Source organism: Niallia sp. MER 6, assembly GCF_023714395.1.
Taxonomy (GTDB): Bacteria; Bacillota; Bacilli; order Bacillales; family Cytobacillaceae; genus Niallia.
Genome location: NZ_JAMAUK010000007.1, coordinates 57672 through 115342, shown reverse-complemented (window position 1 = coordinate 115342; position 57671 = coordinate 57672). Strand labels below are relative to the sequence as shown.

At 39.8% G+C, this 57671-nt stretch carries 58 protein-coding genes (2 of these 58 cut by a window edge); 27 read left to right on the top strand and 31 right to left on the bottom strand.

Going from position 1 to position 57671, the window contains the following annotated elements; genetic code table 11:
* Positions 1 to 277, bottom strand: the beginning of a protein-coding gene (locus M3600_RS11670; RefSeq protein ID WP_251646077.1) for a glycoside hydrolase domain-containing protein. Its footprint begins 983 nt before the window's first position; 277 of the gene's 1260 nt are visible here — the first part of the coding sequence; its start codon is at positions 275 to 277; its stop codon lies off the left edge, out of view.
* A gap of 161 nt (positions 278 to 438) precedes the next feature.
* Between M3600_RS11670 and M3600_RS11665 the strand changes: the two genes are divergently transcribed.
* From M3600_RS11665 to M3600_RS11645, 5 genes are all read left to right on the top strand, one after another.
* On the top strand, positions 439 to 912 hold the full coding sequence (locus tag M3600_RS11665) for a hypothetical protein (protein ID WP_233313845.1): 474 nt from the start codon (positions 439 to 441) through the stop codon (positions 910 to 912).
* On the top strand, positions 909 to 1418 hold the full coding sequence (locus tag M3600_RS11660) for a hypothetical protein (protein WP_233313844.1): 510 nt from the start codon (positions 909 to 911) through the stop codon (positions 1416 to 1418). The genes M3600_RS11665 and M3600_RS11660 overlap by 4 nt, the downstream gene beginning before the upstream one ends.
* A 285-nt stretch (positions 1419 to 1703) precedes the next feature.
* Entirely contained in the window at positions 1704 to 2405 is a 702-nt protein-coding gene (locus M3600_RS11655) for an N-acetylmuramoyl-L-alanine amidase (RefSeq protein WP_233313843.1), read from the top strand.
* Between the two features lie 116 nt (positions 2406 to 2521).
* Positions 2522 to 2992, top strand: a complete 471-nt coding sequence (locus tag M3600_RS11650) for a CBO0543 family protein (protein WP_282581433.1) — start codon at positions 2522 to 2524, stop codon at positions 2990 to 2992.
* A gap of 6 nt (positions 2993 to 2998) precedes the next feature.
* Positions 2999 to 3478 carry a CBO0543 family protein gene (locus tag M3600_RS11645; RefSeq protein ID WP_251646075.1) on the top strand — a complete coding sequence of 160 codons (480 nt, stop codon included), beginning with the start codon at positions 2999 to 3001 and terminating at the stop codon, positions 3476 to 3478.
* Between the two features lie 57 nt (positions 3479 to 3535).
* Here the strand turns inward: M3600_RS11645 and M3600_RS11640 are convergent, their stop codons facing one another.
* Positions 3536 to 4225, bottom strand: coding sequence for a DUF1796 family putative cysteine peptidase (locus tag M3600_RS11640; RefSeq protein WP_237941431.1), 690 nt, complete (start codon positions 4223 to 4225; stop codon positions 3536 to 3538).
* A 160-nt stretch (positions 4226 to 4385) separates the two neighbouring features.
* Here M3600_RS11640 and M3600_RS11635 point away from each other — a divergent pair, with 160 nt between their 5' ends.
* The 14 genes from M3600_RS11635 to M3600_RS11565 all read left to right on the top strand — a co-directional run bounded on the left by M3600_RS11635 (position 4386) and on the right by M3600_RS11565 (position 22612).
* Positions 4386 to 5042 carry a M50 family metallopeptidase gene (locus M3600_RS11635; RefSeq protein ID WP_251646073.1) on the top strand — a complete coding sequence of 219 codons (657 nt, stop codon included), beginning with the start codon at positions 4386 to 4388 and terminating at the stop codon, positions 5040 to 5042.
* Between the two features lie 113 nt (positions 5043 to 5155).
* Positions 5156 to 6112 carry a magnesium/cobalt transporter CorA gene (gene corA / locus M3600_RS11630; protein WP_233313838.1) on the top strand — a complete coding sequence of 319 codons (957 nt, stop codon included), beginning with the start codon at positions 5156 to 5158 and terminating at the stop codon, positions 6110 to 6112.
* Positions 6113 to 6431: 319 nt separating this feature from the next.
* Positions 6432 to 7064: a YesL family protein gene (locus M3600_RS11625; RefSeq protein WP_233313837.1), complete on the top strand. Its 633-nt coding sequence runs from the start codon at positions 6432 to 6434 to the stop codon at positions 7062 to 7064.
* A 34-nt stretch (positions 7065 to 7098) separates the two neighbouring features.
* Positions 7099 to 8865, top strand: a complete 1767-nt coding sequence (locus tag M3600_RS11620; RefSeq protein WP_251646071.1) for a sensor histidine kinase — start codon at positions 7099 to 7101, stop codon at positions 8863 to 8865.
* A complete protein-coding gene (locus tag M3600_RS28940) occupies positions 8862 to 10412 on the top strand; it encodes a response regulator (RefSeq protein ID WP_282581387.1) in 1551 nt (516 codons plus the stop codon). Before M3600_RS11620 ends, M3600_RS28940 begins: the two co-directional genes overlap by 4 nt.
* Positions 10413 to 10527: 115 nt before the next feature.
* Entirely contained in the window at positions 10528 to 11817 is a 1290-nt protein-coding gene (locus M3600_RS11605; protein WP_233313835.1) for an ABC transporter substrate-binding protein, read from the top strand.
* A 66-nt stretch (positions 11818 to 11883) separates the two neighbouring features.
* Entirely contained in the window at positions 11884 to 12783 is a 900-nt protein-coding gene (locus tag M3600_RS11600; protein WP_233313834.1) for a carbohydrate ABC transporter permease, read from the top strand.
* Positions 12784 to 12911: 128 nt separating this feature from the next.
* Positions 12912 to 13685 (top strand): carbohydrate ABC transporter permease, encoded by a 774-nt coding sequence (locus M3600_RS11595; RefSeq protein WP_396953809.1) that lies wholly within the window; start codon positions 12912 to 12914, stop codon positions 13683 to 13685.
* Positions 13686 to 13701: 16 nt separating this feature from the next.
* Entirely contained in the window at positions 13702 to 14739 is a 1038-nt protein-coding gene (locus tag M3600_RS11590; RefSeq protein WP_251646070.1) for a glycoside hydrolase family 88/105 protein, read from the top strand.
* Positions 14740 to 14783: 44 nt separating this feature from the next.
* Positions 14784 to 15482 carry a rhamnogalacturonan acetylesterase gene (locus M3600_RS11585; RefSeq protein WP_251646069.1) on the top strand — a complete coding sequence of 233 codons (699 nt, stop codon included), beginning with the start codon at positions 14784 to 14786 and terminating at the stop codon, positions 15480 to 15482.
* Positions 15483 to 15487: 5 nt separating this feature from the next.
* Positions 15488 to 17473 carry a beta-galactosidase gene (locus M3600_RS11580; RefSeq protein WP_251646068.1) on the top strand — a complete coding sequence of 662 codons (1986 nt, stop codon included), beginning with the start codon at positions 15488 to 15490 and terminating at the stop codon, positions 17471 to 17473.
* Positions 17474 to 17487: 14 nt separating this feature from the next.
* The gene (locus M3600_RS11575) at positions 17488 to 18852 is read left to right on the top strand and encodes a family 4 glycosyl hydrolase (protein WP_285854778.1); all 1365 of its coding nucleotides are present in this window, start codon (positions 17488 to 17490) and stop codon (positions 18850 to 18852) included.
* Positions 18853 to 18865: 13 nt separating this feature from the next.
* The gene (gene bglB / locus M3600_RS11570) at positions 18866 to 19966 is read left to right on the top strand and encodes a beta-galactosidase BglB (protein WP_251646067.1); all 1101 of its coding nucleotides are present in this window, start codon (positions 18866 to 18868) and stop codon (positions 19964 to 19966) included.
* A 93-nt stretch (positions 19967 to 20059) separates the two neighbouring features.
* The gene (locus M3600_RS11565) at positions 20060 to 22612 is read left to right on the top strand and encodes a rhamnogalacturonan lyase (RefSeq protein ID WP_251646061.1); all 2553 of its coding nucleotides are present in this window, start codon (positions 20060 to 20062) and stop codon (positions 22610 to 22612) included.
* A gap of 26 nt (positions 22613 to 22638) precedes the next feature.
* Here the strand turns inward: M3600_RS11565 and M3600_RS11560 are convergent, their stop codons facing one another.
* The 8 genes from M3600_RS11560 to M3600_RS11525 all read right to left on the bottom strand — a co-directional run bounded on the left by M3600_RS11560 (position 22639) and on the right by M3600_RS11525 (position 32119).
* Positions 22639 to 23388 (bottom strand): hypothetical protein, encoded by a 750-nt coding sequence (locus M3600_RS11560; RefSeq protein WP_251646059.1) that lies wholly within the window; start codon positions 23386 to 23388, stop codon positions 22639 to 22641.
* Positions 23389 to 23863: 475 nt separating this feature from the next.
* Positions 23864 to 24925, bottom strand: coding sequence for an AbrB family transcriptional regulator (locus tag M3600_RS11555; RefSeq protein ID WP_237941438.1), 1062 nt, complete (start codon positions 24923 to 24925; stop codon positions 23864 to 23866).
* 137 nt (positions 24926 to 25062) lie between these two features.
* On the bottom strand, positions 25063 to 25815 hold the full coding sequence (locus M3600_RS11550) for a NopRA1 domain-containing protein (protein WP_251646057.1): 753 nt from the start codon (positions 25813 to 25815) through the stop codon (positions 25063 to 25065).
* A 111-nt stretch (positions 25816 to 25926) separates the two neighbouring features.
* Positions 25927 to 28362 carry a DNA topoisomerase IV subunit A gene (parC, locus tag M3600_RS11545; RefSeq protein WP_233313825.1) on the bottom strand — a complete coding sequence of 812 codons (2436 nt, stop codon included), beginning with the start codon at positions 28360 to 28362 and terminating at the stop codon, positions 25927 to 25929.
* Complete coding sequence (gene parE, locus M3600_RS11540) at positions 28359 to 30338, bottom strand: DNA topoisomerase IV subunit B (protein ID WP_237942292.1); 1980 nt, start codon at positions 30336 to 30338, stop codon at positions 28359 to 28361. The genes parC and parE overlap by 4 nt, the downstream gene beginning before the upstream one ends.
* Before the next feature lie 511 nt (positions 30339 to 30849).
* Positions 30850 to 31263, bottom strand: a complete 414-nt coding sequence (locus tag M3600_RS11535; RefSeq protein ID WP_251646055.1) for a CoA-binding protein — start codon at positions 31261 to 31263, stop codon at positions 30850 to 30852.
* 91 nt (positions 31264 to 31354) lie between these two features.
* Positions 31355 to 31702: a hypothetical protein gene (locus M3600_RS11530; protein ID WP_233313822.1), complete on the bottom strand. Its 348-nt coding sequence runs from the start codon at positions 31700 to 31702 to the stop codon at positions 31355 to 31357.
* A gap of 108 nt (positions 31703 to 31810) precedes the next feature.
* Positions 31811 to 32119: a hypothetical protein gene (locus M3600_RS11525; RefSeq protein WP_233313821.1), complete on the bottom strand. Its 309-nt coding sequence runs from the start codon at positions 32117 to 32119 to the stop codon at positions 31811 to 31813.
* Between the two features lie 175 nt (positions 32120 to 32294).
* Here M3600_RS11525 and M3600_RS11520 point away from each other — a divergent pair, with 175 nt between their 5' ends.
* Positions 32295 to 32789: a L,D-transpeptidase family protein gene (locus tag M3600_RS11520; protein ID WP_233313820.1), complete on the top strand. Its 495-nt coding sequence runs from the start codon at positions 32295 to 32297 to the stop codon at positions 32787 to 32789.
* A 6-nt stretch (positions 32790 to 32795) separates the two neighbouring features.
* Here M3600_RS11520 and M3600_RS11515 read toward each other — a convergent pair whose 3' ends face one another.
* Positions 32796 to 33416: a nitroreductase family protein gene (locus M3600_RS11515; RefSeq protein WP_237941441.1), complete on the bottom strand. Its 621-nt coding sequence runs from the start codon at positions 33414 to 33416 to the stop codon at positions 32796 to 32798.
* Positions 33417 to 33547: 131 nt separating this feature from the next.
* Positions 33548 to 34681: an N-methyl-L-tryptophan oxidase gene (gene solA / locus M3600_RS11510; protein WP_251646053.1), complete on the bottom strand. Its 1134-nt coding sequence runs from the start codon at positions 34679 to 34681 to the stop codon at positions 33548 to 33550.
* A gap of 198 nt (positions 34682 to 34879) precedes the next feature.
* Between solA and M3600_RS11505 the strand changes: the two genes are divergently transcribed.
* Both M3600_RS11505 and M3600_RS11500 read left to right on the top strand, forming a co-directional pair.
* The gene (locus M3600_RS11505) at positions 34880 to 35191 is read left to right on the top strand and encodes a hypothetical protein (protein WP_233313817.1); all 312 of its coding nucleotides are present in this window, start codon (positions 34880 to 34882) and stop codon (positions 35189 to 35191) included.
* A gap of 79 nt (positions 35192 to 35270) precedes the next feature.
* A complete protein-coding gene (locus tag M3600_RS11500) occupies positions 35271 to 35774 on the top strand; it encodes a spore coat protein (RefSeq protein ID WP_285854777.1) in 504 nt (167 codons plus the stop codon).
* Between the two features lie 62 nt (positions 35775 to 35836).
* On the opposite strand, the gene M3600_RS11495 is transcribed toward M3600_RS11500, so the two are convergent.
* The 7 genes from M3600_RS11495 to M3600_RS11465 form a co-directional block, all read right to left on the bottom strand.
* Complete coding sequence (locus M3600_RS11495; protein ID WP_251646049.1) at positions 35837 to 37309, bottom strand: sodium:solute symporter family protein; 1473 nt, start codon at positions 37307 to 37309, stop codon at positions 35837 to 35839.
* Positions 37306 to 37500: a DUF3311 domain-containing protein gene (locus M3600_RS11490; protein WP_233313814.1), complete on the bottom strand. Its 195-nt coding sequence runs from the start codon at positions 37498 to 37500 to the stop codon at positions 37306 to 37308. Before M3600_RS11490 ends, M3600_RS11495 begins: the two co-directional genes overlap by 4 nt.
* Positions 37493 to 38701 (bottom strand): M20 family metallopeptidase, encoded by a 1209-nt coding sequence (locus M3600_RS11485; protein ID WP_251646041.1) that lies wholly within the window; start codon positions 38699 to 38701, stop codon positions 37493 to 37495. The genes M3600_RS11490 and M3600_RS11485 overlap by 8 nt, the downstream gene beginning before the upstream one ends.
* Before the next feature lie 15 nt (positions 38702 to 38716).
* Positions 38717 to 40021: a Zn-dependent hydrolase gene (locus M3600_RS11480; RefSeq protein ID WP_251646039.1), complete on the bottom strand. Its 1305-nt coding sequence runs from the start codon at positions 40019 to 40021 to the stop codon at positions 38717 to 38719.
* A gap of 152 nt (positions 40022 to 40173) precedes the next feature.
* Complete coding sequence (locus M3600_RS11475; protein WP_251646037.1) at positions 40174 to 41943, bottom strand: helix-turn-helix domain-containing protein; 1770 nt, start codon at positions 41941 to 41943, stop codon at positions 40174 to 40176.
* A gap of 143 nt (positions 41944 to 42086) precedes the next feature.
* Positions 42087 to 43730 carry an alkyl sulfatase dimerization domain-containing protein gene (locus tag M3600_RS11470; protein WP_251646035.1) on the bottom strand — a complete coding sequence of 548 codons (1644 nt, stop codon included), beginning with the start codon at positions 43728 to 43730 and terminating at the stop codon, positions 42087 to 42089.
* Positions 43731 to 43741: 11 nt separating this feature from the next.
* Complete coding sequence (locus M3600_RS11465) at positions 43742 to 44992, bottom strand: MFS transporter (protein WP_251646027.1); 1251 nt, start codon at positions 44990 to 44992, stop codon at positions 43742 to 43744.
* A 172-nt stretch (positions 44993 to 45164) separates the two neighbouring features.
* On the opposite strand from M3600_RS11465, the gene M3600_RS11460 reads away from it, so the two are divergent.
* Positions 45165 to 46088 (top strand): LysR family transcriptional regulator, encoded by a 924-nt coding sequence (locus M3600_RS11460; protein WP_251646025.1) that lies wholly within the window; start codon positions 45165 to 45167, stop codon positions 46086 to 46088.
* A 20-nt stretch (positions 46089 to 46108) separates the two neighbouring features.
* Here the strand turns inward: M3600_RS11460 and M3600_RS11455 are convergent, their stop codons facing one another.
* The 3 genes from M3600_RS11455 to M3600_RS11445 all read right to left on the bottom strand — a co-directional run bounded on the left by M3600_RS11455 (position 46109) and on the right by M3600_RS11445 (position 48554).
* The gene (locus M3600_RS11455) at positions 46109 to 46702 is read right to left on the bottom strand and encodes a cell wall hydrolase (RefSeq protein WP_233313807.1); all 594 of its coding nucleotides are present in this window, start codon (positions 46700 to 46702) and stop codon (positions 46109 to 46111) included.
* A 230-nt stretch (positions 46703 to 46932) separates the two neighbouring features.
* Positions 46933 to 47232 carry an antibiotic biosynthesis monooxygenase family protein gene (locus M3600_RS11450; RefSeq protein WP_233313806.1) on the bottom strand — a complete coding sequence of 100 codons (300 nt, stop codon included), beginning with the start codon at positions 47230 to 47232 and terminating at the stop codon, positions 46933 to 46935.
* 170 nt (positions 47233 to 47402) lie between these two features.
* Positions 47403 to 48554 (bottom strand): tetratricopeptide repeat-containing glycosyltransferase, encoded by a 1152-nt coding sequence (locus M3600_RS11445; RefSeq protein WP_233314751.1) that lies wholly within the window; start codon positions 48552 to 48554, stop codon positions 47403 to 47405.
* 186 nt (positions 48555 to 48740) lie between these two features.
* On the opposite strand from M3600_RS11445, the gene M3600_RS11440 reads away from it, so the two are divergent.
* Entirely contained in the window at positions 48741 to 49658 is a 918-nt protein-coding gene (locus M3600_RS11440; RefSeq protein ID WP_233313805.1) for an aldo/keto reductase, read from the top strand.
* 36 nt (positions 49659 to 49694) lie between these two features.
* Here M3600_RS11440 and M3600_RS11435 read toward each other — a convergent pair whose 3' ends face one another.
* The 5 genes from M3600_RS11435 to M3600_RS11420 form a co-directional block, all read right to left on the bottom strand.
* Positions 49695 to 50021, bottom strand: a complete 327-nt coding sequence (locus tag M3600_RS11435) for a YnfA family protein (RefSeq protein WP_251646024.1) — start codon at positions 50019 to 50021, stop codon at positions 49695 to 49697.
* Positions 50022 to 50223: 202 nt separating this feature from the next.
* Positions 50224 to 50358 (bottom strand): hypothetical protein, encoded by a 135-nt coding sequence (locus tag M3600_RS28935; protein ID WP_267913278.1) that lies wholly within the window; start codon positions 50356 to 50358, stop codon positions 50224 to 50226.
* Between the two features lie 233 nt (positions 50359 to 50591).
* A complete protein-coding gene (locus M3600_RS11430; RefSeq protein ID WP_251646023.1) occupies positions 50592 to 51188 on the bottom strand; it encodes a dienelactone hydrolase family protein in 597 nt (198 codons plus the stop codon).
* Between the two features lie 15 nt (positions 51189 to 51203).
* Positions 51204 to 52079 carry a DMT family transporter gene (locus M3600_RS11425; RefSeq protein WP_233313802.1) on the bottom strand — a complete coding sequence of 292 codons (876 nt, stop codon included), beginning with the start codon at positions 52077 to 52079 and terminating at the stop codon, positions 51204 to 51206.
* 177 nt (positions 52080 to 52256) lie between these two features.
* On the bottom strand, positions 52257 to 52919 hold the full coding sequence (locus tag M3600_RS11420) for a DUF4272 domain-containing protein (RefSeq protein ID WP_233313801.1): 663 nt from the start codon (positions 52917 to 52919) through the stop codon (positions 52257 to 52259).
* Between the two features lie 186 nt (positions 52920 to 53105).
* Here M3600_RS11420 and M3600_RS11415 point away from each other — a divergent pair, with 186 nt between their 5' ends.
* Positions 53106 to 53615: a CBO0543 family protein gene (locus M3600_RS11415; protein WP_251646022.1), complete on the top strand. Its 510-nt coding sequence runs from the start codon at positions 53106 to 53108 to the stop codon at positions 53613 to 53615.
* Positions 53616 to 53706: 91 nt separating this feature from the next.
* The gene (locus M3600_RS11410; protein WP_233313799.1) at positions 53707 to 53931 is read left to right on the top strand and encodes an alpha/beta-type small acid-soluble spore protein; all 225 of its coding nucleotides are present in this window, start codon (positions 53707 to 53709) and stop codon (positions 53929 to 53931) included.
* A gap of 67 nt (positions 53932 to 53998) precedes the next feature.
* Here the strand turns inward: M3600_RS11410 and M3600_RS11405 are convergent, their stop codons facing one another.
* From M3600_RS11405 to M3600_RS11390, 4 genes are all read right to left on the bottom strand, one after another.
* Positions 53999 to 54979 carry a DUF3231 family protein gene (locus tag M3600_RS11405; protein WP_251646021.1) on the bottom strand — a complete coding sequence of 327 codons (981 nt, stop codon included), beginning with the start codon at positions 54977 to 54979 and terminating at the stop codon, positions 53999 to 54001.
* A 111-nt stretch (positions 54980 to 55090) separates the two neighbouring features.
* Positions 55091 to 55549, bottom strand: a complete 459-nt coding sequence (locus tag M3600_RS11400; protein ID WP_251646020.1) for an NUDIX domain-containing protein — start codon at positions 55547 to 55549, stop codon at positions 55091 to 55093.
* Between the two features lie 22 nt (positions 55550 to 55571).
* Positions 55572 to 56126: a GNAT family N-acetyltransferase gene (locus M3600_RS11395; RefSeq protein ID WP_237941449.1), complete on the bottom strand. Its 555-nt coding sequence runs from the start codon at positions 56124 to 56126 to the stop codon at positions 55572 to 55574.
* Between the two features lie 219 nt (positions 56127 to 56345).
* Positions 56346 to 56675 (bottom strand): hypothetical protein, encoded by a 330-nt coding sequence (locus tag M3600_RS11390; protein ID WP_233313795.1) that lies wholly within the window; start codon positions 56673 to 56675, stop codon positions 56346 to 56348.
* Between the two features lie 160 nt (positions 56676 to 56835).
* Here M3600_RS11390 and M3600_RS11385 point away from each other — a divergent pair, with 160 nt between their 5' ends.
* On the top strand, positions 56836 to 57671 hold the 5' portion of the coding sequence (locus M3600_RS11385; RefSeq protein WP_248574437.1) for a Gfo/Idh/MocA family protein. Its footprint extends 181 nt past the window's final position; 836 of the gene's 1017 nt are visible here — the first part of the coding sequence; it begins with the start codon at positions 56836 to 56838; its stop codon lies off the right edge, out of view.

The following is a 57671-nucleotide window of genomic DNA, read 5'->3' as shown; positions in this document are numbered from 1 at the left end:
CGTCTTTATTTTCCACTTCATTCTGAATCGAACTCTCAATTTCCGCTTTAGCTTGGCCGCTTACATTGTTTTCAATATTATTAGAAACTGAAAGACTAGAGCTGCTTTCTGCTTCGTTTTGTTGCTCTGACTCAGTTGCAGAGCTATTATTAGCCTTTGTTTCAGAGCTATCAGCCACTGCAGCACTATTAGAATTTTCATATATAAATGCACCGATGCCCATTAACAAAATCAATAAAGCTGAAGCTGTAATGATTAAATATCTTTTCCAATTCATCGTATCACACCTTCCTTTATCCCTCTTAACTACAATATGTTGAATTACAACCATTTGTTCGGGCTTGTCCAGGAAGAAAGTTATCGATTATTCACAAAGCCTCTCGTATAGGATAAAGCGAAAGGGGGAAGCTAAAAAAAATATCTAGTAGGGTGAAAAAAATGCTGTTTTCTATTTTTTTCTTTTTTGCATGGCTAATCACGGCCATCTTTTATCTGCAAAAAAAGGTGATATCAAAAGGGGAAAATATGATTATTTTTCTAATCATGCTTGTTGTCAGCATCCATTGGAATTGGATTATTTACGAGGAGCTTGTTTTAGTGAAAATTGCGGATACAACACAAGCATATACGGCTTTTTTGTTGTTTCGGACGATAATTACACCAGTAGCGGCAATTATTTATATAAACATCATCCTGACAAAAACGACTAGATTAAAAACCATTTTCGTTACATTAGGAGGAGCGATGTGTTTATTCGCTTTTATTTTGTTGGCACTCGCAGGTAATTTGATTGAAACAAAGCAGTGGAATCTAAGTCTTGATTATATTTATTTTGTCCTTTATTTTTGCGGTGCTTTAGTAATTCATTATTTCTACCAGTCCATTATTCAAAAAGAAGGTAAAACGGTATGAAATTAATCGGAACATTTGATATGAATGAAATTGCTTTGCTGATTTTCGTCGGAGTCACATACGCGATTATGGTTATCTTGCCAAAGGTGCTGTCAACAGAACTGACTATATTAAGTATTGTTTGGGGGTTCACAATCGGGGTGGTGTTCGATTTCACCATCGGTGGCGGCCGGCTTGATTATTATAGAGTGAATGATATTAATCATTATGAGCTGTTTGACTTTGTGTACTATATGCTGTTTGTACCGTTCGGTTATTGCTTTAATTACTTCTATGAAGTGCTGCGGATACGGGGTCTATTTAGCATTTTGTATATTGTCGTTTGGGCAGGTATTGGTATTGGAGCACAATTTGTATTTAGCCTGCTGCATATTATCACCTTGCAAAATGGCTATAAACTTGTCCATTCTCTTCCCGTTTTTCTGATTATCCAAACTGTCACCGCATTTATTTATGCTTATATAAAAAAGGAAGAGCAGAAAAGCAAAAGCAAGGAAAATGAATAGGGGGTAGTTTGTTAAACTTTTCGAAGATATCCAATTGGATATCTTTTTTTATAAAAACAATAATTTAAACAGTAAATATGCCGTTAGCAACTGTTCTTTTCTTGTCTAGAAGCCCTTCATCACTAATTTTCACAAAAATTTCAAATAATCATATATTAATATTAGTCGATCGGTAAAAGAAAAGAGTCGTTATAACTATATTACTTATTTTATTATTTGGAAACATGAATGCCTTTTCTTCTGTGCTGATCCATACTCGCTAATTCTAAAAAGGAGATGGTTAGTATGACAAAAATATTTATTGATCCAGGGCATGGCGGATCTGATCCTGGTGCCGTCGGTAATGGGCTGCAGGAAAAGGACTTAACGTTAAAGATTGCTAAAAAGATACAAGCTTTGTTGAAGGACTACGAAGATGTTGAGGTGAAAATGAGCCGCACAACAGACAAATTTTTGAGTCTTGATCAGCGGACAGATGCTGCTAACAGCTGGAATGCTGACTTTTTTCTGTCTGTGCATATCAATGCGGGCGGCGGAACAGGCTATGAAGATTACCGCTACAACACACTTGCAATCTCAAGCAGAACCGGTAAGGTTCATGCAGCCATTCATAATGCAATCATGGATGAACTTGAATCTTATAATGTAGTCGACAGGGGGACAAAAGCATCCGATCTGCATGTATTGAGAGAATCTGATATGGCTGCAATTTTGACAGAAAGCTTATTCATCGACACTCGCAAGGATGCTAACCTTTTAAAGAATGATGACTTCCTTGATGCAGTTGCATTAGGACATGTTAAAGGGCTTGAGCGAGCCTTTAACTTAAAGAAAAAAGCCGCTTCCACAACGTATAAAATTAAAGCAGGAGACACGTTTTGGGATATAGAAGAACGTTTAAATATCAAGCATGGAACATTAAAAAATCTTAATCCTAATGTTAATGCGACTGAACTGAAGGTTGGTCAAAGTATCCGTATTAAATAAAAAAGGAAAACCCTGCTGTTAAGCAGGGTTTCTTAATAAAAAGCAATCACATAGTATGTTATCAACTGGGTATAATATGGGAATACCTAACCCTTTTGAGGTGATTGTTTTTGGTGATGGAACGCTTGATTTTAGCAGGCATACTTATTATCAGCTTTGTGATTGCATGGCGATTCATCCCAGCTGAGAAAGCAAGGGATGCTTTTATTCTTTTTTTGTCTATTCAATTCTTTTCATGGCCGATTGGATTATTTGTCGTAGAAATGAAGTGGATTGAATATCCGGTGCAATTGTTTCCTAATGATAATAATGATTACAGATCAAGTTTATATTTTGAATTCTTCTTGTTTCCAATAACAGCTATTTTGTTTAATTTGTATTATCCATCATCAAGAAGAGTTATTCCTAAGTTGTTCTATTATTTGTTGATTGCCGGCTTTTTTACCTGCATAGAGTTCATACTCGAAAGATTTACAAAGTTGGTGGATTATCATAAATGGCAATGGTATTGGAGTTATTTTAGTGTCATGCTCATATTATATTTGAGCCATAAGTATTACAAATGGTTTAAAAGAGGATTAAGGTGAGACACCATGCATAAAGAATTTTGGATATTAATGGTTATATGGGCTGCTGTACCGATTATTATATTTCTGAACATACGTAATAGCAATAAACGGGTGGCACAAATCACATTCTTGTTTTCCCAGTCCATTGCATGGCTTTATGAATTTGTACAAATAAAAATGCAATTAGTCGCATTTCCGTATCGTGAATTTCCGTACGCGACGAAATTAAGCTTTACCCTTCATTACTTGCTTTTTCCAACGATCGGTATGCTGTTTATCTTGTATTATCCAAAAAAGGGCCGGTATGTAAAAACTCTGTTTTATTTTCTTCTGTTTGGAACGATTGCCCCAACTTACAGTGTTATTGTAGAAAGAACTACTTCTCTTGTCGAGTACCATCATTGGAATTGGGCACTTGGATTTGTATCAAGCATCATCATGCTCTCAATCTTAAAAGTATTTGTATTTTGGTTCGAAAAGGGAATGCTGATGCGAGAAGAATAAGCAGCTATATGAGATAAAAAAGCCATTCAGCACGGAGTGCTGTATGGCTTTTAGTGCTTATGGCCAAAAATTTGTCAATGACAGTCCGTTATAGACCTCGTCCCAAATAGAATCATTATTCGGCTCTTCAATTGGCACCTGAACAGCGCATATTCCCGGATATGGCCAGTACATTTCCTGCATTCCTTTTATTCCGTTTACTGGCAGCATGAGCAGTAAATTGAAATCCCCTTTTACTAATGTTGAGAGGGCAGCATGAAGGGCGAGCGCTTCTTCTTGGGTAGCAAAACCCCATCTCACAAATAAAATTTTCGGGCTGTATTCTAGCTTTTCAAACAGATTAGCAATCCGTTTTTGCAGCTTTTCCTTGTAAGCTGGATACGTTACAGTCCAATCTTGTCCAGGGACGATTGGGAAATCATGCACAGATGTTATATTATATACTGTATCGTAAATGAAATGGGCATTAACTGGTTCTGTTCCGCCTTGTGCTGGCATGACAGCTACTCCATCATCAAGGGAACTGGAGGTTCCTTCTGTAAGTACGAGATTTGGAAAATCCATAAATCCTTGAAAGCGGTTGTTGATTAATCTTGTCACATCAGCAACGGAGTTGGAAACCATCCAATCAAGGGGAAAGGCAAATCTGCGCAAATTATGTCTTCTTAAATTCAAGGAAGGACCACACCAGCTGCCGATTCCGAGCATTAAATCATAAGGGCCTTTTATTTCTTGTAAATTCACCATAATCATTCCTTTGCTCTGGCATTATAGTATATTGAATGATGAGTGACAGGTAATTGCTTGGACAAACGGCATTTTTTTTAACATAGTTGCATGTAATGTTTAGGCTTTTTTAAGATTTCTCCCTTAATATATAAGCATCAAATGACAGGAGGACACGACTTTGACTTTAACGAGCTTTTTATTATATCTAATTGTGGCGGTAATTTTTCTGCATATTCCCGTGCTCGGAAGATATGTTGCTGTTATTCAAACATTAATTCATGAAGTCGGCCATGGGCTTGCGGCGATAATATGTGGCGGAAAGGTACGTAAAATTCATTTATTCGCAAATACTGAAGGACTGGCTTTCACCGAACATGCCAACTGGTTCAGCAGGTTTGTAACAACACTGTCTGGCTATCTATTTGCTTCTGCCTTTTCCTTCTTTTCAATCTGGCTGATAACAATTGGGGCATTTGAGCTCTTGCTGTACATTTATGCAGGTATTTGTTTAACAGCACTTGTATTGTGGATACGCAATTTATATGGTTTCTTGTGGATTATTTGTGCGAGCAGCTTTTTTCTTTGGCTGACCGTTTACGGCAGCATGTTACTGAAAGTACATACATTACAGCTGTTAACATGTATTATTTTTGTACAGTCAATAAAAAGCGCCTTTATTGTGCTTCATTTAAGCTTTAAAAAACCGATGACTGCAGGAGATGCTACAAGTCTTGCCAAGATGACAAAAATCATTCCCGCCTTTATCTGGGGCATTTTATTTTTCGGTCAGGCCCTTTATTTCGGCTATTTAGGTGTAAGTTTTGTCATTCAGTAAAACAGGCTACCGGCCTGTTTTTTTATGTAGTAAAGGGGGAATGTTATAGTAAGAAAAGGGATGGTTGGGAAAGATACGCAAAAGGAAGCTAGACTAAAAGGGGCTGTTTTTAGGTGATTCAAATCATTGGCGTTACTGAAGATAATCGATTGGATCTGAATGTTTCTATCAATGACTTAAATATATCCGCATATAAATGGTATTGGGTCGACTTTAACGGTCCGACAGAAGAGGAAATTACCAAACTGATTGATGTCTTTCATTTTCACCCACTGGCGGTCGAGGACTGTGTCCACCGGCTCCAGCGTCCGAAGCTTGACTATTATGACAATCACGCCTTCTATGTAACACATATTCTTCGCAAAGAAGAGGGTGAACTCATGAAGGAGGAATTAGATTTTTTTGTGGGAGATAATTTTATCGTCACCTTTCATTCTTCACCTGCAATCGAAGTATCTCAAGTGTGGACAATCCTTCTTTCTCACAAGAAAATAGAAAAATGGGACACCTATTATGTGTTTTATCAAATCCTTGATAAAATAGTCGATAACTATTTTCCTCTCCTCTATAGTTTAGAGGATGACTTAGACAAAATAGAAGATAATACCCAGAATAAATCAATGAATGCCTTAATGGAAGAGCTTTTTGATGCAAGATATTCCCTCTTAAACTTACGGCATACTGTCCATCCGATGCGTGATTTGCTGTATCGCATGCTCAACTCCCATCATCTGAAGGGAATCAATGCGAGAAGGGAGTATTTCTCCGATATATATGATCATCTGCTTAAGCTGTCGGAAATGGTTATGTCCAACCGTGAAATCACAGCAGATATTAGAGACAGCTATTTATCTCTTAATTCCCATCAGACGAATAATGTCATGAAAGTGCTGACAATCATCACTTCGATTTTTTCGCCGCTTACTTTTATCGCTGGGATATACGGCATGAATTTTGAACATATGCCTGAGCTGTCTTGGCGCTATGGCTATTTGTTTTCCCTAACTTTTATGATTGTTTTAGGGGTCATCATGATCCTTTGGTTTAAGCGAAAAGGATGGTTCAAATAAAAAACGATGCACTGCATAGATGATGCAGGCATCGTTTTTTATAAACAAATGTTTGCTTCTAGTCTTCTGGTTTTTAAAAAGGATAACTATTTTATGGTAGAATTTCCTTATTATTTGCTAGTATCTTTCAAATACTGGGAGAAGTGCTTTATAATAATAGCAGACAGTAAAGTAAATCGGCCAGGCTTTCTGTTAGCAAATCACTGATTATTAAACATGAATGTCTGTTTTTTTGCACTTCTTGACGGTCATAATTCATTAAACTAAAAGGAGGAATGAAAGCGCTTAAATAAATAAGATGGATGATGGAGGGATTACTATGTATCATTTCGTCACAAATGGTATCTATCGTTTTTGTGAATGGGTGACAAGGCTTGCCTATCTAAATTTATTATGGGCATTCTTTACTGCTGTCGGGTTCATTGTATTTGGAATTGGACCATCAACGGTTGCTATGTATACGGTCACGCGAAAATGGCTGCAAGGGCACACGGATATACCTGTTTATCGCACATTTATGCATGCTTATAAGCGGGAATTCTGGCGCGCCAATAAATTAAGCTGGATTTTATTAACGGTAATGGCTGTTTTTTATGTTGATTTTGTTATATTCGGCTGGATGGGCCAAGAAACATCCGTTTTTGCGTTAATTTTTATGATTCTGCTGCTCATTTTTACCATTGTGTTCTTAATGGTGTTTCCCGTGTACGTACACTATGATATTCCGTTATCAAAAACATTTAAGTATGCAGTTCTAATTGGCTTTTCTAGACCATTTTACACGATTGGAATGTTGGCAGGAGCAGTTGGTGCCATTTTAATCAGTCTGATCCACGTAACGGTGATTATATTTTTCAGTGGAAGCTTATTTGCATTGGTTGTCACTGCTTTTGCTATGAAGGCATTTAGCAGCATGGACAAAGGTACAGCTAAGGAACAAGTCTTGCAGTAAAGGAGATAAGACAATAAAGGAGTACTTTCGTTCTATGAGAAAAACATGGGCATCAATCATCACAATTTATCAAAATACGAAACTGAATGGAAAGCTCTTTATTCGCATCACACTTCTTATGGTCGTTACTCTTGCGCTCGTATTAATTTGTCTCCAATATGCTTTCAGCCTATATGATGAACAAATATATGCAAAATCATCACAGGTATTAATGATGTCATCCAATACCATTGAAGAAGAGCTGGAACGCATCGAGGAGGTAAGCTTTAATATTGCCGTTGATCCGCAAATACAATCAGCTTTGCTGGAGCTGCAGGGAGAGGTTACTGGCTATGATATTTACCGGCTCGAGCAAAAGCTGGAGGAGGAGTTAGCCAATTACGTCGGCTCGGAAAGGTATATCCATTCTATCTATCTTTATGATTCTTCAGGGAGAGAATTCTTAGCGGGCTCAAGCTCTAAACCGCTTGGCGAAAAGGAAAAGCGCATTGCTATGTACAGCGCTGACAGGTATGAAGGCAAAAATTATTGGATGGAAATAGACGGTGTGGATGAATTTTTAACTTCTGTACGCCTGCTGCGCTCGTATGAGAATTTAAACTTTGACAGAATTGGCAAGCTGATGATTCGGGTCAACCTTGATAAAATCGTTGCCGGTCTGCCGCTTACACAAGGAGAGGTCGGCGGTAATATCGTTATCTCTAACAGCAGCCAAGTTTTTTACTCACAAAAGGGTACCCATGACTTAGGTGATTTTGATTTCATCACAAAGAAGGGGCAAGGCTATGGTATTGAGAAAATAAACGGCGAAAGATATTTCGTAAATCATATTGCCACAAATTTTGAGGACTGGACATATTGGAATATCATCCCCTTTCATGCGATGTTTTCCAAAATTACAGCAGTCAAATACTCGATGGTGCTATTATTCACGTTTTTATTTATCCTGCTGATTTCAATTGGTTTTGGATTTTTAAAGAGAATTACCAATCCGATCGAGGAGCTGGCCTCCACCATGCAGGAGGTGCAAAAAGGTAACTTTTTAGCTGTGCAATCACTTAAGGTAGATGAAATGCCAGAGGATGAGGTTGGAACGCTATATCAAAATTTTAAGACAATGGTTCAGCGTATTGATGAATTGATCAAGGAAAATTTCTCTAAACAGCTGTTAGTCAAAGAAACCGAGTTCAAAGCACTGCAAGCACAAATTAATCCGCATTTTCTATACAATACGTTAGAATCGGTCAACTGGCTGGCGAAAACGAATAAGCAGCAGCAAATCTCCAGCATGGTGGAAGCACTTGGCCATCTCATGCGTAATTCTATTAATTTTAATGAAGATATTATTACAGTGGAAAAGGAGCTGGACATTGTCCAAAGCTATTTGACGATTCAAAACTATCGGTTTGCCGATCGGCTTGATTTTCAAATGGATATACCTGCTTCTGTGCTGCACCATCATATCCCGAAACTGACACTTCAGCCGCTTTTAGAAAATTCTTTTCAGCACGCAGTGGAGCCTGCTCTTGATGTCTCTACTATTAAACTATCAGCAGTAGAGACTGAACAATTACTGTATATCCGAGTGGAGGATAACGGACCTGGTATTGATCCAAATACACTACTATACATAAAAAAAGGCATTATTAAACCAAAAGGAACCGGGATTGGCCTAAATAATATTGATCAGCGCATAAAGCTCGGTTTTGGTGAGCAATATGGTTTGGAAATTGAGAATCTCGCTGGAAAAGGCACAGCTGTAACAGTCATTTTACCAATTCAAAGGGGTGGTATCAGATGACCTATAAAGTATTGCTGGCTGATGATGAAAGAATTATCGTGGAAGGAATTTCAAGCGTCATCAACTGGAGCATGCTCCATACAGAGCTTGTGGCTACGGCGCGAAATGGCGTCGATGCGTATGAAAAAATTGTCTTACATCAACCGGATATCGTAATCAGTGATATAAAGATGCCAGGAATGGATGGTATTGCCTTAGCTAAAAAAGTGTATGAAGAGTTTCCTGCTACAAGCTTTATTCTCTTGTCAGGCTTTGGAGAATTTGAATATGCAAGACAGGCAATGCAATATGGTGTCAAAAACTACTTGCTCAAACCTTGCAATGAAGAGAAAATCACTGCTGCCTTGCAAGACATCATTAAGGAATTGGAGGCAAAAAAACAGCAGAATAAAAAATTCCTCCTTCTCGAAGAGAATTTAGAGAAAATTCAGCCATATATGAAGGCACAGCTGTTAACAGAGCTTTTTGCAGGCAAAGAGATTAATCGTGATTTTACGCGGTATGAACACTTATTTGACATAAAAGACAGACATAAGCAAGTCATGCTTGCTCTTTTGGAAGTGGAGGGCGAGGATTCTAATGAATATTTAACCTACCTTGCAGAAATGGCTGCAGAGCTTGTGCCTGAACTTGTGCTGTCAACAGTTATCGGGAAACAGGCCATCATTGTAGTGGAATCAAGGCAGGATGTTATACATCTTGTGACAGACATACAGTCCCAGTTTTCTTCGAAATACAATGTGCAAACAACTGCTGCATTAAGCGAATCTGGCGCTCTCAAAGAAATAAAGAAACTGTATAAGCAAACTTGCGAATTTATCGGACATAAATTCTATATCGGCACAGGCAAGCTGATTACAGCTGCCAATATTACACCTGTTAGAAATCAAACATGTAGCGAACCGTTTTCCTTGGATGAGCAGGAAATAACTTTAAGAATCAAGTCTGGAAACAAAGAGGAGGCACTAGGTGTGCTTGACAGTCTGTTTGCCACTATGGCGAATCAACGGCTTGGCATCCACCGGACAAAATCTCATTGTATTCAGCTTTATAAGGAAATAATTAAAGCCGATAAAGACGAAGAGCTAGACTTGCATACTGGTACAACAGAATTGCTGGCAATGGAGACTGTTCAGCAGATGAAGGATTATCTGAAGGATTGTGCAGCACAGCTGTCGGAAATATATAGTGCGCGGCTTGTGACAAAGCAATCATCTGTAATCAGCAAGGTGATTGATATAATTGAAACCCATTTTTCCAATCCAGATCTATCCTTAAAGCTGGTCGCAAATGAGATGCTGTATATGAACCCTGACTATCTTGGAAAATTATTTAAACAAGAAACAGGGGAGCGCTTTTCTGCTTATTTGACGAAATGGAGAATTGAAAAAGCAATCGCTTATATAACGGAAAATGATGATGTCAAAATGGTGACATTGGCAGATATGATAGGGTTTGGGGATAATCCGCAATATTTCAGCCAAGTGTTTAAAAAGTATACCGGTTATACACCGTCAGATTATCGCAAAGCTCAAAACCTTGTTTGAAAGCGTTTTATTTATATCTGTTTTTTGCACATTCATATCTGTTTTTTCCATTACAGAGAAAGTAAAAATGCATTAAATTAAGGATGTAAGCACTTTCAATAAAGGAGGGCAATATATGAAAAAGCTAGGCCTTATCACTTTAAGTTTTCTTTTACTTTTTTCTTTAGCAGCCTGCAGTTCTAGCGGCAAAGAGACTTCAGGAGGCAAAGATGAAAAAATTACTTTGCGTGTAGCATGGTGGGGCGGACAGCCAAGGCATGATTACACAATGAAGGTAATTGAAATGTATGAGAAGGCGAATCCGAATGTTGAAATTGAAGCAGAGTTCGCCAACTTTGATGATTATTGGAAGAAGCTAGCACCTATGGCAGCTGCCAACCAGCTTCCTGACATTATTCAGATGGATACAGCCTATCTTTCCCAATACGGGGAAAAAGGCCAGCTGGAAGACTTAACAAAATATACGGAGGATGGAAGCATTGATGTGAGCTCGATTGATGAAAATACTTTATCAGGCGGTAAAATCGGCGATAGCATGTACGGTTTTAATTTAGGCTCCAATGTTCTGTCTGTTATTACAAATGATGACATGCTTAAAAGCTCTGGTGTTGACCTGAATGATGAAAATTGGACTTGGGAAGACTTCGTGCAGATGGCAACAGATGTTCAAAAATCAACAGACAAGTACGGTACGAACGGGATGAACCCGGCAGACGTATTTTTCCCTTACTATTTAAGAACACAGGGAGAGCGCTTCTATAACCAAGAAGGCAACGGATTAGCTTATACAGATGACAAGTTATTTGTAGATTACTTTAACTTACAGCTTGAGCTCCTTGCTAATAACGCATTCCCAACACCTGATGTTCAAGCACAGGTTAAAGGACTTGAGGATGACTTTATCGTAAAAGGCAATGCTGCGATGACTTGGAACTGGTCTAACCAATATTTAGGGTTTGCTCAATTGACAGACTCTCCGCTTACTCTTAATCTTCCGCCAGAGCAATCAGCAGAAACAGCTTTATTCTTAAAGCCAAGTATGTATTTCTCTGTTCCAAAAAGCTCTGAGCATAAAAAAGAAGCTGCGAAATTCATTGATTTCTTTGTAAACGATGTTGAGGCAAACAAATTGATTAAAGGCGACAGAGGTGTTCCAGTTTCTTCTAAGGTTATTGAAGCCATCAAGCCTGAATTAACAGAAGAAGAAACGAAAATCTTCGAATATGTGGAAAGAGCTTCACAGAATGCAAGCCAGGCAGATCCTCCTGATCCACTTGGAAGTGCGGAAGTAATGAAAGCATTGAAGGATGTTTCAGAACAAATTCTGTTTAAGAAAATTACACCAGAAGAAGGCGCAAAAACGTTCCGAGCACAAGCTGAAGAAATTTTGGGCAGAAACAAGTAAAACTAGAAAGGAGGAAAGCTTTTCCTCCTTTTAGTTTCTTAAAGGCCCGCAGAGGAGTTGAACGGCATGAAAAAGCGGCAGTTAAGTGAAAATTTAGCAGGCTATGCATTTATATCCCCATTCATCATCGGTTTTATGGCATTTACCATCATCCCAATGGCCGTTTCCTTGTACTTATCCTTTACAAGCTACGATTTATTTTCCACCCCTGTGTGGGTTGGTCTCGATAATTTCAAGGAAATGTTCACAGGTGATGATAAGTTTTGGCAATCGTTGAAGGTAACCTTTACGTATGTGTTTGCAGGAGTACCGCTCAGACTGATATTCGCGTTAATTGTGGCAATGCTTTTGAATAAAGCATCCAGAGCAGTCGGTCTGTACCGAACATTGTTCTACTTGCCTTCCATCATTGGCGGAAGCGTTGCTGTAGCAATCATGTGGAGAAATATTTTCGGCAATGAAGGTACATTGAATGCCTTGTTGTTTTTCTTTGGAATCGATAAAAAAATCCTTTGGTATCAAGATCCGACTAAAGCGTTATGGACATTGATTTTTCTTGCGATCTGGCAATTCGGCTCATCCATGCTGATATTTTTGGCAGGCTTGAAAAACATACCGCCTTCCTACCATGAAGCAGCGAATGTTGACGGCGCCAACAGATTTCAAGTTTTCTTTAAAATCACCTTGCCGCTGTTAAGTCCGATAATATTCTTTAACCTAGTAATGCAGACTATTTCAGCCTTTATGACATTCACCCCAGCGTATATTATCACAAAAGGGGAAGGCGGACCGCTTGATGGCACGCTTCTGTATTCCCTGTATATATTCCAAAAAGCGTTCAATTTCTTCCAGATGGGCTATGCCTCTGCCATGGCATGGGTGCTTCTCGTTATCGTCGGTATTTTGACGCTGATCTTATTCAAAACGTCTAAATTTTGGGTTCATTACGAATCGAAGGAGGATTGATTTACATGAAAACCGCCACTAAAGATACAGGCCCGCTAATGCCAAATACGGGTGTATCATATAAAAATCCTCGTTTGAAGGCAAAAAAGTGGATTTACCATCTTGTAACAGGCGGATTCGCCTTGGTGATGCTATATCCGATTATCTGGCTGTTAATGAGCTCCTTTAAAGAAAGCTCACAAGTGTTCATCACCGCCCATTCTCTAATACCAAAACCGTTTATTTTAAGCAATTACGCAGCAGGTTGGGAAGGGATTGCCGGACAGTCTTTTGGCGTATTTATTAAAAACTCCCTTGTGATTGTTGTATTATCTACAATCGGAGCGGTTGCATCATCCGCATTGATAGCCTACGGTTTTGCCAGAATTCAATTTAAATGGAAGGCATTTTGGTTTGCTTGCATGATGGTAACGATGATGCTTCCACACGAAATTATCATGATTCCGCAATATATTATTTTTGCGAAGTTAGGCTGGCTCAATTCTATTAAGCCGATTGTTGTTCCTCAGTATTTCGGGCATGCATTCTTTATCTTCTTAATGGTCCAGTTTATCCGCAATATCCCGATGGAGCTTGATGAAGCTGCAAGAATCGATGGCTGCGGAAGATTCAGCATTTTCTACCGCATTATTTTGCCGTTAATCACACCAGCTCTGGCGACTGCAGGTATCTTCTCTTTTTACTGGAAATGGGAAGACTTAATCAATCCTGTTCTGTATTTAAACAGTCCAGAGAAATATCCTGTGTCACTTGCCTTAAAGCTTTTCCTAGATTCGGAAACAGCCTCCAACTGGGGCGGAATGTTTGCTATGAGTGTTGTGTCCCTGCTGCCTGTAGTACTTATTTTCTTCTTGTTCCAAAAGTATATTGTTGAAGGTATCAGCACAAGCGGATTGAAATAATGGAAGGAGTGAAATTATGCCAGCACTTGTTTTTGATGAAAGCAGCATTCTTGATGCGATAGATGCTGTAGTGAATAAGACGTTTCAAATGGACTTTAATTGGGATTGGCCAGGAGGAGTTGCCTTTTATGGAGTGGCCGAAGCATATGAGGTAACTGGCAAGGAGGAATATCTTCATTTATTGAAAAACTGGATGGACGAAAGATTAGAGGATGGATTACCTAAGCTGTCTGTTAACGGTGTTTCCATGGGTCATGCTCTGCTGAGCTTATATGCCGGCACAAATGATCAACGCTATTTAGACACAGCGATCCAACTAGCAGAATACTTGAGGAATGACGCGGAGCGCTTCGGTGACGGAATTCTCCAGCATACTGTGAATTCGACTACGTATGTGTTCCATGAACAAGCATGGGTCGATACGATGATGATGGCTGGACTTTTCCTGCTGCGGATTGGCAAGCTAACAGAAAACAAGGAATATTTCGAGGATGGGCTTAAGCAGTTTCATGGTCATGAAGAACTGCTTCAAGATCCAGTTACTGATCTTTATTACCATGGTTGGGATAATATGGCGAAAAACCATATGTCCAGTATTTATTGGGGCCGAGGTAATGGCTGGGCCGCTCTGACGATGGCTAGAGCGCTTGAACTAATTGATGTGACACATCCATCCTTTATGATCATTGACGGCTCTTTAAGGGACCAGCTGAGTGCGTTAGCAAGACTGCAGGATGATAAATCAGGTTTGTGGCACACCGTTTTGACAGACAGCACCTCTTATTTAGAAGTGTCAGGCAGCTGTGGTATTGCAGCAGCGCTTTTGTCACGAGGGTCTCTTTATAACAAATACACACAGAAATCAATTGCATCCATCCTAGAACACATAACAGAAGACGGAAAGGTAATGAATGTCTCTGCAGGAACTGCTGTTATGGATGATATAGACGGCTACAAAGGAGTACCGTTCAAACGGATCCATGGCTGGGGACAAGGCCTTGCACTTGTGTACCTTTCCCAGTTAATAAAAAGCACGAATCGTGTTTACGCATAAAATCGGAGTAGTTTGAATCTCTTAAAAATAGGAGGCAGCAAAGCGTGAAGGATAAGAGTATCCGCTTGTTTATAGCAGGTGACTCAACAGCAGCCACCTGTCCAGCATTTGAAGCCCCGATGGCAGGCTGGGGACAAATGCTGCAGGATTTTTTTACAGAGGAAATCGAAGTCTGCAATGAAGCGATGGGTGGCAGAAGCTCTAATAGCTTCATAGAGGAAGGCAGGCTTCTTTCCATTCAAGACAGAATACAGCCTGGTGATTACTTATTTATTCAGTTCGGCCATAATGATCAAAAGTCATATGGAACCGAGCCATATACCTCTTATCAGGCTTGTCTGGCCGAATATGCGGCCTTGGCACATACGAAGAACGCGTTTCCGGTGTTTTTAACATCTGTAAACAGACGGAAGTTCAGCGAAGATGGAACACTGCTTGATACGCTGGGGGATTATCCAGACGCTATGCGGCATTTGGCGAAAAGATTAGCGGTTCCTTTGATTGATATGCATGTTAAAACGAAAGGACTGTATGAATCTCTCGGTCCAGAAGCGTCAAAGGAACTATTTGTCTGGCTGACTGCAGGCGAGCATCCAAATTATCCAAGCGGGTTGCAAGATGACACGCATTTTCACTCGTCAGGTGCTGTGGAAATATGCAGACTCCTTATAGAGGGTATCATGGAATTACCGCTGGAGCTTAAAAACTTCATTAAAAAGACGGAGATTAGATTGGAGAGATAGCTAAGATGGCGAAAAAACTGTATCATGGCGCGGCTTATTACCCAGAGCTTTGGGATGAAAAGACGATAGCAGAAGATATTGTGCTTATGAAAGAAGCTGGCATCAATGTCGTTCGAATCGGTGAATTTGCTTGGTCAAAAATGGAGCCGACCGAAGGAGCAATTGACTTGAGTTTCTTTCAAAACATCATTGCACGTCTGTATGACAATGGTATTGAGACGGTAATGTGTACACCGACTGCAACACCGCCGATTTGGATGTCTTATGAACACCCTGAGCGCATGTATGTCGATCAAAATGGGCAAACAATGATTCATGGCTCTCGCCAGCATGTTTGCACCAATAATCCATACTTCAGACAACGAGCAGCCATTCTCACAAAGAAAATCGCAGAAGCACTTGGCGGGATGCCTGGGCTGATCGGCTGGCAGCTTGATAATGAGTTTAAATGCCATGTAGCAGAATGTATGTGTGACAGTTGCAGACAGCTTTGGCATCAGTGGCTTAAGCAGCGCTATGGTTCGATTGAGTGCTTAAATCACGATTGGGGAACACATGTTTGGAGTGAGTATTATCACAGCTTTGCCCAAGTTCCGCAGCCTGGACCCGTGCCATTTTTGCATAATTCATCATTAAAGACGATGTATCAAATCTTCTCAACGGAAGCAATTGCCGAATTTGCAGAAGAACAAGCAGCAATTATCCGCGAGCATTCACAAGCACCAATCACCCATAACAGCACCGTCATGTTCGCTGTCGACAATGAACGCCTCTTTCAAAATCTTGATTTTGCTTCCTTTGACACATATGCGCCAGCCAATTTGTATTACTCATATTTGTTCAATTGTGATCTATGGCGAAACCTGAAAAAAGGCAAGGAGTTTTGGATTATGGAAACAAGTCCCTCCTACAGTGCATCGCTTGAAAGCTATGCGAAGCCCCACCCAAAAGGTTATTTAAAAGCAGAAGCAGTGGCTGCCTACGCATTAGGCGGAGAAGCTTTCTGCTATTGGTTGTGGCGTCAGCAAAGAGCAGGCTGCGAACAGCCCCATGGTTCTGTCATCAGCGCCTGGGGGAAACCAACGGTCGGGTATGAAGAAGTTTTAGAAACAGAAACGGCAAGGCGCACCATTGAACCAATCTTGACAGAAACATCCCCAATGCAGGCAGAAATTGCGCTTACTTATTCCGATAAAGCCAAGATATTCTTCAACACAGAACCGCATAAAGGCTTGCACTATAAGGAATTAATCACGGATTTCTACAAGTATATTTTAGCATCAGGCCTCCACCGCGACCTTTTGCCGGAAGGAGCTGAGCTGGACGGCTATAAACTGTTGGTTACTCCTTTTGTTCATCATCTCTCAGATGAATTTATAAAGAAAGCACAAGCATTTGTTGAAGCGGGAGGTATATGGATTGTCGGCCCGTTGAGCGGCGGCAGAACAGAGCATCATACGATACATACAGATGCAGCTTTAGGAAGTCTTGAGAAGCTGGCAGGAGTAGAGACAGCCTTCACCTTCCCGATTGAAGATACTGGTTCTATTGGAGAAGCCTTCGGTCATACTGCGCCACTAGGGCTGTGGAGCTCTGTTTTTGATGTACAGGAAGCAAAGGCTGTCGGTGTTATAAAGGGCGGGCTAGTTTCAGGGAAAGCTTTTTTGACAGAAAGACAACTCGGCAAAGGCATGATAGTGATGCTCGGTTCCTTGCCGCTCGGTGATGCGGGGAGTAGGATGCTGACAGAAATCATCACAACATATGCAGGCCTCGCTGGAGTACAGCAAGAGATAACCGCTTCAGAAGGAACAATTATCGCTCCAAGAGACCAGAATGGCAAAAAATATTGGGTTATTGTCAATATGGACGGCAACGGAGGGACTGTCAGCATTCCTCAAAAAGCAGTCGACTGCCTTACACAAGAGGAAATACTTGCAGGTGAATGGAAGCTCGGAAACTATGAATATCGAATTCTGCAATTGTATTAAAGGAGGAATTACAAATGGATAAACTACAGGCCGATGATATTAAAATAGCCTATATTGGCGGAGGCTCGCAAGGCTGGGCCAGAAGATTGATGTATGATCTTGCCCTCGAGTCAAGAATATCAGGAACAGTGGCCCTTTATGATCTTAATCTCGAAGCTGCAAAAACAAATGAAAAAATCGGCACCTATATAACGAATCATCCTGATGCAACTGGCAAATGGAAGTACGAAGCAGTACCTGCAATCGAGGAAGCTCTTACGGGAGCAGATTTCGTGATTATCTCAATCCTGCCAGGGACTTTTGAAGATATGGCAAAGGATGTTCACCTTCCAGAGAAGTACGGAATATACCAGTCTGTTGGGGACACGGTTGGACCAGGCGGTATTAGACGCGCTGTCAGAACGATTCCAATGTTTGTGGAAATCGCAGCCGAAATACGTAAGCATTGTCCGGATGCTTGGGTAATCAATTATACAAACCCGATGAGCTTATGCACCCGCACTTTATATGAGGTGTTTCCAGCAATTAAAGCGATCGGCTGCTGCCATGAAGTGTTTGAAACACAGCATTTGCTAGCAGATATGGTTGGTGAAATGCTAAATGTTAACGTGAAAAACCGCAAAGACATCCAAGTGAGTGTAACAGGCATCAATCACTTTACATGGCTTAATGAGGCCGCTTATCAAAATATTGACTTATTCCCCCTATATAAGCAGTTTGCTGAGAAGTATGCCGAAACAGGATACGAAAAAGAACAAGGAAAATGGGAGGAAAGTGTATTCAGCTCAAGCAATCGTGTGAAATTTGACTTATTTAAAAAATACGGACTTATTGCAGCAGCAGGCGATCGTCATCTTGCCGAATTTATGCCGCCTGTTTATTTAAAGAATCCTGAAACAGTTCATGACTGGAAGTTCCATTTAACGTCTGTCGATTTTCGCGTAAAAGACCAAGCACGGAAAATAACCGAAAATGAACAAGCTTTTACTGGTGATACAAAAGTCGTCCTAGAGCCGTCTGGTGAAGAAGGGGTGGAAATTCTCCTTGCTTTGCTTGGATTGGAGGAACTAGTGACAAACGTCAACTTTCCGAATCTAGGTCAAATTCCAAATCTGCCTAATCATGCTATCGTCGAAACAAATGCTCTAATCCGCAGAAACAGCGTCCAGCCTGTTTTAACAAAAGACCTGCCACTTGATGTTGCCAATATGGTTAACAGGCATGTTCATAACCAAGAAGCAGTCCTAAAGGCGGTGTTAACAATGGACAATCAGCTCCTCTTTAATGCCTTTATTCAAGATCCATTGGTTGCAGCCATTCCTTATGAACAGGCAGCAGCATTATTTGAGGAAATGGGCATTTTGCAGCAAAATCAGTAAAGGAGATGGTCAAATGGCAAATATTACAGCAGCAGATAAAAAACAGGTGACAGAAACAATCCAGCTGTTAATGAACAATTTAACGAAAATACAGGATGATACTGGTGAATATTTACTGAATTTCGATGGATTAATCGTTGATGATAAAAGCTGGCATGTTTGGAATTGGCCGCAGGGAGTCGGCTTATATGGTATCTATCAATATTGGAAGCTGACTAGTGACGAAAAAGCATTGCAGATTATTCATGACTGGTTTACTGCAAGATTCACAGAGGGAGTACCGCCGAAAAACGTCAATACGATGGCACCACTATTAACACTTGCTTGTTTATATGAAGATACGAAAAATCAAGACTACTTGCCTCATTTGCAAGAATGGGCTGATTGGGTCATGAAGGAGATGCCGCGGACGAAGGAAGATGGACTGCAGCATATGACATACGGGCCTGAAAACAAAAATCAGCTTTGGGATGATACGCTGATGATGACCGTGCTGCCCCTTGCGAAAATCGGCATGCTCTTAAACAGACAAGATTATATCGAGGAAGCAAAAAAGCAATTTCTCATTCATATTAAATACTTAGCAGACAGACGAACTGGTCTTTGGTTTCACGGATGGACGTTTGAGGGCAATCATCATTATGCAGAAGCGCTGTGGGGAAGGGGAAACTGCTGGATCACCATTGCTATCCCAGAATTAATTGATATTCTCGGGCTGCAGGAAGATGACTTTTTCTCATCCTTTCTTCAAGAGACTTTACAAAGACAAATTGAAGCATTGCACCATTGGCAAAATGAGGGTGGGCTGTGGCATACGTTAATTGATGACAACAGCTCTTATCTAGAAGCGTCTGCTTCTGCAGGGTTTGCCTATGGCATTTTAAAGGCTGTTCATAAGGGCTATGTGTCTGAAATGTACAGAGAAACTGCTTATAAGGCGATTGAAGCACTCAGAGGAGAAATAAACAGCGAGGGAGTGCTGCAAAAAGTTTCTGTCGGCACTGGAATGGGAGATACGCTCCAGTTTTATAAGGATATTCGAATTACCGCGATGCCGTATGGTCAATCTTTAGCTATTCTTTGTCTCGCAGAATTTTTGCAAGATTGTCAGTAATAGATTTTAATAGGGGGCCTTGTTCGTATGCAAGGTTCTTCCTTTAAAATAAAATGAAAAGGTTTACAAAAAAATTAAAAAGAGGTGTAGCTTATGTCTTGGAAAGGTTCTTCTTATATGAGAAAGGCACTTTGTGCTGCAGCGGTGCTGCCGCTGCTTTTTGTTGATACAAGCAGTGTTTTTGCTCACAAATCTACAGATACTTCTTCTAAAGTGCAATTAGAATACTTAGACAGAGGCTTAACAGCAGCGCAAACTTCTGAAGGCAACTTCCTCAGCTGGAGACTTTTAGGAACAGAGGTGACAGGCTACACAAAAAATGGGATGAAGGGAGCATCCTTCCATGTATACCGCGATAACAAAAAAATCGCAACCGTTAGTGACAGCACCAATTTTCTCGACAAAACTGGTAGTGCTTCGTCTGCTTATGAGGTAAGGGCAGTCGTGAACGGGAAAGAAGTCGATGAAAGTGCTTCAGTCCGTCCATGGGCTGACCAGTTTTATGATATTCCCTTGCAAAAACCAGCGGACGGGGTAACGCCTGCAGGCGAAACATACACATATTCTGCCAATGATATGAGTGTGGGTGATGTCGACGGCGACGGGCAATATGAATATTTCGTAAAATGGGATCCGTCTAATTCTAAAGATGTCTCTCAAAAAGGGTATACAGGCAATGTGTATATCGACTCTTATACGATGGATGGCACGCTGCTGTACAGAATTGACCTTGGTGTGAACATAAGAGCAGGAGCGCATTATACACAAATGTCGGTGTATGATTTTGATGGCGACGGCAAAGCAGAGTTAATGTTTAAGACTGCTCCGGGAACGAAAGTCATTCGTTATGATAAAAAAGGCAATATTACATCAGAAAAATACATTACGATGCCTAAAAGCGATATAAAGGCAGGCTACAGCAATAAAGATGATTATCGCATGAGTGCTGCAGATTATTATGATCATTTAGTAAAAATGTTTAGAAACTGGCATCAGCATGAAGAAGTTGTTAATGGCAATTGGCCTAAAAGCTTAGAAGAGGCCTTTGGCATTGAAAAGAAATACAGTTATCCACTATCAAAACAGGACGCAGAAAGTCTTGTTGATTATTTCATGGATGTTTACGCACCAAGCAGAAGCACACGTAATGATTTAAGGACTTTTGAAGGGTTCATTCTTGAAGGCCCTGAATATTTGTCTGTATTTGAAGGAGCTACAGGGAAGGAATTGGAAACCATCCATTATGAAACAGACCGCCATGATGACGGCTTAATGTGGGGCGATTATGCGATGGCGCGCATTGAGCCTGGCAACCGTGTGGACCGCTTTCTTGCTGGAGTAGCTTATCTTGACGGTAAAAAGCCATATGCTGTGTTTGCTAGAGGCTATTATACAAGAACAACGCTTGTTTCCTACAGCTGGGATGGGAAGCATTTGAAGAAGAAATGGGATGTCGACTCCGGCTGGACACCAATGTCTAACCCGTTCAATGACAGTCCTCATGGCAAGGATGGCACCAATAAAGAATTCGGCACATTAACAACACAAGGGGCCCATTCTCTGGAAATGGCTGATGTGGACTCAGACGGCAAGCAGGAAATTGTCTATGGGGGAGCAACGATTGACGATAACGGCTCTTTACTGTACAGCTCTACAGATGTAATGCCTGAAGGAAGTGCTTCACCTGGAACAACGGCAAGACTCGGACACGGTGACGCTCTTCATGTCACCGATATCGATCCTGAGCGTCCTGGTTTGGAAATATACATGGTGCATGAAGGGGCAACGAGTGCACCGTACGGTTACACTTTAAGGGATGCTAAGACAGGTGAAGTTATTTATGGCGGTTATACAGGTAAAGATACAGGCAGAGGGATGATTGGTGATATCGATCCAACAAAGCCTGGGCTTGAGACATGGGCCAACACAGGTGTCGGCTTATATACGGCAAAAGGAGAAAAAATCGGAGATGCTGGACCAGGTACGAATATGAGTATTAAATGGGCAGGCAATATGACAACTCAAATAGTCGACGGAGCTCTTGAAGTGACACCGACCATTGAAGACTGGAAGAATGGCAGACTTCTGACACTAGAAGGAACGAGAACGAATAATGGCACAAAGGGGAATCCATCGCTTGTAGCTGACATATTTGGCGACTGGCGTGAGGAATTGCTAGTCCGCACAACAGACAGCTCTGCGATCAGAATCTATCAAAGCACAGAAGTGACTGACAGAAAGCTTTATACACTAATGCATGATGTTCAATACCGCACAGGTGTAGCTAGACAAAGCACAACCTATAATCAGCCTACTTATACTAGCTTCTATTTTGCAAGTGATACAGATTGGTCACAAGTGCCAGTGCCAACGTTCACAACACCTGGTTTAGAAGCTTTGCTTAGTCAGTTAATGAAGGATTATAAAGATAAGGGAGAACTATCAGGCAAGCTGTACGGACAGTTAGAAAGCAGCTATAAGCAGGCTATAAAACACGAGGAAAAAAGCAATAAGAAGCAAGCAGTTAAAGCATTGGAGAAATATAAGGACCAGATAGAGAAGGGCGTAAAAGCTAAAAATATTTCAGATGAGGCAGCAAAAAATTTAACGAAGCATGCTGACTTACTGATCAATTCGTGGAAATAGTAAACATAGGACAACAGCCGCTAGCATTAGTAGCGGCTGTTGTCTTTTTTAAAAGTCTCAGACCAGCCAGCAAGCTCTTCCATGAGTCTAGCTTTTTCCTGTATAAGCTGCTTTAAACGGTGACCATTTGCACCAGAAGGGTGAGGGAAGCCGGAAAGATACGGCTGCTTAATCTTATTAGCTGACACTAGCTTCTTCATCATCTCCTCAACCTTTTTTCCTAACGGAATGATTAAAGAGCTCTGAGGCAGCTGCTGTAATTCCTCCGGAAACACAGTGTTAATATAAGGATGAAGGAGCTTAGCATGTGTCATTGATGGATTATGGCCAGTATAATTTTGCTCTTTATAAAATACTGGATATTTAAGAAGGGAGGTAGTATGAAGCAAATTCCGTTTTTCTGCAAACAGCTCAGCAGTACTGCTTAAGCCTAGTTCCGTTTGCAGTCCGATTTCATCGAGCATATTAATTAAATTGATGCGCATCGATCCACTAAAGCTTGCATATTCCTTCGTCAGCTTTAGTTGTTCCGTTAAGCTCATTTGTTCGTACGAAAGGAAAGCTTCATAAGCGTTTTTCATTTGAAGCCAGCCAGGAGTAATTCCGACAATAATAATAATCGCTTGCTTGTTTACATAATCATTATGTGGTGCATAATACATGACAAGATCATTTTCAGCACCAATTTGGAATGAAGCTGTCAATAAATCTTGTTTTGTAAGTGATTGATGAACAGAAAGCCTTTTGATGGCAGGTAGAAATTTATGTATTAGCATGTATAAACTCCTTGGTGAAAGTTGTATTGTTATTAGTATGCCAGAAGAGAAGATATAAAAGCATCTTAAAATAATGAAAAGCCAGTTTTCTTTTTTTATTTTTTCTAGTTTACATAATATATATTATAACAAGCAATTACAATTATGAAAAATTCTGTCTCAAATTAAAGTATACTTTAGATAGTGAGACAGAATAAAAATTTTTACTTATAGTTTCTTAAATTATTTCTACTGTTTTTATATATAATTGTTTGTTTGTGCTAAATTTTAATTTAATTTTAGCTGATCATTTATTTTTATTTTAATTGTTTCTATAATATTGTCTTTAGCATAGATTCATTGCATCATTTATTTCATTTTTCTAGTTAAATTACATGTTTAAACGCAATCTTATTGATTCACTTTTTTATATAATGAAAGCGCTTTTCATAAACAAAAAAACTAGACATAAATTTTAATGTCTAGTTGCTGTTAACTATTTTATAACTACTTTTGCTGCCTGCCTTCTTTCCACAAACAGGAAAACTTTCCTCATAATAAGCGGGACTATAAATAATATAAACAAAAGCCTGAACAATTGATATGTGGTAATAATCGTCAAATCGGCTTTAACTGCCTGCCCGAGCAAGGCCATTTCCGCCATTCCTCCTGGTGCAAGGCCGATAAATGCGGTTAATAGCGATATATTCTCTTCTATCCCCAGTAAAATGGCGGACAGAACGAAGGAAAAACCAACAAGTACGATCGAAGAAATAATTGAAACGGCTAAGAATCGCGGTTTATTCTCGATTTCGCCGAATTTCATCTGCATGCCTAAATCAATGCCCATCATTACCTGTGCTGCAGCAATGACTGGCACTGGAATTGCCGGTACATCCATGCCAATAAGCAAAAGACCAGCAATGATGATAAGCGGTCCTAGCATATAGGGAGTTGGAAATTTGCATTTTTTTGCAACTGCCCCAGCTGCATATGAAATGACTAGAAAGAACAGAAACAGCCAGTTTACGCCTTCTGCATTTGCACTTGCTACTGCTGTGCTTCCTGCATGGAAAATCGGACTATAAACGATAAAAGGAACTAGCATAACCACTGTCATGATACGGCTGACTTGAATGATAGTTACGACAGTAAGATCTATGCCCTTAATTTCTGAGCTGATCGCCACCATTTGTGTTAATCCTCCAGGGATACTGCCTGCAATCGTTGATTTCAGGTTGCTGTGTGTGAGTTTATTCGTCACAACTGCAAGCAGCAGACTGAACAGGATTAAACATATGGTCAATACCAGCATGGATGGCAGATGTGTAACCATATCCATAAGTGTTTGTTTATTGAAATTTTCTCCGATTGTATAACCGATTGGAATCAGTGCATAAGTGCGAAAGGAGAAAGGAAGTTTTGGAGTTTGCTTGGTGAGTTTAATAAAGGCTATTGTGCCGATCATCGCTCCGAGAAGCCATGCTAACGGCAGATGAAGCAATTGAAAAAGTGTTCCGCCAATAATAGCTGACACTAACATTTGATAAAATGACATTCTATATCCCTTCTTGCTAATTTATTAGATGTATATATAATATACTATCATAAAAATTAGTTTGGGTTTCGAAAGATTATTTTTTGCGTATAAAAAACTGTTCATCCACCCTCCCTTTTCGGATGAACAGTTCTCTGTTATTTTTTGCTGATTTCTTTTACTTTTATTTTTTCTAATTTCCAAGTGTTATCTTTGTTCGTCCACACTGTCTCCAAATATGCTATTTTATCGACAGGTGCTATGCCGCTAATCATTTGCTTGCCTTCTAGTGTTAATTTTTGTTTATAGCTCGAAGGCTTTAATTGGGAGAACGGACTGATAATCAGCTCTGTAGACTCATTCAAATGCCCATTTTGATATAAGCCTAATTGTTCATATGTATTTTTTCGCTCATATAAATCAAAATTATAGGTTTTTATCCCTTCAATCACTAGCTCTGCTTTATAATCTTCCTTAAAGCTGCTTGTCATCACAGGTAATTCTGGAATGGAAGCTTCCCTTATCTTCGTGCCGTCGTAATCATAAATCGCAAATCTCTTTTTGCTGCCTCGTTCATTTTCAGCTAGTGTTAAGAACATTTCATCCGTTCCATCACCATCCAAATCGATCAGTTCTAACTGTGGGTTGAATCCGCCATCTACCTCCTGTACTGACTTTTGCTCCTTGCTGTCAGTTATTTGAATCGTTAGTCTTGTATAAAAGTCATTCTCTTCCTCTGAAAGAATTCCGTTTAAGCCAATAGTTTCCTGTTTTCCATCACCATTTATGTCTTTTGTTTCTTGAAGCACATTCTTTTCCTGCTCTTCATTTTCCAATGCGTAGGCCCCTGTGATCGCACTTAGTGACATGAAAAAAAATGCGGTGAAGGCGAACAATAGTTCTTTTCTCAATTTAATCCCTCCTGGCGTAATCCTGTTAGTAAATATCATCTCCAATAATGGAAAAAAGATGTAAAGGAGGAAGAAAAAAATCCTTCACCATTTTGGTGAAGGATTATCTTTTTAAGATTCTACTGGTTTTGTTAACCAAGCTAATATAACTTTGCCTGCATCAGATTCATCAATGACAAATGATCCGTTTGAATAACGGTCATTGAATCGGATTGATTCCACCTGCACTTCTTCGACTAGTCCTTTTTCTGTTTGCAGATGAACGGTATCTGCTTTACCTGCAATAAACATGCTGACAATGCGATGTGGATTAGCTTTAAGCTCTCTCAGCATCACAACGCCGCGTTTCGCTCTACCGCCATTCTCAAATTCTGCTAACTTCATTTTCTTCACAGAACCACGCTGTGTCATAATAACAACCGATTCATTGGCTTCATCCGTAATGATTTGACCGGAGACAACATAGTCATCTTCTTTTAAGCTTATGCCTTTCACACCAGCTGCCCTTGCTCCGACAATATTGACTTCTTCTTCATGGAAGCGAAGTGCATAGCCGAAATGAGTGGCGATGATAACACCTTTATTGCCGTCTGTCACTACGACATCGACTACCTCGTCTTCCCCTTTCAGATTTAGTGCAACAAGAGGCTTGCTGTAGCGCTGTGCTTTATAGCTTGTCAATTCGGTCTTTTTCGCCATGCCATTTTTCGTGAAGAACAGCAAATACTTGCCTTCCTCAAAGCTCTTAACTGGTATTGCATGAATAATGCTTTCATTTCTATCGATTGGAATAATGTTAGAAATATGCTGTCCAAGATCCTTCCAGCGGATATCTGGGAGCTCATGGACTGGGCAATATAAATAATTTCCTTTATTCGTAAACAGCAATACAACTTCAGTTGTATTAACATCCAATTTAGCTAAGATACGGTCTGAATCCTTCATGCCGAAGTCCTGACCATTACTTGCCGCATAGGAGCGCTGGCTAGTCCGCTTCACATAGCCTTCTTTTGTTACTGTTACGATAACATCCTCACTGCCGACAAGAACTTCGAGGTTGATTTTGATTTCCTCAATTTCAGCCTGAATCGCCGTTCTTCTGTCAGAAATAAAGCGTTTTTTAACATCTTTCAGCTCTTTTTTGATAACAGCAAGAAGTTTTTTCTCACTGGAAAGAATCGCTGTCCATTCTTCGATTTTCTTCGCCAGTTCTTCTGCTTCTGCAGTAAGCGCCGTGATATCCGTATTTGTAAGTCTGTATAGCTGCAAGGACACAATCGCTTCCGCTTGAGCTTCAGAGAATTGGAAGGATGCAATTAAATTATCCTTCGCATCTCGTTTATCCTTAGACGCACGGATTGTGGAGATAACTTCATCTAAAATAGACAGTGCCTTTATCAGACCATCAACGATATGCTGTCTTTCTTTCGCTTTTTGCAGATCATATTGCGACCTTTTTGTCACAACATCCTTCTGATGCTCAATATAAGCATCCAATAGCTCAATAATGCCCATCAGCTTCGGACGTTTATTATGAATGGCAACCATATTGAAGCTGTAAGTAATTTGCAGATCTGTATTCTTGTATAAATAATGGAGAATACCAGACGCGTCTGCATCTTTCTTCAGCTCTATGACAATGCGCAAGCCTGTCCGGTCTGTTTCATCACGGACCTCAGAAATTCCTTCGACTTTTCGATCAAGCCTGATTTCATCCATTTTCTTCACTAGATTGCTTTTATTTATTTCATAAGGTATTTCTGTTACGACAATTTGCTGTCTCCCGCCGCGAATATCTTCAATATCCGCTTTGCCTCTGACAATAATTTTGCCTTTGCCTGTTTCGTAGGCTTTTTTAATACCGTCTACCCCTTGAATAATGCCCCCTGTTGGGAAATCAGGGCCCTTGATATGCTTCATGATATCTTCTACGGTTGCTTTTGGGTTATCCATTCTTTCGATAACACCATCAATCACCTCACCTAAGTGATGGGGTGGAATGTCTGTTGCATAACCAGCCGAAATCCCTGTTGAACCGTTCACAAGCAAGTTCGGGAACTTTGCCGGCAGAACAGTCGGTTCTGTTGATGTGTCATCAAAGTTCGGAATGAAATCGACCGTTTTTTTATCAATATCCTTCAGCAGTTCTGATGATATTGCAGAAAGTCTTGCTTCTGTATAACGCATTGCCGCAGGAGGGTCGCCATCAATACTTCCGTTATTACCGTGCATTTCAATTAGCAGATTTCTGACCTTCCATTCCTGGCTCATCCGCACCATCGCTTCGTACACAGAGCTGTCTCCGTGAGGATGGTAGTTACCGATAACGTTACCGACTGTCTTCGCAGATTTTCTGAAGTTCTTGTCATGAACATTACCATCAACATGCATCGCATATAAAATCCGACGCTGAACCGGCTTCAAGCCGTCGCGGGCATCTGGCAGCGCCCGCTCTTGAATGATGTATTTACTATAACGTCCAAAGCGATCACCGAGAACGTCCTCTAAAGGCAAATCACGAAATTGTTCCGTTGAACTTGAACTCATGATTCATCCCCCTCCTCTGCAACCACAATATTTTCATTTTCTAATATATTGCCTTCCTCTTCGAGTCCGAACGCAACATTTGACTCAATCCATTTCCGTCTAGGTTCTACCTTATCACCCATCAGTGTTGTGATGCGGCGTTCCGCTCGTGCGATATCATCGATCTTAACACGGATTAATGTTCTTGTTTCAGGATTCATCGTTGTATCCCAAAGCTGATCTGCATTCATCTCGCCTAATCCTTTATAACGCTGTAGCACATAGCCCTTACCGACCTTTTTGATAGCGTCCTGCAGGTCATCGTCGCTCCATGAATACTCAATAACCTCTTTTTTTCCTGAGCCTCTGCTTACCTTGTATAACGGCGGTAGTGCGATATACACTTTTCCTGCTTCCACAAGCGGCTTCATATAACGATAGAAGAATGTGAGCAGCAGCACTTGAATATGCGCGCCATCCGTATCAGCATCTGTCATGATGATAACTTTGTCATAATTGGAATCATCGATATTGAAATCCGCTCCGACACCTGCTCCAACCGCATGAATAATAGTGTTGATTTCTTCATTTTTAAAGATATCAGACAGCTTTGCTTTTTCTGTGTTGATAACCTTACCTCTTAATGGCAGAACGGCTTGGAAGCGTCTGTCTCTTCCTTGTTTAGCAGAGCCGCCTGCAGAATCACCTTCAACTAGATACAATTCGTTTTTCTGCGGGTTTTTTGACTGTGCCGGTGTCAGCTTGCCTGATAGCACTGTTTCGCCGCGCTTTCTTTTTTTGCCGCTTCTGGCCTCTTCCCGAGCCTTTCGCGCCGCTTCCCTTGCTTGGTATGCTTTAATGGCTTTTTTGATTAGCAGTGTGCTCGTATCAGGATTTTCCTCAAAGAAGTAGGAAATATGCTCGGAAACGACTGCATCGACAGCGCTTCTTGCTTCACTTGTACCAAGCTTGCCTTTCGTTTGTCCTTCAAATTGCAGAAGGCTTTCCGGTACGCGGACAGAAACAATCGCAGACAAACCTTCTCGTATGTCTGATCCGTCTAAGTTCTTATCTTTATCCTTAAGCAGGCCGACCTTGCGGGCATATTCATTAAACATTCTCGTCATTGCTGTCTTGCTGCCCGCTTCATGTGTTCCGCCGTCCTTTGTGCGGACGTTGTTAACGAAGGAGAGAACATTTTCTGAATAGCCGTCATTAAATTGGAAAGCGAATTCTACTTCAATCCCGTTGCTTTCCCCTTCTAGGCTAACAACCGGGTGCAGAGTATCCTTCTCTTCATTCAAGTACTCAACGAAAGCTTCAATTCCGTTGTCATAATGAAAGACAGCATGGACATCATTGCGCTCATCTATTAATTCGATTTTAAGTCCTTTTAATAAAAAGGCTGACTCTCTCAGCCTCTCTGAAAGCGTTTCAAAATTATAAGTAGTTGTAGAGAAGATGGAAGGATCCGGCTTAAAGTGAATAGTCGTGCCAGTTTGATTTGTTTTGCCTAGCTTTTCAAGCGTAGTAACTGGCTTTCCTCCATCTTCAAAACGCTGTTCATAGATAAAACCGTCTCTTTTTATTTTAACGACAACCCACTCGCTCAAGGCGTTGACAACTGACGCACCTACACCATGCAGACCGCCGCTCGTCTTGTATCCGCCTTGTCCGAACTTTCCGCCTGCGTGCAGGATCGTAAAGATTACTTCAGGTGTCGGCTTGCCGATTTTGTGCATCCCTGTCGGAAGTCCTCTTCCTTTATCCTGTACACTGATAGAATTATCTTTATGGATTTTTACAATGATTTCTTCACCGAATCCGGCTAATGCTTCATCGACAGCATTATCTACTATTTCATATACAAGATGATGCAACCCTCTTGAATCTGTGCTGCCTATATACATACCGGGACGCTTTCTTACAGCTTCCAGTCCTTCCAGCACCTGTATGGCATCATCGTTATAGTCAAATGGTTGTTGATTTTTCGCCACAGACATACCCCTTTCACCTCAAAAACACGACATATTATCTTTTTATGTAGCATGTCGAACAATTGTTTATGTATTCGTCTATAATTTCATTTATCCTCTTTGTTTGCAGGATTATTTTTTCTTTATCTTTTTGCCATCTATAGTGGACGAAGCACACTATTTTATGCATTTGATAAAAAAATACTAAAATCAGAACGTTTGTTCTTATCATATAATAGCAGCATTTTTTCTACAAGCATATTGATATATCGAGTTACTCACAAAATAATCGATTAAATTCAATATTAAACCAAGAAAGCTAAAAGAGAAAAGCTTTTTTTAATAGGTTTCGTTTATGCATCTTAATTATGTTAACACATATTTCTTATAAAAAAAACGCTAACTACCGTTTCTCTGACGGGCTATCCTCATAATAGCGCAGGGAGAAAATAAAAAAACGGATGCAAATAAGGTGCTTTTAAGACCGCTTCTTATGAGGGTCAAGTTACCTTATTGCATCCATATTTTATAGTTATTTCGTTAGAGCATGTTCTACTTTAATACAGCGGTCCATGATAACCGTATAGCCTTTATCTTTTAAAGAGTGAAAAGTTTCTTCATGAACAAGTCCTTGCTGTGCCCAAAAAACATCAGCATCGATTTTTTCAAATTCCGCCGCAACTTCTGGAAGAAATTCAGATCTTCTAAATACATTGACAATATCAACATGTTCTTTAATATCTGTCAGGCTTTTATATGCTTTCATTCCTAAAACTTCATCTACTGTAGGATTGACGGGGATGATGCTATAGCCTGCTTTCATCATGGCTTCTGCAATCATATAAGAAGTTCTTTCTGGATTGTCACTTAAACCGACAACTGCGATTTTTTTTGCCTTTTTTAATAGTTTGCCGATTTCTTCCCTGCTTGGGTTTTCGATTGCCATAGTATTGTTCCTCCTTTAATTAACCTTTATTTCTACTTTTATACTAGTGGACGTGTATCTGTTGATGCAACTAATATGAACTAGGCTTTGCTTACTCTGATTCCTTATCCTTGTCCTTTTTTTCCTTCTTTTCAGGCATTGCTCTGTAGATTTGCGTATGCATGCTGTTTTGTTCTATATTTTGCAAAAAGAACTCACCAATCAGCTTTTGATAGTCTTCATCCTCATTCATCTTTTTGCCTTGCAATTCCATTTCAGCCAATCCTTCGTACTCCGTTAAAAGGGCATATGTATGATCATTGCCTGAGATAGGCGTCAATATTTCTACTTTGTGTGAGTAATTTTCATTACTAAACTTTTTCAGCTCACGCAAATTTTCCAATCCTTCTTTGAATTTATCTTGCTTGAGTGAAAATGTTTGATATACATAAACGGTCATTTTTAAATTACCTCCAAAAAGTCAATTATGATATATTAACATTCCCTAAACAGCAAAAAAAATTCTAATCAATAACTAAGGAGCAACTGCTGTGCTCCTTAGTTATATTTATCTTTCCAATGCATTTAAGCGCTGATTAACTCTTTGCAAACTGCGCTCAAGCTGGTCAATATCTCTTTGCTGCTGGTTATTCTCCCGCTCTAGCTGATTTATTCTCCGTTCCAGCTGATCAATACGGCGATCCTGAGCTTCAATCCGTCTTTCTAACTGATTAAGCCTCCGCTCAAACTGTCTCCACTGTGGCTGTTGAAAAAGCTGTGACAGCTGGATTTGTCTGTTCGGATCTTCGTAATATCCTTGCGGGTATTGGTAATCATATTGAGTTTGTGGATAAGCGTAATTTACATAAGGGTACATATAGGCAACTCTCCTTTTTTTATGTCACCCATAAAGTATGCAAACTTCTTTTTTAGTGATATAGGCAAATGCCTAAATTGCCGTTTGTTAACTTGGCTTTTTTCATGGGACTATATATTTTTTCCTGACGATAGTCATATAGTACCTTAAAAGACGTAAAAACGGAGGCAAATTGATGAACCATATTGTTAAGCCCGGGGAGACTTTAACCCAAATCTCAAAAGACTATCGCATTCCATTAGCCAGTATATTAACAGCAAACCCAACAATCCAGCCAAACAGCATCTTCCCCGGACAAATAATCATCATACCCGGCTTACCGTCCCCTGAGAGTATTCCTTATCGAATAGATGTTTCGATAGGTAATAAAATATTGCGCTTGTTTAGAGGCGGTGTTTTGCAAAAGCAGTATCCGATTGCAGTAGGCAGAATGCTGTTTAGCACACCTGTAGGCAATTTTGTTATCATCAATAAAGCGCCGAATCCTGGAGGTCCATTCGGTACAATGTGGATGAGTCTTTCTAAAGAGCATTATGGTATCCATGGTACAAATGATCCTAGCTCCATTGGCAAAGCTGTATCAAGAGGATGTATTAGAATGCAAAACAAGGATGTGGAGGAATTAGCAAGCATTGCTCCTATTGGCACAGCTGTAGCCATTCATCCATAAACCTTATTAAATATAGTCTACAAATTCACGGACTGGCTTTCGGTATCCGCGCGGCTGTCTGCTGTCTGTTTTCTCCTTGCCAATGGTAATCATCAGCACCACCTCTTCCTGATCGGGAATCTGCAGTATTTCACGAACCTGCTTGTCATCAAATCCAATCATCGGGCAAGTGTCCCAGCCTTGATTCTTTGCTGCGAGCATAAACAGCATGGCAGAAAGTGAAGCATTACGAATTGCTTCTTCTTTTTGGAAGGTGTCACCTCTGTCTTCATAAAAGGAAGTTGTATCCTGAACTAAATGGTCATATTCCTGCTTGTTTACAATTCCGAGCATCTGCAGACCTTCATAGATTTCTGGTGCTTGTTTATAAGCAAGTTTGTTCCCAACTACCAATATAACAGCAGCAGCGCTTTTTACTTTGTATTGACCGTTTGCGGCATTTCTTATTTCAGCTTTTTTCTCATCATCTATAACGGCAATATACCTTGTATGCTGTAAATTAAAAGCAGATGGTGCTAGCTTAACCGTTTCAAAAATACTATTTAACTCTTCTGTTGAAATCGGGTTTCCTTCCAAAAAGTTGCTCGCAGAGCGTCGTGATTTAACTAGATCTAAAAATTCAGCCATGATTTGTTTCTCCTTCGATTTTATCTTCATTTAATATATCTTGAATTAAAGATATATTAAATGAAGTCCTTTGTAAAGCTTTTTACTTCCTGTTTTGCCAATAAAAAAACTGCCATTAGAGGCAGCTTTTTTTATGAGAAGCGTTTAATAGAAAAAGGTGAGATATTATATTCTGTCTTCCCCTTTGTTGCTAAGTCACTTAAAATTTTACCGACCACACTGCTGAATTTAAAGCCATGGCCTGAAAAACCTGCCGCAATGGCGACATTGGCGTAATCAGGATGAAGATCAATTATAAAGTCTTCATCAGGTGTCAATGTATATGTGCAAGTTTTGCCAAACTTCAGCTCATCTGTTAATGGCATATAAGTGGAAAGAAACTGCCCTACATCTCCCTCATCCTCGGCAAGCTCACCAAACGGGCTGATTGACTGGCCTGGTTGTATTTCAACACCGCCGCCGTCATGTCTGCCTATTTTCAAACCAGCTTGTTCGATGCTTGGAAAGCCGTAATACATGCCTTTTTCCGTTTCAAAGGAAAAGGCCGGAAAGTTTTCACTAGAATAAATGGCTTCATCAGCATGGAACCAAGCAAACGTCTTCCTTGTCGGTTTTAATGGCAGCGTTAAACCTAGAGTAGCTAACAGCTTGCCTGCTGATGCGCCGCCGCAAATGATAAGAGCGTCTCCATAATAGTTATTGGTTGCCGTTTTTACGATTGCCTTCCCATTATCCATCTGCAATTCTAGTACTTCTGTATATGTAAGAAGATCTGCTCCCTTTTTAATAGCCTGCTCTTTATATGCTTCAATACAAGTTTCGCTTTTAAGCACTCCTGACGATTTTTCAAAGCAGCCGATATAATCAGCCGGTAGCTTAATGCCAGACCACCGCTCCATTACTTCACTTGCTTGCAGCACTTCCACTGGCAGGTTATATGTTTTCGCGCTATATATTATGTTTTTCATAAATGGTGAATCTGCTTTGCCGACATTTAATACACCTGTCTGCAAAAACAGCTGCTTGCCTGATACCTCTTCAAGCTCGCCCCAAAGCTCCTGTGCTTTTAACGCCAAAGGAACATACTCAGCACCTTCCCCGTATGCATGACGGATAATTCTTGTTTCGCCATGGTGGCTTCCATGTGCATGAGGAGGGTCATAGGCATCAATTAACAATGTCTTTTTTCCTTGTTCCGCTAAATAATAGCCTGCTGCCATCCCCATGGAACCGGCACCGATGATAATCGCATCATATTTTGTCAAAATATTTCCTCCTTCTCTTCCGCTAAACGTTAACTCTCTTTTTTTATATAGCCAATCATACCATTGTTGCACAGCTTGAAAAATAAAAATTTTCTAATAAGAGTTAATAATTGGGCTTCTTCTTAAAAAAAGTAGATAAGCTCATTAACAGCAAGCCGACATACCCTATACAGAAAACTCGCAACGGAAGGTGATTACATGCAATTTGGACCATATCAACCTAATTTCCCTTGGGGGCAAGGTCAACAAAGCTATCCATACGGCGGCTGGCAGCAAGGTCAGCAGAACTATCCGTTTGGTGGCTGGCAGCAACAAGGCTATCCATACGGCGGTTATCATCAATATCCTGGAGGGTATCATCAAGGTTTTCATGACGATTATCCATACGGATGGCATAAACCCCACCAAGATTGGCATAAGCCATACTACCCGCAAGATTCATGGAAAAAAGGCTACCATCATCCACAAGGTCATTGGGATGACTGGCATAAGCAATATCCACAAAGATAGTCACGATAAAAGAGGTGAGTGATCTCCTCTTTTTTCTATCTGACACTAAAAAAAGAGGAAGCGTCATTTAAGGAGGAGCATGAGAATGGAACATAACGAACGTCCGCAGCATTTAGCATGGCATGAAACATTAGAAATACATGAATTAACAGCATCACAATCAGTAGCATTAATGAAATTGAAACTCGCACTTCCAACGGTGACAGACCCAGAACTAAAAAGGCTGTACACAAAGGCTATTGAAGGTTTAACAGCTAATATAAAAGACTTGCTTGAATTCTATCCGTTAGCACCGAGAGAGGAAGACGAGGAAGAGGACTTGCGAAATCAAGCATTAACACCTTTTCTGGCAGGAGATTTACTTGGTCTATTTAAAGCAAGTGTCAAAAATTATGCGGTTGCCATTACTGAAACAGCTACACCTGAATTAAGAAAGGTGTTAAAAACACATATAAACAAAGCGATTGATTCACACGAGGAAGTATTCCACTATATGTATAAAAAGGGGTATTACCCAGCTTATGATTTAAAGAGTCTGCTGCAAAATGACGTTAATCTTGCAAAAAAAGCGCTTAATAAATAGTCATTCGTTTTAGTTGTGAAAACAGTAAACACCCCTCTTATAAGGATAAGAGGGGTCTGTTATTATGCTTGATTAGATTTCGTTTTTAATACTGCCACTGGTCTTGTTGCCAATGATACAACCGTAAGGACAACTAAGTTAATAATCAAGGCAATAATACCAACGTTGAAGTCCTTAATTGCTTGCGGCAAAAATGGGAACAATGTTCCGACAGTCGTGCCTGAAACTGTCACATAAGTAACCGTGGCAACACCTGCGATAATACCAGCAAACGCTCCTTGTTTCGTAACAAAATTATGTATCATTAAGCTGAACAATAAGGTCGGAAACAATTGTGTTACAAGGCTGTATCCCATTAACAGCAAAGCAACAAGCGTTCCGCCGCCATTAAATGTAACGATTACGGAAATGAGTGCCACAACAGGTACAAGATAACGGGCCATGCTTGTGACTTGCTTGTCTGTTGCACTTGGTCGTAACACTTTATAAACGTTTTTCGCAAGCAAGGTTGCTGCTGCCATAAGAATCATCGAGCCAGGAACAAGAGCAGTCAAAATACCTGCCGCACCGATAATTCCTACCACCCATGGATCAAATGTCTGGATAGACAAACGAAGCAGTGCTAAATCCGTATCTGCTCCAGTTAATGTTGGCACTTGCAGAATCGCTGCAAAGCCTACGAAGAATACGAATAAAAGGACTAATTGATATAATGGCATGAAAATAGCATTTTTTCGGAAGGCTTTCTCTCCTTGAGAGGAATAAATGGAACCGAATGTATGCGGCCACATATAAAAGCCTAATGCTGTAAGTAAAACAGTTGTTACAAACCAAGAAGAGCTTTGTCCTGAATCAGGCAATGATAAAAAGCCTGCCTTCGCTGTGTCAATTGCTTCAAACATTGGCTGAATCCCGCCATAATAATGGTGCGGAAGATAAATTCCCAAAAATAAGACCACAACAAGAATAAGAATATCCTTCGCAACAGCAGTCCACGCAGAGCCGTGAATACCTGAGACCATTACATAGACGGTTACAACGATAATGCCGATCCAAATCGCCACAGTTGGTGAAATATGGCCATAAGAAGCCTCTGATACAATAATTCCAAGCCCTTTCAGCTGCAGAACAAAATAAGGAATCATCGCAACAAACCCTACAAGCGAAACAAGAATTCCTAAATACGGGCTGTTGTATTTGCTGACGAAAAAGTCTGATTGAGACACAAGCTTGTTGTCTTTTGCGTAGCGCCAGATTTTCGGAAGCAAAAAGTATGACATAATATAAGCAAGAGCACCGTATGAAATAATATAATAGGTTGGGCCGCCTTTACTATATGCCCAGCCGCTTCCTCCAAGGAAGGTGAAGGTTGTATAAATTTCCCCTGCCATCAGCACGAATACTAAAACGGAACCGAATCCTCTTCCTCCTACAGACCATTGTTCTAAATCCATGTCTTTTCCTTTTTTTGCCCGAATACCTAAAAAGATAGATAGTAGCATCGTAGCAAAAATAATTACTAATGCAGCATTCATTCTGTTTCACCTTCTTTATTTTTTGGATCGATTTTATAGATAATTGCCATAATGACAGATGTCAGGACTGTCCATAATACACACCAAAACAGCAGAAATGGCATTCCTAGTACGTATGGTGTCACTTGATTGAATACATAGGCTCCGCCCAGCATGAAAACGAACGGAATCAGCGCCAATACTTTAATCATTTGCTTCCCTTCCTTCTGCTGCTTCTAACAGCTTTAATGCACTGTAAACAAATAAGTTTACGCCCTTTTCAAGGGAGTCTTCATCGATTTCAAAGCGGGCATGGTGATGAGGAAAGTCAGCCCCTTTTTGCGGGTTTCCGGCACCTATATAGAAGAATGATCCTTCTGCTACTTGCTGGAATGCAGAAAAATCTTCTCCGCCCATATTTGGCTTCATTCTGTCGATCGCATCGTTGCCATACACTTCTAACACTGTTGCTTCTAACACCTCTGTAACGCGGGCATCATTGATGACAGGTCTGTAGCCGAACTCATATTTAAAGTCGTAAGTCGCTCCATGTGCGTCTGTAATACCTTTGATGACTCTTTCCATTAGCTTTGGAACTTCCTTGCGCAAGTCTGGATCAAAGCTGCGAACTGTTCCGCATATCTCAACAGAACCTGGAATTACATTATGCGTTGTGCCTCCGACGAACTTTGTCACAGACAAAACGAGATTATCAAGAGGATCTGTGTTTCGTGAAACGATATGCTGCAGGTTTGTGACCACTTGAGAAGCAATCGCAATCGAATCAACTGTTTGATGAGGAAGAGCAGCATGTCCTCCTTTGCCGTTGACATTAAGATAGAAGGTATCAGGTGATGCCATCATCGGTCCATAAACGATTCCGATTTTGCCGATTTCAAGTGGGGACCACAAATGGGCGCCAATTACTGTATCAACCCCGTCCATTACTCCTGCTTGGACCATTTCCTCTGCTCCACCTGGGAACAATTCTTCTGCATGCTGGAATAACAAACGGATTTCTCCTTCGATATGGCTTTTAAGGGAGGATAATACCTTTGCTGCACCTAAAAGCATGGCTGTATGTCCATCATGACCGCAAGCATGCATCACGCCAGGATTTTGGGAAGCATATTCACTTTCGTTTTCTTCTTGTATCGGAAGTGCATCCATATCAGCGCGAATGGCAATAACTTTGCCAGGTAGAGCTCCGATAATTCGGCCAACTACACTGGTTTTTGTCGGGCGGGTTAGTTCAATATTGCCAAATGATTTTAATTGGTCATATATATATTGAGACGTTTTTTCCTCTTCAAAGCTTAATTCTGGATGTTGGTGAAGATGGCGGCGCCATGTGACAACCTCTTCCTTCACTGCATCTATGCTTGCTTGTATAAAAGATTTTGTTGCTTCCATTATGTATCACTCCTTTTAGTTTTCATCCAGGCTTTCAATCATGTTTTTCAATACATGCACAGATTGAACACAATCACTAAGCGTTGTCCATTCCTCGGGATTATGGCTAATCCCTTTTCTGCTGCGAGCAAAAATCATCGCAGATGGTACATGCCTTCCTAGAACCATCGCATCATGACCAGCACCGCTTGGTAAAAAGTACGGCTTAATGGCCATTTTTTGCAGTGATTGCTCAAGCAGTTCTTTCATGTCATCTTGTACGAGCATCGGTGAAACTTTCAATGTTTGTTCAAACGTAGTCTTGATTCCATAGCTTTCGGAAATAGCTGCAGCTTTTTCAATTGTAAGAGCAACAAGCGCATCTACTTTGTCTTCATAAATGTCACGAATATCAACAAACAACTCAACTCTGCCGGGAATAACATTGACTCCATTCGGATGAACATGCAGCTTCCCGACTGTCGCAACTGCGGTGGAGCTTACCATTTTAGGCAAGGCAGGAATTGCCGCAAGAAGTTCACCTGCTGCTACTAACGCATCCTTTCTGTCATCCATCGGAGTGTTTCCTGCATGGCCGGCTTCTCCTGATAAAGTGATTTTCAGCCAGCTTGGACCTGCTATTCCCGAAACAATTCCGACTGGAAGATTCTCTTTTTCGAGCCGTTTTCCTTGCTCAATATGGACCTCCACATATGCTTTGATTTTAGATAAGTCCCGTTTTGCTTGAAAGAATGTATCAAGTGACAAGCCGTTATTTTCAATAACTGTTTGAAAATTGGCTCCCTCGCTGTCAACTAAGCTGAGTTGATTTTCAACATCTATGTCACCAGTCATTGCTCTGCTTCCAGTCAGACCGCCATTAAATCTTGCTCCCTCTTCATCTGAGAAGATAATCACTTCGTATGGATGAGTCGGTTTGAACCCAGTTTCCCGCCATGCTTCCACTACCTCTAACGCCGCAAGAACACCTAACGGCCCATCAAAATGCCCCCCGTTTGGAACACTGTCAACATGGGAACCAGATAGAATTGCTGGAAGCTCCTCGTCATTACCTGCCAATCTGCCGATGATATTGCCAGCTTCGTCTTGTTTGACAGATAAACCTGCCTCTGTCATCCAGTTAGCAACAAGCTGTTTTGCTAACTTTTCCTCTGCAGAGAAACCGATTCGGTAAGAACCGTTTTCGTCTGTCAAACCAATCTTTGATAATTCATACAGCCTTTGCGCTATTCTTTTACCTGATATGCCCCCATGATCAAGTGTGTGATCATAGTCAGATAACAGAAGCTCGTCCAGCCTGCTTGCTGCTGTTGTATCCATGCTGTACCCCCTCATAATATGTATCATTATTTAGAAATTGTAGAATAGTTCGACAATTATTAATATATCTAAAGCAGACAAATTAATCGTAAGCTTTTTGTCTGCTTTAGATAATGCATCTTAAAAAATAGCGAATTTTTACAACTTTTAGACTAGTGTTTGCCGATGCCTTTCTTTAAATAGTCAAACAAATAAATAGCAAGCTGCAGTTCAAACATTTCCTTGCCTTCAAGGTGTATGCCTAAAATCTCTTTCACGTTTTGCAGTCTGTACTTAATCGTATTTAAATGCACAAAGCACTGCTTCGCTGTTAACGTCATATTTTGTTTATTCTCCATATATACCGCTAATGTAGACAACAAGTCAGTTCCATTTGTTTTATCATAATCAATTAGCGGACCAATCGTGCTTTTTACATATTCACGAATCTCTTCTGGCTCCTGTTTAATAAACAAGCGATAGATGCCAAGCGATTTATAGGAAAGCACTAGTAAATCCTTACTGTTCGTTTTAATATAGTCGGAACAAATCTTTGCTTCTCTGTAGGAGCTTTGAATCTCCTTAATTTTTAAGAATAGCCTGCCGATGCCGACATGGAAGTCAAAGGATATACTTTCAACAAGTTTATCCTTTAACCCATTAAAGAATAGGCTAAACAGTTCTGTTATTTCCTCTTCTGTTTTTCGGTCATGAATCATAACTAACACATCATATTCCATGTTCTTTTCCGAAACTAATACTTTGTAGGGCAGCTTTTTGATTTCCCGAAACAATAAGCGATGAAAATGCTGCTTCTTTCGATTTAATTCCTCAAACTCAAGGAGCTGATTAGGAATTTGGATATTAATGCATATATATCGATAGTTGTCAGACAGGCCGACAATGCTTTTTTGCGGTCCGGAAAATGAATCCAGCTTCTGACTTAAAAGCTGATCTAATAAGTACCCCTCATATTTATAATAATCAGAGAGCAATCTTTCCTGGCCGATAATTTCCCGCGCGAAAATATTATTGGCAAGGTCAATAGCAAGCAAGTCTAGTGTATCAAGAGAAGCTCGTTCGACGTTAAAGATTGCCAGAATGCCAATAACAATTCTGGCATCTGTTTTAATGGGAATCAGCTTTATTCTCTCTTCTTTACAATATAAACTCCCCTCATTTTGCACCTCATCATTATAAACAGTCATAATCACGTTTCTTTTAGCCGTCCCCATTGCCTCAGCCTGTGTCGAGGAAGAAGAAATAATCTCAAAAAACTCATTATAAACACAAACCTCTTCTTTAATAAGCTGTGTGAGCGTGCCTGTAATTTCTTCTAGACCTTTTTGGTTGATCGAAGCGGTAGCCAATTCAGCATGAATTTTCTTCGATCGCTCTGTATCAGCAAAAAATTTTGCATTTTCAATCGCAATACTGGCCTGAGCGGCGAATGTTTCGAGCAGGAGAAGATGATGGTTTGTGAAATGCACGTTTTCAGAAAAACTGTCAATCGTCAATACACCAATACATTCCTCTTTAGATAAAAGGGGAGCACAAATGGTACTGACAGGATGATAGCGGAGTGCGCCAACAGCCTTTTGAAACAGACTTTTATTATCACCTCTAATATTCTCCATCCCTCTCTCTGTTTCTTTTACATGACTGAATATTTGTCCTTTTTTGCTCAAGAATGTTTTGCCTGTCATGCCTTCCCCAGGATGAAGTTTAATTTCCTGCAAGTATGCTAGTTCAACTCCGACACCATTTTTGGCTATAAGCCTGCCTGTCCGTTTATCATATACAAACAGCAATATAGCATCTGCACCATCTATTACATTTAACGTTTCTTTAATCAGCTGCTGGAGCACCTTGTCCAAATCTAATGTAGATGTTAAGACTTGCGCAGCATTTATTAAGCTCAGTAATTGTCTGTCTTTATTCATGATGATGTATCCTCCAACCATAGCGCTAACTTTGTAAAGCACTAGTTCCTTCTATTATTTTAGAATACATATAGGTTTTCTTACAATATGCTGTTAAAGTAAAAACCGCCTTTTATCTGCCAAGACGGTTTTTTACAAACTAATTATTTTTGAAAGAAGCCAACAAACTGACTAAAGGATACTGCATCCCCAGTAAGCTGAAAACCTGCATTATTTGCCGCATCATTTGGATTTAGAATACCTAATATAATCTCCTTCCAAATAGATGAACTTGTTGCTACCGTTATATCCGGGTTTGTTAAACATCCTTCCTGAATATCGATAATGCCATTGCGGATGACTAAAATATGCTGCTTCTGATCGTCTGTAATGGTAAGGCTTAGGGAAAGCGCTCGATGCTCGCATTTTTCAGGCTGTAGAAGAATCGTCATTTGCTGAAAGAACGCGCGAATGGGCATTTTTTCAGCATAAGCGGAGTGGTTGCTTCGATTGTTTAAAAATGGCACACCGTTTTGCAGCTCTTTCGCTTGAGATAGATAATAAGAACGATTATTCGAGTTATAAGATCTTAGTCCAAGCTCTGTTAACGCACGAATCTTAACTTGCAACGCTTGATCATTTTCAGGCAATAAAGACAGCAGCATGTCCGCTAATTGTGCTGCCCACTGAAATTCACCATTTTCAACAGCATTTGTTGCTTCCTTCAGCAGCCTGTTATTTCCTCCGGCAAGATCCGCCATTTTTTGGGCAAAAGCACGGGAACTTAATTGTTCCAAATTAGAAGCATTGCCGTCAAACCATCCTAAATAACCGCTGTAAATCGCGCGAACGGATTGGGATATGCTGCCATACAGCTCACGCAGTTCTTCGTATGAAGCTAGAGATTCTGGCAAAGAAATTTCCTCCACTAATTCATCAACCGTTTTTCCTGCATTCATCCCGCGTACCGTGCTGTCATGAATATATTGAATTCCATCTCGGTAAATCGTTAATAATTCAGCGATTTTTTCTTTGCCATATACAGGTTCAGTATGACCAAGCACTAAGTATTCGGCTTGCAGCGCGCGCATTTTATCGAGAGAGTATACCCATTGCAGTACTGGCCGTGGGCTTGTTCCTCTGATCGTATACAGATTCGGAAAAGCTGGATAGTAGTTATCCGCACCAAGCAATACCTTTTCCTCTGGTAGCCAAATAAAGATTTGGTCTTCTGTTTCACCAGGAGCGGAAACTAGCTGTATAACAGTGGAGCCAAACTGCAATTTCACCGCATCTTCAAACACTGTGGTTGGCACCATTATTTTTTTTGTGCCGCTTAGTTTTAAAGCAGGTCCTAAACCACTGTATGGATAATGCTCCGGCTGAAGAAAAACGCCAAATTGTCTTGCCCCCCTTATTTCAAGTATACTATTTAACTGGTTATACTGTGTTTGAATAAAATCGAGCGTAAGCTTGTTGGCATAAATTTCTGTTTTATCGTCTGCAAAAACGGAAGCTCCGTTAATATGATCAGGATGACCATGTGTATAAATAACAGCTATGGTTGGCAATGGCGATATTTTATCAAACTCTTTTTTTACTTCGGCAGCCGTTTCTATTCCTTCGGTTGTATCAACAATAATATTTCCTGCATCTGTTACAATTAAAGTCGAATTCGCCAGTCCATATCCAACTGCGCAATAAATATTTTCAGTAACCTTTTCCACTCTTTTCGTAAACCGTTTTGTATGTTCCTGCAAATACATTAATGCTAGTTCTTTCTCATCCTTGCTTACACTATATTTCATCTTATTTCCTCCTATTTTAAATGAATTCCCATATTTTGTTGACCTGGGATTATTTCTTTCTGAGCCGGCCTTGCAAACAATGCAAACAGGACTGCACTAATTATCAGCAGGATTGCCATCGCCTGTATATTTCCGGTAAATCCGGTAAGCGAATCACCAGATGCATCAATCACTTTGCCAAAAATTATTGGCGCAATAATACCTGAGGTTGTCGCTAATCCCATCATAATACCTGACATCAGCCCTTTTCTCTCAGGCATCAAGCTGTTTACAACTTGCGGACCGAGTGTGAAAATAAGCATAATCAGCCCGTTTTCTAAAATTAAAATAAGCGTCATAAGTGCTACAGACTCTGTTATGGTAAAAAAGAAAAATACTATCCCCGCTAACGCTGCACAAATGGATGTAAATAAAACACGGGACAGCCATATATTTTTGCTTCTTTTGAAGATAAAGTCAGAATAAGCGGAGAGTCCGACAGACAAAATTGCTCCTGTCGCACCAGCGGTCGCTTTCATATAGCCCATTACACTTGGTGAGATTCCCTTTACTTCGGTTATGTAAGTTGGACTAAAGACAAGACTGAAGGTAATAACACTATAACCAATAAAGGCAATCATTGTTGTAAATACAAAGGTGGGTGAAAAAATGGTCTTCCTTACATCAGTCCAGACTATTTTGGTTTTTGCAGAAGTTTGTTCTACAGTGTGAGGAGCCTGGAGTCGTCCTAGCCATAACCAGATAAAAACAAACAGCAGGCTCACACCACCTAAAAATAAAAACGTCATTTTCCAGCCTGTTTGAGTGATAAGCCAGATTAAAATCGGAACAGAGACAGCTTTTCCGACTGTATTTCCTAAATTTAGAATCGAAATAGCAAACCCTCTTGATTCTGGGGCAAACCATTTGCTAAGATGGCTGACAGCTGTTGCAAAAAACGGCCCTTCACCAGCACCTAGTAACACACGAGTCATAATTAAAAACGGTAATCCTGCGGCAAACACTGTGACGGACTGGGCTATAGTCCAAATGATTGCCATAATCAGCAGCATCTTTTCTGTCCCAAACCGATCAGACAGAGCCGCTCCGACAATACCAGCAACAGAAAACAGCCAAAAGAATGAACTGCCCACAATGCCCCACTGCTCATAATTGAGCTGCAAATCATTCATGATAGGAACGGCTGATAAGCCAATCACTGTTTTGTCTGCGAAATTAATGACAGCCAGTAAAAACACAGCCCCTAAAATCAACCAACGCATAACTCCTTCCTCCTTTGAAGCATAATCGACAGCAATTTATGGAATCTCCCTTCTACTAATTCCGAGTAAACCATTAAGAAAAGATTGAATAAATTATATAATGTAGTTTATGATTAATAAAATTAAACTTTTTGAAGGTAAGGTAAGGAAAACTTATAGAAGGTGGGAGTCTATGAAGATTGAACAGCTTGAATATGTACTCGAAGTTGCAAAATCAGGAGCAATTTCCAAAGCATCAGAAAACCTGCATGTCACACAATCAGCTGTGAGCCAATCAATCACTGCTCTTGAAAAAGAACTGGGTGTTGTTTTGTTTCACCGTGCCAGAACAGGAACATTGCCTACCATACAAGGCAAAAAAGTAATTCAAAAGGCAGTGGAAATTTTATTAAAAGTAGAGGAATTACGCGAAGAAATAAAAGAGGACTCAAAAGATGTTCAAGGGAAGCTAACATTTGCTTCCATCCCAATCTATATGCCCTATTTACTGGAGCCGCTCGCAGCCTTTAAAGCGGATTATCCAAATGTAGAGATTGAGATTATGGAGCAGGAAACACATGAAATAATCAACGATATTACCCGTTTTGAACTGGACATTGGACTGATAACACTACATGATGGTCTAAAGGATAAAATGGAAAATCTTGATTTTCAGCTTCTAAATAAAGGGGAAATGAAGGTATTCGCACATAAAGATTCGGCCATTTCTGTTAATGATAGCATTGAGCCACAAGCACTCATTAATGAAACGATTGTTATGTATGACGGAGATTATGTAAAATGGTTTGTTCAAAACTTTATTGCTGAATTTGGAAGCTTACAAATATTGTTTACATCGAATAATACGGATGTCATTAAAAAGGCCGTCATTCAAAACATGGCTATCACCTTCTCACCAGAGCTTTACAAGGAAGGAGATACTCTCCTTGTTAATCAAAACGCTATAAAAAAAATGAACATTCTGAATCACCAGCCTGTACATATCGCTTTTGGTTTTGTATATCCTAAGAAGAAGACTCCATCATTGCTTGCTAGAAAATTCATGAAATATATAGAATCAGCAATGTCTGCTAAAAAAAAAAACACCACTCCATAATGGAGTGATGCAGGATTCAATTATTTTGCAAACGTATGGTTACCAATTTTGATTGTCACTTGACGTGAGAAAATCCAATCACTTGTAGATGTTTTTGGGTTATAGAAAAACAGAGAACCTTGTCCGTAGCCTCTTGAAGCAATTGCTTCTGTTACTGCCTTTTTCGACTCTGCATCTGCAGACTCATTTATTGCTCCATTTTGCACAGGTGTGAAGGCATAATAGCCATTGTCTTTTTGGTAGATTACATCTTTAATAGTATCAGGGAAATCTTTGTTATCCAATCTGTTTAAAATAACCGTTGCCACAGCGACTTTCCCTGCATATGGCTCACCTTTAGCTTCTGCAGATACAAGACGTGCCATTAGATCTTTATCAGCTGCTGAGATAGTAGAGTTAGGAATAGTCAGCGATTGACCAGGAATAAGCATGTTGCTTGTAGCATCGTTTGCGCTTTTTATGCTGTTTGCTGAAACACCAAATTTATTTGCAAGAATCCAATAAGTTTCGCCACTTTGGACAACATGATTGGTGGCGGCTTTAGACTGCGTATTAAACCCAAATAAGGAAAGGGCTACTGTTGAAACAATAAGTAGTTTCTTTAAGTTTTTCATAGATTGTTAACCTCCTAGAATCATTCTTTAATACTCTAGTAGGTTAACAGATGTCATATATATATTCATGTGCCAAAATATTACACATGAAAAGAAAAATGCTCGATATCTTGCTGGATAAGTGGTCCGCTCTTTTAAAAAGGCAGGCATTACCAGAAATAATAGCTTCTCTTTCTCTTCTAAGCTCTTTTATTACACTATTATTTCGAAATTGTTGCATCGTTTATTCGTTATTTGCTTATATAAACAGATTTAAAATGCTCTACCGTTGGAAAAGGATCATAATAATGGTGAAGCAGCTTTTTCCAGTTCTCATACTCTGCTGATTGCCTAAACCCGATTGTGTGATCTTCAAGCGTCTGCCACCTGACCAACAGCAAGTATTTGCCCACATCTTCCATACAGCGCTGCAATTCATGCTCTATATAGCCTTTTTTGCTTGCAATAATGCTCGATGCTTCAGCAAATGCTTGTTCAAACTCCGACTCCATTCCTTCTTTCACGTTAAGCATGGCTGCTTCCAATATCATTCTTACTGCCCCCAAATTTATTTTAAGTAATTGTGTACTATTCTCTGTGCCTTTCAAGAATCCCTGCACTGATGAGGGGGAAAATATTAAAAGGAAGAGACCCTGTTTTGATATGGTTATAAAAAAAGCAGTTTTAGTAGAAAAAAACACTGAGGTAAAATTCAGTGCTTTTAGTGATAATACTGGCTAGTCTGCTCAAGCCATGGATGTAAATGTCTTGGCAATTCTTCCTTCCTTGCTAGCAAGCGTTCAAGTGCTTGTTTACCAGACAGTTTGTTTTTTTCTATATAGAAGCCTGCAATGGCCAGTTCACAGTCAAATCTATAATCATGAACCGTATAATCGACAAACAGCAGATCGTTTGCTGGGAACGGAATTGATTTCCCTTCTGCTGCAAATAAATAGGCAAGCTGATAATTTTTTAATTCTCGATGAATCCGAGCGAGGTGATAAATGGCTTCACCTCTTGATGGTCTATACATCCATGCTTGCTGCAATCGAAATAAAGATAATGCCAGCAATTCTTCCCGCTTAAGATTTACAGAGGAGCGGTTCGCGAGTTGTTCATAAGCAAGACCAATTTTCAGCATGCTGTAATACACTTCCTCCTGCCAGCCGCCTTCTGCTATTCGCTTTTTATACCATTCAATTGCGTTGGAGTAATCCTGCAAATCATAATAAGTTTGTGCTAAATAGAACATATATCTTTGCCAAAGCGGCTTTTGGTTCTCGTCTTGTACAGCCTCTTCGAGCAATCTTTTGTCTCTTTCAAACTTATCTTGTTTGCTTCCGCCATCTTCCTTATCAAGAATAAAAATATTCTCAAGCTTTCCAACAGTTCCTGTGGCAGGAGATTCTTTCAGCTCCCAGTACTCATGTGTCACACCGACGCATTCCCATGAACGTTTTGCATGGATAAGCCGCGTGTTCCAATACTTTAAATCTTGATTCATCTGCATGATTAAATATTGGTCACTTTTTAAGTTATTTACATGAAATGCAAGGGAATTCTGCAGGATCATATCTGCATCCAATAATAAAAGATAATCAGAGTCTGGATAGGCACCTTGTGCCAGATTCACAGACAGTGTTCGGTTATATCCGAAGTTTTGAAATGGAGTATGATGAATCGTACATTCTTTGCCATTATCTTTTGCCCAGTTTTTGATAATTTTAACCGTGTCGTCTGTCGAACCTGTATCACAGATGGAGAGAGAATCAATAATCGCTTCAGCTGAATCTAGGCATCTTGTGATTATTTTAGACTCATTTTTAACAATCATACAAAGTGTAATGCTTTTCGTGAATGCTTCCAATCCCATTTCCTCCTTCAAAGTATCCGCTCCTTTGTCGCTTATATTAAAATATGAACGTTACCTTTTTTCGGAAGTGCTATTATCCTAGCTGTGCTCTAAAGTTGATGGTGAAATCGCTCTCATTTATAATTCAACTTAGGCTCATGGGACATTCTGTAATGTACGTGAACTAACCATAAAGGGGGAAAAATCATGAGAACAATGAAGCTTGGATCAAGCAATTTAGAGGTGCCAGTTGTCTCTGTCGGCTGTATGCGCATCAATTCGCTTGAAGCAAAAGAAGCGGAGCATTTTATTCAAACTGCATTAGAGCAAGGAGCTAATTTTTTTGATCATGCAGATATATATGGCGGCGGAAGCTGTGAGGAGATTTTCGCTGACGCTATACATATGAGTCCTACTGTTCGAGAAAATATTATTTTGCAATCCAAATGCGGAATTCGCAAGGGAATGTTTGATTTTTCCAAAGACCATATCCTCCAATCTGTTGATGGCATCTTACAACGATTAAACACAGAATATCTTGATATTCTTCTTTTACATCGTCCTGATACACTTGTTGAACCAGAAGAAGTAGCAGAAGCTTTTGATATCCTGGAAAGCTCAGGAAAAGTCCGTCATTTTGGTGTATCCAATCAAAATCCAATGCAAATTCAACTATTGCAAAAGTATGTAAAACAACCGATTGTTGCGAATCAGCTTCAATTAAGCATCACAAATTCGACCATGATTTCGAGCGGTTTTAACGTCAATATGGAAAACGAATCGGCCATTAACAGAGACGGCGGAATTCTCGATTTTTGCCGTCTTCATGATATTACTATTCAGCCTTGGTCACCATTCCAATATGGATTTTTTGAAGGCGTATTTTTGGACAATGAAAAATTCCCAGAATTAAATCAAAAAATTAATGAAATTGCAAAAAAATACAATGTCAGCAATACTACTATTGCAATTGCATGGCTGTTACGTCATCCAGCGAAAATGCAGCCAGTGATTGGAACAATGAATCAATCAAGATTGCAGGACTGTATAAAAGCGAGCGATATCACTTTAACTCGTGAAGAATGGTATGAAATTTTCCGCGCAGCAGGAAACATACTTCCATAAATAAAAAATGCAGCTTCCAATCGGAAGCTGCATTTTTTAGGAACGTGGTGCAAACAAAATGATACCAGCACCTAGCAGACAGATACAGGCACCAATCCAATCATAAAAATCGGGTGTTTTTTTATCGACACCCCATCCCCAGAGCACAGACAGAATAATAAACACTCCGCCGTAAGCCGCATAAACCTTGCCGAAGGACGGAAATGTTTGAAAGGTGGCAATAACGCCGTAAAGTATAAGTGCTATCGCTCCAATCAAGCCGAAGGAAAGGGGCTTGCCTTCCCTTAACCATAGCCAAATGAGATAGCCGCCGCCAATTTCTGCCAAGCCTGCAATAATAAACATCAGCATGGAATAGAACATAAATGAATAACTCCTAATAAATAATGGTACTTACTCCTTGCCAAATCGTACCATAGCTGCTGCAAAACCTCTATAAAAAACCATAATTTTATGTAATAAGACACTGATTAATTAACTATCTTATAAACACCATCTTTTTTATATTTCGTGCAAATAAAACAAAAACCACATCCCAGTCGGAATGCAGCAGCAGCGATACAAGTTATTCGGGATTAGAATTCTCCTCTTCGTTGGAGTCTGCGAGAATTTTTTTAATTTCTCCAATATCACCTTTAGCATTGATAATTTCAAAAATTTGATTCAATCCTTCGCTCGTTGTATCCTCGTTTTTACTCATATTCACCCTCCTTTTTACCGATATTGTTCGCTTGCAGCCACCAATTTATGTAATCATAATATTATTTTAATATATTACGTCAAAAAACCTTAAAAGAAACGTTAGTCCCCGTTCTTTTAAGGCAAAAACACAATAGTGATAACAATAGTTCAAGGCATTGTTCTTATGTTATCTATATTTATATCGTCTAAAATGAAGTTTTTTACACTAGGAAAAATTATCCTTATACAATTTTAGTTAGAACGAAAAAAGGCAAGCATATGACTCCAAGCAGTTTTCGCACTATCTATATTGAAACTTTTAGAAAACGGATCACAAAAACCGTGCTTTCCAGTCAACTTAACCTGCTTTACTTCTTTTTTTACTAAAATATCCATCAAGCTAGTAACATCAAACGACTGTTCTTCTTCCGGAAAAACTAGCAAAACAGGACATTTAGGCACAAGTTCTGTATAGTCTCTAATTCTCGATCCATAAAGGCACACCGCTCCATCAATGTCTGCAGTGCTCGAGGAGGCTAACCATGCGGCCGTCGCACCAACACTAAAGCCGACGATAAAAATCTGCTTATATTCCCTTCTATTTTCTGAAGCAAGTTTACATAAACTTGCTCTACTATCTAAAAAGCTGCAGTTAGTATGGAAATGGTGATATGCTTCCTTTTCCTCCGAATAAGAAAAAGCTAGCGGTTCTTTCAACAGATTAGGACATACGACATCAAATCCTGCTTGTGCTACCTGCTCACAAAACGATTTTATATGCTCATTTATTCCATAAATCTCATGTGCAACTATGATTAGATTAGGTTGATTTTGGATGATTTTTATCATTTGGTTCTCCTCGGATTATTCCACTAAACTTTTGAGTCTGCGTTTTTTATAGTCTGTAATACCAATAAGAATGATGGAAGCTAAAAGAATGACCGCTCCTAATATATTTAGTGAAGTTAAAGGAACAGGAAAGAATGGATAAGAAACGATTGCGAGAATAACTGGACTGGCAGCTCTCATGATGTTTGCAATGGAAAAACGGATTCGCTTCAATGCCTCATATAAAAACAAGGTTCCTAAAAACCCTGTCATCAGAGAAGCGGCAGCGGTAAGAGAAACACTTTGAGCAGACACTTGCCAGCTTACAGGAAAAATCAGCAGATAGAGTGCAAGAAGAAAAAATGTCCACAGGCTGTTTGTAAACAGAATCGAGTTAGAATTCCTGCCTTTCTCCATTCGCCATTTTATAAGGACATTGCATAAAGCAAAGAAGAACGTATACAGGAGAGCGCAAATGACTCCTGCAACTGACAGACTTCCGCTGTCTTTAGGTGTAATAAACAGGAAGGTTCCGGCAACAGCAAGGAGAACGAGCATCCATTCTGTTTTTGAGATTTTTTCTCTTAACAAAACAAATGAAAGCAAAACAGCAAATACTGTGTAAAATCGGCCCAGAAAACCGACTTGTACAGGTGAAAGCAAACTTAAGCTCACATACATAAATAAGACACCGAGCACATTGCAGACAGACAACAAGGTCATATCTTTTGAAACATAAAACTTAACTGGTTCTTTACGAAGCATTCCCCAAATAAAACTCGCAATTACAATTGTGCATGCATTAATAAATGCAGCAGCACTGGCTGAAATGGTTTGCAAGCCAAACTTTGCAATTAAAGGCCCAACCCCCATCATTAATATAGAAGCTATATTATAACCATATCCTTTCACACATTTTTTCCTCCTCTGCTAAAAATAGACGGGCTGTTTACGTACAAGTCCTTTAAAAAATAGTATTCAATTAAGAAAAAAACGTTCGAGAAAACGCTATCATTTATACCTATTCTAACGCCTTAAGTCTCAGGAGTGGCAGCGGAAAAATCCAGCTGTCATTTAGACAGCTGGATTTTATGTATCTGTGCTTATCTCATCCCATGTTTGATCCATGTAATGAACAAGCCAGTTTAAGGCATAATGCCTTTCATAAACAACTCCCTCATCAAAGACAGCAGGAATTTCGGTTCCGTTTAGCTGTGCATCACGGACTGCCCAATGAGCACGATAAATAAAATCAAGCTCATCCAATATCATGCTCTTTGGTTTAAGTTCGGCCTTATGAAGAAGCTCTGTCCGCGAGCTTTCCAGGATCATTTCCAACAACAGATCTACATCACATGTTTGATCAGGCATTCCTAATTCCGGAACGAGATCAATGGACCACATCAAAATCCAAATACATTCAAGCTTCCAAGAAAAATTAATTTTAGCTTGCTCTGGCAAGATCGCTGCCATCATAAACTGACGTTCTTCGTTTGTAAACAAAGCAGCAGCCTGAAATTCTTCCGTTGTTTCCTCCAAAAAATCATCAGGTGCTCCCAGTGCCTTAGCAGCGGCTATAGTCAAAGGAATTATGCGGTCTACAATCTCTTCTTTAGTACGAACTTCTGTATATTGCTCTGCCTCGACATAGGGCAGGTGCTTATTAACAGGCACAGATAATCTTTGCAATTGCTCTTCTGATTTTCTTTTGCGGAGCATATGGCTGGTCATCATCCACCAACTTTCTTTCATCAAAAAATTTATTCTATGTACATTACGTACCCAATAAATAATTCGACAGTAACAGACCATTTCCTTTTTTTACTTGAATCAAATATAGATAACTGACTTATGAATAATTAGTGCTGATTAATGAAAATATATTCAAGTAGATAAAAGATTAAGACCTGATTTTTTATAGGTGATGGGAGTTTTCATATGCATCTTCTGCTATCCATTATTCTTATATCAATCTGCTTTTTCAGAAAAGATTGGAAGAAAATCCACCACTATCATCTTTCCATCCTGTATGTTATCATCTGTGACTTATTATATAATCTACTTTGCGCAGACAAGCTCCTATGGAAATACAATCCTGATTTCTTTCATGATTATCCTGTTCTTGTTGACATCTTGCACAGTTTTATAAATCTGCCGTCCATAACGCTTTTATTCTTGGCTAATTACCCTAATAAAAGAGGATACTTCAGACAAATTAAATATATTTTACAATGGATTGCTGGTTCATTAGTAATTGAATCACTTTTTCTATATTTTAATCGTATTGAATTAATAAACGGCTATAAGGCGTGGATGGAAATACTTTTTTACACGGTTATGTATGTAATGCTTCGTCTCCATCATCTACGGCCGTTGGTAAGCTATCTTCTCTCAGCTGTTATTATTATCTTTTTGTTATTGTTTTTTAAGATTCCTTTAACATCATAAAAACAGTCTTTATAGCTAATATTCTTCCAGAATTTATTATACATGCTTCCTTCAAAAACCGTACATGATATAGTCAAGGAGGTGAATCACAATGGCAAATCGCAGTAATGGTAATAGCAGCAACAATCTTCTTGTACCTGGTGCTGAGTCCGCACTAGAACAAATGAAGTATGAGATTGCACAAGAGTTTGGTGTTCAACTTGGCGCAGAAACAGTAGCTCGTGCCAATGGTTCTGTTGGTGGAGAAATTACAAAACGTCTTGTTGCAACAGCTCAATCACAATTGGCTGGTCAATCTGGCAACGTAATTCGCTAACAACTTCATATAATGGAATAAGGCTATCTTCTAATATGGAAGATAGCCTTTTTTATATTCAACTTTATTAAAGCTCCATTTTAGGAGGTTCTTCCATCCATCCTTTTTCCATCATCAGTTTGGCACCCTCCATCGTATACTCAAATGCATCCTTTGCAAAGATTGCAGACTTGGCAATAACGTCATTTCGCAGGATAAATGCAGAGCTGAAACCTTGCCCGCCAATGCTGAACCCGCCTAATAAATATGTACAATATAGCATCAGTCTTTCAGAAAACGGTGCTTCTGTTGAAGAAGTTAGTAGCCCGCCAGGTAATGTTGGAGAAGGGATATTGTTTTCCACTAATATTTTTTCTGTTCCTTGCAGAATTTCTTCTGATAGCTGCTGACCTTTAGTAAAATATTGTTTTGCTTCTTTATCTGTAGAACATTGAGCAAATGCTTTCATCAGCTGCATACCAAACAGATTTGTTTCAACAGAATGATGCAGCAGTCCATACTCCACTGTGTTTAACTGTCTTTTTTGGCCGAGAAGATTCGTTCCTTTCATATAGGACGTATCACTGATGAAATCAACGGAATTTGGCATTTTAATTGTAGTTGGCAGCTGCAAAAACTCCTTGGCCAGCAAGTAATCAGTGAAATGCCGGTAATACATATGCGTTAATTCCGTCAACTCTCTGTAAAAGTTGATTATTTCATCTCGATAGGAAATGGTTGTATGAAGAACATACATCCCCATGCTAATCTCCTTTAATATCCGGCAAAACATTACATCAAAACCATTCGTGAAAAGAGCAGGTGCATGTTCATTGATATCTTCTTTAGTAAAGCCGCTTGGTAGAGCAGCACCGCCGTCTTTAATCATGATTTCCATTTCTTCTACTTTCTTTTCCAGCTTTTCGTATAACCCGGACATCAAGCTTTTCGCCTTATTGTCTTCAGCATGCTGGATAAGATGCTCTAAAATCCGTAAAATCATTGTTTTCTTATGTTTGGTTGTCCATAATGCTCCAAGTTCGACAGAGGTCAATAGATCATTTTTCATCTGTTTTATGCTCCTTCAAAACACTTGAGAAATTTAGTTCGGTAGCATTAGTATTTGCTGGGAAACCAATTCTATACCATAATATTCATATATAACCAGAAAATATTTAATCTAAAAGCAGCTTTTATTTCCATTCGCTTTAAAACCATTTCCAAGCTTTTTAACAGCCCACACATGATGGGCATGATGCAGATATTTCTCACAATCTTCGATATCAAGCCATTTAGTAGTATAATCCTGTTCAAGTGGTTTTTTCTTTTGTGCAGTCAGAGCAGCATAATAAAAGTGCCCGTCATTATGGATAGGAGCACCACTTGGAGAAAGAAAATACAAATCAGCACGTCCGATGTATTGAGCATTTGCTATTGTAAAGCCAGTTTCCTCCAGCAGCTCTCTTTCTAAACACTGCAGATTCGTTTCACCCTCTCTTGTTCCCCCACCAGGCAGGAAATAATGACCGCGAGGATTTATAACTGTAAGCAAGCTTCCATCTTTAATTATGACTGCATATACAGCTTTACGGTACCGATACTTTAATGTTGAGTTGCGAGCACCAAATATTACTCCCATTTAACATCACTCCTTATATCATTTAACTTTCTATATTGTGATGTCTGCCCATGACAATTGTGCTGTAAAAACGTCCATCAGCTAATCGTTTATCATTCTTTAATATTCCTTCTACTTCAAAGCCGTGCTTCGTATACATGCTGATCGCTTTCTGATTTGTCTCAAGTACAGACAATGATAGCTTTTTTAATGGGATGCTATCAGCCCACTCGATTGTGCTCTTCAATAAAAGTGTGCCAATTCCGCAACCCCAAAATTCCTTTAACACACAGATCCCAAATTCAGCACGATGGGTTGTTCTTTTAAGCGCGCCGCCCTCGCATCTTGAAAAACCGACAAGCCTACCAGCCGTCTCAGCAACCAAAAACAAGCTGTTATTCGCAATAGTATCCTCATTTATCACTTTCTTAAATGCTGCTTCATCCAAAAAGGCCTCTCCCTTTTCTCTATCCATATTTTCCGTTTCTCCGTCAATCTGCAGCCGCAAATTTGATAAGCTTGCTGCATCCTTTTCTTCTGCTGTTCTAATCGAAAAAGCTAGATTATTTCGTTCATATTGCTTTTCAGCTAGTTTCATTTGTACAAACACCCCTCTATAAAAATAGGAACATGAAAAAAAGGCTCCTGAAGTCTGAGCCTACGTTAATAATTTTTAGTTTTTAGTTGAGTTTACTACCCTGTTACCATTTATAATGAGATTGTATTCCAATTTTACCAATCCGAGAAACGCAGTACAATTATATTTTCTAAAAATTGTAAAGTTCAGCATAGAAAAAAGCTCCCGCATTCGGAAGCTTTACTCATTTTTTTCCTTTATTTGTTCACGAATCTGCTCCAATTCCTTCAATGATAGCTTATTGAGGGACTTTTTGATTTCTTCTTCCACGACTTTTCTGTTGCTTTCCTTATATTCATCCCACCACTCTTTTAAGCCTTTTGTATTGTCAAGTAAATAAGACACATCGATTTCTTCTACTTCATCATCGGAGATGTAGGTCATCACTGCCGCTAGTAATCGATTAAGCTCCGCTATTTTATCCTTATGCTCCTCTTTATGCAGTGCTACTACTTTCGATTCTGTTTCAGCCGCTGCGTCTTCCTTGTCAGCTTCATGTTTCTTCGGCATCGTAAAGCCCCCTTGAATCATTTTGCCGTTAGTATAGCCAACTTTAAAAAATCTTATTGAACTATCCCTGGTCTTAAATGAATTCTATTTAATGATGAAGAAGAATACATTATAATAACTATATATGAAAACGCTTAACAAACTGATAGAGGTGATACATTTGGCTACTCATAAAATCATTATTGCCGGCTGCGGCAGCATGTCCCATACTTGGTTAGAATATGCTTTGCAGCGCGAGAATGCAGTAATAGCAGGACTTGTTGATTTACATGCAGAAACGGCGTTAACTTTAGCAGAAAAATTCGATTTAGAAGTACCAGTTTTTACGGATATTAATGAGGCAATCAAAAACACTGGAGCAAACCTAGTATTTGATGTTACCATTCCAGCAGCTCACCCCTTTATTGTTTCGGCTGCATTAAAGGCGGGTTGTCATGTATTTGGTGAAAAACCAATGGCAGAAACCGTTGAGGATGCGCAACGGTTAGTTGATTGTGCTATGGAGACTGGAAAGAGCTACAGTGTTATGCAAAACCGTCGTTATAACCGGCAAATCCGCGCCTTTGGCGAGCTCCTTGCTTCTGGTATGATTGGTGACATAGGTTCTTTGCACGCGAACTTTTTCCTTGGACCTCATTTTGGCGGTTTCCGAGAAATCATGGATAGCCCTCTCATTGTGGATATGGCTATCCATACATTCGATCAAGCACGCTTCCTTCTGCAGGCAGACCCTGTTTCTGTGTATTGTCATGAATACAATCCGAAGGGCTCTTGGTATAAAGGAAACGCATCTGCTGTCTGCATTTTTGAAATGAATGACGGCTCTGTATTCACTTATAATGGCTCTTGGTGTGCAGAGGGACTTAACACCTCCTGGGAATCTGACTGGCGGGCTACTGGTAGCAGCGGCAGTGCAGCATGGGACGGAACAACCAGTCTCTATGCAGAAATAAAAAACACCTCAAACGAAGACAGCTTCATTTATCCAGTAGAAAG

Excerpts from the sequence above, each read along its gene's own strand:
- M3600_RS11475 (WP_251646037.1), bottom strand. The coding sequence starts at position 41,943 with ATGAATAAAGACAGACAATTACTGAGCTTAATAAATGCTGCGCAAGTC.
- M3600_RS11625 (WP_233313837.1), top strand. The coding sequence starts at position 6,432 with ATGTATCATTTCGTCACAAATGGTATCTATCGTTTTTGTGAATGGGTG.
- M3600_RS11445 (WP_233314751.1), bottom strand. The coding sequence starts at position 48,554 with ATGGGATTGGAAGCATTCACGAAAAGCATTACACTTTGTATGATTGTT.
- M3600_RS11575 (WP_285854778.1), top strand. The coding sequence starts at position 17,488 with ATGGATAAACTACAGGCCGATGATATTAAAATAGCCTATATTGGCGGA.
- M3600_RS11455 (WP_233313807.1), bottom strand. The coding sequence starts at position 46,702 with ATGAAAAACTTAAAGAAACTACTTATTGTTTCAACAGTAGCCCTTTCC.
- M3600_RS11560 (WP_251646059.1), bottom strand. The coding sequence starts at position 23,388 with ATGCTAATACATAAATTTCTACCTGCCATCAAAAGGCTTTCTGTTCAT.
- M3600_RS11565 (WP_251646061.1), top strand. The coding sequence starts at position 20,060 with ATGTCTTGGAAAGGTTCTTCTTATATGAGAAAGGCACTTTGTGCTGCA.
- M3600_RS11530 (WP_233313822.1), bottom strand. The coding sequence starts at position 31,702 with ATGACCGTTTATGTATATCAAACATTTTCACTCAAGCAAGATAAATTC.
- M3600_RS11655 (WP_233313843.1), top strand. The coding sequence starts at position 1,704 with ATGACAAAAATATTTATTGATCCAGGGCATGGCGGATCTGATCCTGGT.
- M3600_RS11525 (WP_233313821.1), bottom strand. The coding sequence starts at position 32,119 with ATGTACCCTTATGTAAATTACGCTTATCCACAAACTCAATATGATTAC.
- M3600_RS11430 (WP_251646023.1), bottom strand. The coding sequence starts at position 51,188 with ATGATAAAAATCATCCAAAATCAACCTAATCTAATCATAGTTGCACAT.
- M3600_RS11580 (WP_251646068.1), top strand. The coding sequence starts at position 15,488 with ATGGCGAAAAAACTGTATCATGGCGCGGCTTATTACCCAGAGCTTTGG.
- M3600_RS11410 (WP_233313799.1), top strand. The coding sequence starts at position 53,707 with ATGGCAAATCGCAGTAATGGTAATAGCAGCAACAATCTTCTTGTACCT.
- M3600_RS11555 (WP_237941438.1), bottom strand. The coding sequence starts at position 24,925 with ATGTCATTTTATCAAATGTTAGTGTCAGCTATTATTGGCGGAACACTT.
- bglB (WP_251646067.1), top strand. The coding sequence starts at position 18,866 with ATGGCAAATATTACAGCAGCAGATAAAAAACAGGTGACAGAAACAATC.
- M3600_RS11620 (WP_251646071.1), top strand. The coding sequence starts at position 7,099 with ATGAGAAAAACATGGGCATCAATCATCACAATTTATCAAAATACGAAA.
- M3600_RS11490 (WP_233313814.1), bottom strand. The coding sequence starts at position 37,500 with ATGATTAAAGTATTGGCGCTGATTCCGTTCGTTTTCATGCTGGGCGGA.
- M3600_RS28935 (WP_267913278.1), bottom strand. The coding sequence starts at position 50,358 with ATGAGTAAAAACGAGGATACAACGAGCGAAGGATTGAATCAAATTTTT.
- M3600_RS11395 (WP_237941449.1), bottom strand. The coding sequence starts at position 56,126 with ATGAAACTAGCTGAAAAGCAATATGAACGAAATAATCTAGCTTTTTCG.
- M3600_RS11400 (WP_251646020.1), bottom strand. The coding sequence starts at position 55,549 with ATGGGAGTAATATTTGGTGCTCGCAACTCAACATTAAAGTATCGGTAC.
- M3600_RS11485 (WP_251646041.1), bottom strand. The coding sequence starts at position 38,701 with ATGGAAGCAACAAAATCTTTTATACAAGCAAGCATAGATGCAGTGAAG.
- M3600_RS11495 (WP_251646049.1), bottom strand. The coding sequence starts at position 37,309 with ATGAATGCTGCATTAGTAATTATTTTTGCTACGATGCTACTATCTATC.
- M3600_RS11660 (WP_233313844.1), top strand. The coding sequence starts at position 909 with ATGAAATTAATCGGAACATTTGATATGAATGAAATTGCTTTGCTGATT.
- parC (WP_233313825.1), bottom strand. The coding sequence starts at position 28,362 with ATGAGTTCAAGTTCAACGGAACAATTTCGTGATTTGCCTTTAGAGGAC.
- M3600_RS11640 (WP_237941431.1), bottom strand. The coding sequence starts at position 4,225 with ATGGTGAATTTACAAGAAATAAAAGGCCCTTATGATTTAATGCTCGGA.
- M3600_RS11465 (WP_251646027.1), bottom strand. The coding sequence starts at position 44,992 with ATGCGTTGGTTGATTTTAGGGGCTGTGTTTTTACTGGCTGTCATTAAT.
- M3600_RS11595 (WP_396953809.1), top strand. The coding sequence starts at position 12,912 with ATGCTATATCCGATTATCTGGCTGTTAATGAGCTCCTTTAAAGAAAGC.
- M3600_RS28940 (WP_282581387.1), top strand. The coding sequence starts at position 8,862 with ATGACCTATAAAGTATTGCTGGCTGATGATGAAAGAATTATCGTGGAA.
- M3600_RS11665 (WP_233313845.1), top strand. The coding sequence starts at position 439 with ATGCTGTTTTCTATTTTTTTCTTTTTTGCATGGCTAATCACGGCCATC.
- M3600_RS11520 (WP_233313820.1), top strand. The coding sequence starts at position 32,295 with ATGAACCATATTGTTAAGCCCGGGGAGACTTTAACCCAAATCTCAAAA.
- M3600_RS11500 (WP_285854777.1), top strand. The coding sequence starts at position 35,271 with ATGAGAATGGAACATAACGAACGTCCGCAGCATTTAGCATGGCATGAA.
- M3600_RS11645 (WP_251646075.1), top strand. The coding sequence starts at position 2,999 with ATGCATAAAGAATTTTGGATATTAATGGTTATATGGGCTGCTGTACCG.
- M3600_RS11450 (WP_233313806.1), bottom strand. The coding sequence starts at position 47,232 with ATGATATTGGAAGCAGCCATGCTTAACGTGAAAGAAGGAATGGAGTCG.
- M3600_RS11420 (WP_233313801.1), bottom strand. The coding sequence starts at position 52,919 with ATGAAAGAAAGTTGGTGGATGATGACCAGCCATATGCTCCGCAAAAGA.
- M3600_RS11390 (WP_233313795.1), bottom strand. The coding sequence starts at position 56,675 with ATGCCGAAGAAACATGAAGCTGACAAGGAAGACGCAGCGGCTGAAACA.
- M3600_RS11460 (WP_251646025.1), top strand. The coding sequence starts at position 45,165 with ATGAAGATTGAACAGCTTGAATATGTACTCGAAGTTGCAAAATCAGGA.
- M3600_RS11515 (WP_237941441.1), bottom strand. The coding sequence starts at position 33,416 with ATGGCTGAATTTTTAGATCTAGTTAAATCACGACGCTCTGCGAGCAAC.
- M3600_RS11440 (WP_233313805.1), top strand. The coding sequence starts at position 48,741 with ATGAGAACAATGAAGCTTGGATCAAGCAATTTAGAGGTGCCAGTTGTC.
- M3600_RS11650 (WP_282581433.1), top strand. The coding sequence starts at position 2,522 with ATGGAACGCTTGATTTTAGCAGGCATACTTATTATCAGCTTTGTGATT.
- M3600_RS11435 (WP_251646024.1), bottom strand. The coding sequence starts at position 50,021 with ATGTTCTATTCCATGCTGATGTTTATTATTGCAGGCTTGGCAGAAATT.
- M3600_RS11600 (WP_233313834.1), top strand. The coding sequence starts at position 11,884 with ATGAAAAAGCGGCAGTTAAGTGAAAATTTAGCAGGCTATGCATTTATA.
- M3600_RS11590 (WP_251646070.1), top strand. The coding sequence starts at position 13,702 with ATGCCAGCACTTGTTTTTGATGAAAGCAGCATTCTTGATGCGATAGAT.
- M3600_RS11480 (WP_251646039.1), bottom strand. The coding sequence starts at position 40,021 with ATGGATACAACAGCAGCAAGCAGGCTGGACGAGCTTCTGTTATCTGAC.
- M3600_RS11415 (WP_251646022.1), top strand. The coding sequence starts at position 53,106 with ATGCATCTTCTGCTATCCATTATTCTTATATCAATCTGCTTTTTCAGA.
- M3600_RS11505 (WP_233313817.1), top strand. The coding sequence starts at position 34,880 with ATGCAATTTGGACCATATCAACCTAATTTCCCTTGGGGGCAAGGTCAA.
- M3600_RS11535 (WP_251646055.1), bottom strand. The coding sequence starts at position 31,263 with ATGGCAATCGAAAACCCAAGCAGGGAAGAAATCGGCAAACTATTAAAA.
- M3600_RS11405 (WP_251646021.1), bottom strand. The coding sequence starts at position 54,979 with ATGAAAAATGATCTATTGACCTCTGTCGAACTTGGAGCATTATGGACA.
- M3600_RS11605 (WP_233313835.1), top strand. The coding sequence starts at position 10,528 with ATGAAAAAGCTAGGCCTTATCACTTTAAGTTTTCTTTTACTTTTTTCT.
- M3600_RS11470 (WP_251646035.1), bottom strand. The coding sequence starts at position 43,730 with ATGAAATATAGTGTAAGCAAGGATGAGAAAGAACTAGCATTAATGTAT.